General features: G+C 40.0%; 54 protein-coding genes (2 of these 54 running past the window's edge). 23 read left to right on the forward strand and 31 right to left on the reverse strand.

From position 1 onward, the window contains the following. The 4 genes from DNJ75_RS01760 to DNJ75_RS01775 all read right to left on the reverse strand — a co-directional run. Nucleotides 1–867 carry the 5' portion of an outer membrane protein gene (locus tag DNJ75_RS01760; protein WP_157968163.1) on the reverse strand. Its footprint begins 3 nt before the window's first position, so the window shows 867 of its 870 coding nt (coding positions 1–867); its start codon is at nt 865–867; its stop codon lies beyond the left edge, outside the window. An 87-nt stretch (nt 868–954) separates the two neighbouring features. Beyond that, the gene (locus DNJ75_RS01765; RefSeq protein WP_117001456.1) at nt 955–1155 is read right to left on the reverse strand and encodes a DUF378 domain-containing protein; all 201 of its coding nucleotides are present in this window, start codon (nt 1153–1155) and stop codon (nt 955–957) included. A 129-nt stretch (nt 1156–1284) separates the two neighbouring features. Beyond that, nucleotides 1285–2628 (reverse strand): 30S ribosomal protein S12 methylthiotransferase RimO, encoded by a 1344-nt coding sequence (rimO, locus tag DNJ75_RS01770; RefSeq protein ID WP_117001457.1) that lies wholly within the window; start codon nt 2626–2628, stop codon nt 1285–1287. A 21-nt stretch (nt 2629–2649) separates the two neighbouring features. Further along, nucleotides 2650–3465, reverse strand: coding sequence for a carbon-nitrogen hydrolase family protein (locus DNJ75_RS01775; RefSeq protein WP_117001458.1), 816 nt, complete (start codon nt 3463–3465; stop codon nt 2650–2652). A gap of 245 nt (nt 3466–3710) precedes the next feature. Between DNJ75_RS01775 and DNJ75_RS01780 the strand changes: the two genes are divergently transcribed. After that, entirely contained in the window at nt 3711–4157 is a 447-nt protein-coding gene (locus DNJ75_RS01780; protein WP_117001459.1) for a hypothetical protein, read from the forward strand. Here DNJ75_RS01780 and DNJ75_RS01785 read toward each other — a convergent pair. The 5 genes from DNJ75_RS01785 to ubiG all read right to left on the reverse strand — a co-directional run bounded on the left by DNJ75_RS01785 (nt 4154) and on the right by ubiG (nt 8577). Next, entirely contained in the window at nt 4154–5356 is a 1203-nt protein-coding gene (locus DNJ75_RS01785) for an amino acid permease (protein WP_117001460.1), read from the reverse strand. The genes DNJ75_RS01780 and DNJ75_RS01785 overlap by 4 nt on opposite strands. Before the next feature lie 78 nt (nt 5357–5434). Beyond that, a complete protein-coding gene (locus DNJ75_RS01790; protein ID WP_117001461.1) occupies nt 5435–6415 on the reverse strand; it encodes a hypothetical protein in 981 nt (326 codons plus the stop codon). Nucleotides 6416–6471: 56 nt separating this feature from the next. Next, nucleotides 6472–7152, reverse strand: a complete 681-nt coding sequence (locus DNJ75_RS01795; RefSeq protein WP_117001462.1) for a hypothetical protein — start codon at nt 7150–7152, stop codon at nt 6472–6474. Nucleotides 7153–7214: 62 nt separating this feature from the next. Next, entirely contained in the window at nt 7215–7913 is a 699-nt protein-coding gene (locus DNJ75_RS01800) for an HAD family hydrolase (protein WP_157968164.1), read from the reverse strand. Continuing rightward, complete coding sequence (gene ubiG / locus DNJ75_RS01805; RefSeq protein ID WP_117001464.1) at nt 7876–8577, reverse strand: bifunctional 2-polyprenyl-6-hydroxyphenol methylase/3-demethylubiquinol 3-O-methyltransferase UbiG; 702 nt, start codon at nt 8575–8577, stop codon at nt 7876–7878. The genes DNJ75_RS01800 and ubiG overlap by 38 nt, the downstream gene beginning before the upstream one ends. A 193-nt stretch (nt 8578–8770) precedes the next feature. Between ubiG and DNJ75_RS01810 the strand changes: the two genes are divergently transcribed. The 10 genes from DNJ75_RS01810 to DNJ75_RS01855 all read left to right on the forward strand — a co-directional run bounded on the left by DNJ75_RS01810 (nt 8771) and on the right by DNJ75_RS01855 (nt 20840). Beyond that, on the forward strand, nt 8771–11095 hold the full coding sequence (locus tag DNJ75_RS01810; RefSeq protein WP_117001465.1) for a putative bifunctional diguanylate cyclase/phosphodiesterase: 2325 nt from the start codon (nt 8771–8773) through the stop codon (nt 11093–11095). 59 nt (nt 11096–11154) lie between these two features. After that, nucleotides 11155–11442 (forward strand): Asp-tRNA(Asn)/Glu-tRNA(Gln) amidotransferase subunit GatC, encoded by a 288-nt coding sequence (gene gatC / locus DNJ75_RS01815; RefSeq protein ID WP_117001466.1) that lies wholly within the window; start codon nt 11155–11157, stop codon nt 11440–11442. A gap of 11 nt (nt 11443–11453) precedes the next feature. Further along, nucleotides 11454–12905, forward strand: coding sequence for an Asp-tRNA(Asn)/Glu-tRNA(Gln) amidotransferase subunit GatA (gene gatA, locus DNJ75_RS01820; RefSeq protein ID WP_117001467.1), 1452 nt, complete (start codon nt 11454–11456; stop codon nt 12903–12905). Then, nucleotides 12902–14320, forward strand: a complete 1419-nt coding sequence (gene gatB / locus DNJ75_RS01825) for an Asp-tRNA(Asn)/Glu-tRNA(Gln) amidotransferase subunit GatB (RefSeq protein ID WP_117001468.1) — start codon at nt 12902–12904, stop codon at nt 14318–14320. The genes gatA and gatB overlap by 4 nt, the downstream gene beginning before the upstream one ends. Nucleotides 14321–14601: 281 nt before the next feature. Beyond that, complete coding sequence (locus DNJ75_RS01830; protein WP_117001469.1) at nt 14602–15204, forward strand: DUF4230 domain-containing protein; 603 nt, start codon at nt 14602–14604, stop codon at nt 15202–15204. Further along, nucleotides 15198–15494, forward strand: a complete 297-nt coding sequence (locus tag DNJ75_RS01835; protein WP_117001470.1) for a hypothetical protein — start codon at nt 15198–15200, stop codon at nt 15492–15494. The genes DNJ75_RS01830 and DNJ75_RS01835 overlap by 7 nt, the downstream gene beginning before the upstream one ends. Nucleotides 15495–15500: 6 nt before the next feature. Continuing rightward, nucleotides 15501–16319 carry an SDR family NAD(P)-dependent oxidoreductase gene (locus tag DNJ75_RS01840; RefSeq protein ID WP_117001471.1) on the forward strand — a complete coding sequence of 273 codons (819 nt, stop codon included), beginning with the start codon at nt 15501–15503 and terminating at the stop codon, nt 16317–16319. A gap of 16 nt (nt 16320–16335) precedes the next feature. Next, entirely contained in the window at nt 16336–17721 is a 1386-nt protein-coding gene (locus tag DNJ75_RS01845; RefSeq protein ID WP_117001472.1) for a hypothetical protein, read from the forward strand. Nucleotides 17722–17788: 67 nt separating this feature from the next. Further along, nucleotides 17789–18166: a RidA family protein gene (locus DNJ75_RS01850; protein ID WP_117001473.1), complete on the forward strand. Its 378-nt coding sequence runs from the start codon at nt 17789–17791 to the stop codon at nt 18164–18166. A gap of 160 nt (nt 18167–18326) precedes the next feature. Further along, on the forward strand, nt 18327–20840 hold the full coding sequence (locus DNJ75_RS01855; protein WP_117001474.1) for a hypothetical protein: 2514 nt from the start codon (nt 18327–18329) through the stop codon (nt 20838–20840). A 147-nt stretch (nt 20841–20987) separates the two neighbouring features. Here DNJ75_RS01855 and DNJ75_RS01860 read toward each other — a convergent pair whose 3' ends face one another. The 5 genes from DNJ75_RS01860 to DNJ75_RS01880 form a co-directional block, all read right to left on the reverse strand. Next, on the reverse strand, nt 20988–22271 hold the full coding sequence (locus DNJ75_RS01860) for an AmpG family muropeptide MFS transporter (RefSeq protein WP_117001475.1): 1284 nt from the start codon (nt 22269–22271) through the stop codon (nt 20988–20990). Nucleotides 22272–22304: 33 nt separating this feature from the next. After that, the gene (locus DNJ75_RS01865) at nt 22305–23408 is read right to left on the reverse strand and encodes an anhydro-N-acetylmuramic acid kinase (protein WP_117001476.1); all 1104 of its coding nucleotides are present in this window, start codon (nt 23406–23408) and stop codon (nt 22305–22307) included. Further along, complete coding sequence (locus tag DNJ75_RS01870; protein WP_117001477.1) at nt 23405–23794, reverse strand: hypothetical protein; 390 nt, start codon at nt 23792–23794, stop codon at nt 23405–23407. Before DNJ75_RS01870 ends, DNJ75_RS01865 begins: the two co-directional genes overlap by 4 nt. 4 nt (nt 23795–23798) lie before the next feature. Then, on the reverse strand, nt 23799–24455 hold the full coding sequence (locus DNJ75_RS01875; RefSeq protein WP_117001478.1) for a hypothetical protein: 657 nt from the start codon (nt 24453–24455) through the stop codon (nt 23799–23801). Nucleotides 24456–24575: 120 nt separating this feature from the next. Then, on the reverse strand, nt 24576–25685 hold the full coding sequence (locus tag DNJ75_RS01880; RefSeq protein ID WP_117001479.1) for a hypothetical protein: 1110 nt from the start codon (nt 25683–25685) through the stop codon (nt 24576–24578). A gap of 124 nt (nt 25686–25809) precedes the next feature. Between DNJ75_RS01880 and DNJ75_RS01885 the strand changes: the two genes are divergently transcribed. The 4 genes from DNJ75_RS01885 to dksA all read left to right on the forward strand — a co-directional run bounded on the left by DNJ75_RS01885 (nt 25810) and on the right by dksA (nt 29301). Further along, nucleotides 25810–27195, forward strand: a complete 1386-nt coding sequence (locus tag DNJ75_RS01885) for an APC family permease (protein ID WP_117001480.1) — start codon at nt 25810–25812, stop codon at nt 27193–27195. A gap of 236 nt (nt 27196–27431) precedes the next feature. Beyond that, on the forward strand, nt 27432–27587 hold the full coding sequence (locus tag DNJ75_RS01890; protein ID WP_117001481.1) for a cation:dicarboxylate symporter family transporter: 156 nt from the start codon (nt 27432–27434) through the stop codon (nt 27585–27587). An 11-nt stretch (nt 27588–27598) separates the two neighbouring features. After that, nucleotides 27599–28756, forward strand: a complete 1158-nt coding sequence (locus DNJ75_RS01895) for an alpha-hydroxy acid oxidase (RefSeq protein WP_117001482.1) — start codon at nt 27599–27601, stop codon at nt 28754–28756. Between the two features lie 131 nt (nt 28757–28887). Next, complete coding sequence (gene dksA, locus DNJ75_RS01900; protein ID WP_117001483.1) at nt 28888–29301, forward strand: RNA polymerase-binding protein DksA; 414 nt, start codon at nt 28888–28890, stop codon at nt 29299–29301. A 6-nt stretch (nt 29302–29307) separates the two neighbouring features. Here dksA and DNJ75_RS15290 read toward each other — a convergent pair whose 3' ends face one another. The 4 genes from DNJ75_RS15290 to glnA form a co-directional block, all read right to left on the reverse strand. Next, the gene (locus DNJ75_RS15290) at nt 29308–29469 is read right to left on the reverse strand and encodes a hypothetical protein (RefSeq protein ID WP_157968165.1); all 162 of its coding nucleotides are present in this window, start codon (nt 29467–29469) and stop codon (nt 29308–29310) included. Nucleotides 29470–29487: 18 nt separating this feature from the next. Then, the gene (cydB, locus tag DNJ75_RS01905) at nt 29488–30663 is read right to left on the reverse strand and encodes a cytochrome d ubiquinol oxidase subunit II (protein ID WP_117001484.1); all 1176 of its coding nucleotides are present in this window, start codon (nt 30661–30663) and stop codon (nt 29488–29490) included. Continuing rightward, nucleotides 30663–32240: a cytochrome ubiquinol oxidase subunit I gene (locus DNJ75_RS01910; protein ID WP_117001485.1), complete on the reverse strand. Its 1578-nt coding sequence runs from the start codon at nt 32238–32240 to the stop codon at nt 30663–30665. The genes cydB and DNJ75_RS01910 overlap by 1 nt, the downstream gene beginning before the upstream one ends. 171 nt (nt 32241–32411) lie before the next feature. Next, entirely contained in the window at nt 32412–33824 is a 1413-nt protein-coding gene (glnA, locus tag DNJ75_RS01915; protein ID WP_117001486.1) for a glutamate--ammonia ligase, read from the reverse strand. Nucleotides 33825–33974: 150 nt separating this feature from the next. Here glnA and DNJ75_RS01920 point away from each other — a divergent pair, with 150 nt between their 5' ends. Both DNJ75_RS01920 and ptsP read left to right on the forward strand, forming a co-directional pair. Beyond that, on the forward strand, nt 33975–34457 hold the full coding sequence (locus DNJ75_RS01920; RefSeq protein ID WP_170137166.1) for an RNA pyrophosphohydrolase: 483 nt from the start codon (nt 33975–33977) through the stop codon (nt 34455–34457). A 5-nt stretch (nt 34458–34462) separates the two neighbouring features. After that, on the forward strand, nt 34463–36721 hold the full coding sequence (gene ptsP / locus DNJ75_RS01925) for a phosphoenolpyruvate--protein phosphotransferase (protein ID WP_117001488.1): 2259 nt from the start codon (nt 34463–34465) through the stop codon (nt 36719–36721). Nucleotides 36722–36726: 5 nt separating this feature from the next. Here the strand turns inward: ptsP and DNJ75_RS01930 are convergent, their stop codons facing one another. Continuing rightward, entirely contained in the window at nt 36727–37251 is a 525-nt protein-coding gene (locus DNJ75_RS01930) for an outer membrane beta-barrel protein (RefSeq protein ID WP_157968166.1), read from the reverse strand. Between the two features lie 228 nt (nt 37252–37479). Between DNJ75_RS01930 and DNJ75_RS01935 the strand changes: the two genes are divergently transcribed. Further along, on the forward strand, nt 37480–38661 hold the full coding sequence (locus DNJ75_RS01935) for a class I SAM-dependent rRNA methyltransferase (protein WP_117001490.1): 1182 nt from the start codon (nt 37480–37482) through the stop codon (nt 38659–38661). 18 nt (nt 38662–38679) lie between these two features. Here DNJ75_RS01935 and DNJ75_RS01940 read toward each other — a convergent pair whose 3' ends face one another. From DNJ75_RS01940 to DNJ75_RS01960, 5 genes are all read right to left on the reverse strand, one after another. Continuing rightward, nucleotides 38680–39216 carry an OmpH family outer membrane protein gene (locus tag DNJ75_RS01940; RefSeq protein ID WP_117001491.1) on the reverse strand — a complete coding sequence of 179 codons (537 nt, stop codon included), beginning with the start codon at nt 39214–39216 and terminating at the stop codon, nt 38680–38682. Between the two features lie 58 nt (nt 39217–39274). Beyond that, a complete protein-coding gene (bamA, locus tag DNJ75_RS01945; protein WP_224742226.1) occupies nt 39275–41677 on the reverse strand; it encodes an outer membrane protein assembly factor BamA in 2403 nt (800 codons plus the stop codon). Nucleotides 41678–41707: 30 nt separating this feature from the next. Then, nucleotides 41708–42886, reverse strand: a complete 1179-nt coding sequence (ispC, locus tag DNJ75_RS01950) for a 1-deoxy-D-xylulose-5-phosphate reductoisomerase (RefSeq protein WP_117001493.1) — start codon at nt 42884–42886, stop codon at nt 41708–41710. A gap of 3 nt (nt 42887–42889) precedes the next feature. Beyond that, entirely contained in the window at nt 42890–45541 is a 2652-nt protein-coding gene (gene gyrA, locus DNJ75_RS01955) for a DNA gyrase subunit A (protein WP_117001494.1), read from the reverse strand. 103 nt (nt 45542–45644) lie between these two features. After that, a complete protein-coding gene (locus tag DNJ75_RS01960; RefSeq protein WP_117001495.1) occupies nt 45645–47051 on the reverse strand; it encodes an alanine/glycine:cation symporter family protein in 1407 nt (468 codons plus the stop codon). Nucleotides 47052–47266: 215 nt separating this feature from the next. Between DNJ75_RS01960 and DNJ75_RS01965 the strand changes: the two genes are divergently transcribed. The 5 genes from DNJ75_RS01965 to DNJ75_RS01985 all read left to right on the forward strand — a co-directional run bounded on the left by DNJ75_RS01965 (nt 47267) and on the right by DNJ75_RS01985 (nt 54126). Continuing rightward, the gene (locus DNJ75_RS01965; protein WP_170137164.1) at nt 47267–48457 is read left to right on the forward strand and encodes an MFS transporter; all 1191 of its coding nucleotides are present in this window, start codon (nt 47267–47269) and stop codon (nt 48455–48457) included. A gap of 92 nt (nt 48458–48549) precedes the next feature. Further along, nucleotides 48550–49821, forward strand: a complete 1272-nt coding sequence (hisS, locus tag DNJ75_RS01970) for a histidine--tRNA ligase (RefSeq protein WP_117001497.1) — start codon at nt 48550–48552, stop codon at nt 49819–49821. A gap of 1 nt (nt 49822) precedes the next feature. Next, nucleotides 49823–50281 carry a YaiI/YqxD family protein gene (locus DNJ75_RS01975; RefSeq protein ID WP_117001498.1) on the forward strand — a complete coding sequence of 153 codons (459 nt, stop codon included), beginning with the start codon at nt 49823–49825 and terminating at the stop codon, nt 50279–50281. Further along, entirely contained in the window at nt 50278–50601 is a 324-nt protein-coding gene (locus DNJ75_RS01980) for a cupin domain-containing protein (RefSeq protein ID WP_117001499.1), read from the forward strand. Before DNJ75_RS01975 ends, DNJ75_RS01980 begins: the two co-directional genes overlap by 4 nt. Before the next feature lie 147 nt (nt 50602–50748). Beyond that, nucleotides 50749–54126 (forward strand): DEAD/DEAH box helicase, encoded by a 3378-nt coding sequence (locus tag DNJ75_RS01985; RefSeq protein WP_117001500.1) that lies wholly within the window; start codon nt 50749–50751, stop codon nt 54124–54126. 65 nt (nt 54127–54191) lie between these two features. Here DNJ75_RS01985 and DNJ75_RS01990 read toward each other — a convergent pair whose 3' ends face one another. The 7 genes from DNJ75_RS01990 to DNJ75_RS02020 form a co-directional block, all read right to left on the reverse strand. Next, nucleotides 54192–54593, reverse strand: coding sequence for an HIT family protein (locus DNJ75_RS01990; RefSeq protein WP_117001501.1), 402 nt, complete (start codon nt 54591–54593; stop codon nt 54192–54194). Continuing rightward, nucleotides 54571–55335, reverse strand: a complete 765-nt coding sequence (gene kdsB, locus DNJ75_RS01995; protein WP_117001502.1) for a 3-deoxy-manno-octulosonate cytidylyltransferase — start codon at nt 55333–55335, stop codon at nt 54571–54573. Before kdsB ends, DNJ75_RS01990 begins: the two co-directional genes overlap by 23 nt. Beyond that, a complete protein-coding gene (locus tag DNJ75_RS02000) occupies nt 55328–55516 on the reverse strand; it encodes a Trm112 family protein (protein WP_117001503.1) in 189 nt (62 codons plus the stop codon). The genes kdsB and DNJ75_RS02000 overlap by 8 nt, the downstream gene beginning before the upstream one ends. Nucleotides 55517–55519: 3 nt before the next feature. Further along, nucleotides 55520–55744, reverse strand: coding sequence for a sulfurtransferase TusA family protein (locus DNJ75_RS02005; RefSeq protein ID WP_117001504.1), 225 nt, complete (start codon nt 55742–55744; stop codon nt 55520–55522). After that, nucleotides 55744–56820: a tRNA (5-methylaminomethyl-2-thiouridylate)-methyltransferase gene (locus DNJ75_RS02010; protein ID WP_117001505.1), complete on the reverse strand. Its 1077-nt coding sequence runs from the start codon at nt 56818–56820 to the stop codon at nt 55744–55746. The genes DNJ75_RS02005 and DNJ75_RS02010 overlap by 1 nt, the downstream gene beginning before the upstream one ends. Before the next feature lie 106 nt (nt 56821–56926). Then, on the reverse strand, nt 56927–57265 hold the full coding sequence (locus DNJ75_RS02015; RefSeq protein ID WP_117001506.1) for a YraN family protein: 339 nt from the start codon (nt 57263–57265) through the stop codon (nt 56927–56929). Next, nucleotides 57266–57671, reverse strand: partial view of a M3 family metallopeptidase gene (locus tag DNJ75_RS02020; protein ID WP_117001507.1) — the final stretch only. 1613 nt of this gene lie beyond the right edge of the window; only the last 406 of its 2019 coding nucleotides appear in the window; its start codon lies off the right edge, out of view — the gene reads right to left on this strand; the stop codon is at nt 57266–57268.

The following is a 57671-nucleotide window of genomic DNA, read 5'->3' on the forward strand; positions in this document are numbered from 1 at the left end:
GAAGATATAAGAAATACCCACTTGGAAAGTGTTGACAGATAGTACTTTTGAGTTTGAGAAAAGGTGATCATATTCCAGATTTAAACCGATACCATTGGTAAATAAATAGCCGACCTCGGCACCAATGCGCGGGGCAATACTGTTACCGATACTGTTTGTCGGTTGCCCAACTGGTGTTGATTGACTGTTTTTAACATAAGCGACCCCTGCCTTGCCGGTGACATTGAAGCCAGATTGCAATAGATATTTAGCTCTAAGCATCGCATTTATGTCCCAGCTTTTATAATCCACTGAGTCTTTTGAGACTTTACCATCATAGTTAAGCCCGAGCTCAAAACCAGCTAAGAAACCTTTGGTGAAATGCCAGTCATAACCGAGCTTTAAGCCACCTGAAGCCGAGTTACCTTTGCCACCAATATTGGACATACCAACCGTGGCACCCATAAAGAATCCGGCAAACTCATAAGGCAAAATTCTTGGTGAAGGCGCTACTTTACTATAGTTAAACTGATCAGGGAAAGTCAGATCATAAATAAGCTTCTTCGTGCGCGGGTTATAGATCTTAACATGCGTTGATGGCTGATTAATAACAACATAGCCTTGATCCCATGAAATAATCGGTGCATCGCCATCGCCTAACTGATCCACCAGAATCAACGGAATATTATTGCGCGTCACCGTTGGTGGGAATTTAATATAGGTTTTACCTTGATCAACAAAGCCCAACATCGGTTTATAGGTCGAATCTGAAGAGACCGTTTTGACATCAAAATTAAAATTTGTCGAAGGCAGAGAGACATCATCAGCCAACGCCGCACCCAAGCACGAAGTCATTAATAATGAAGTAACAATGCTTTTTTTCCACATAATTAAGATAGCTTCCATATCGCATAATTTTCTAGAGTATAGACACAATAGATAATGAGCTCAAACGGATTATGCAGAATTTCTAGATTATTTAGTTTTATAAATTTGTTTTAATAGACTTAAGCAGTACAACGACGCAAGGCCGATAATCACATAAGCGATTTTTTGCCACGTTGGTGAACTATGGAAAACGCTGGTAATAATATTGAAGTTAAAAACCGATGAAGTAAACCAGTTAAAGCCGCCGATAATCGTCAGCAACATCAGTAATGTGTTTAAAAAGCGCATAATATCTCCTTATGGCGTTTATTAATAAAAAACAAACAGGTTTTTGTTTTGAAAACAACCTAACCTGTTTGCGATTTTAGTTCAATTGATATATAAAAAACAGTGCTTCATTGCTTTAGCTGTAGAAGTTTATTGCGGATTCATCTTCAATCTTGCAAATAGATCATGCTCATTAGCAGCAAAAATCTCAACGTTTACAAACACACCTTTGGCAATACCTTTGTGATCATTAACATCTTCAATAATGACAACACCGTCAACTTCTGGCGCGTCGTATTGTGTGCGTGCCAATGCGATATTCTCATTATGACGAATCTCATCGATAATGACTTTCTGAATACTTCCAACATGGCGCTGTAACCGTTTGGCGCTGATTTTTGATTGCACTGCCATAAAGCGTTCAAGGCGTTGTTGTTTAACCTCTTCTGACACAAGATTTGGCAAATCATTGGCTTTAGCGCCTTCAACTTCAGAATAAGTAAAGCAACCAACTCGATCAAGCTCAGCTTCTTCTAGGAAGTTTAATAGCGTCATAAAGTCTTCTTCGGTTTCCCCTGGAAAGCCGACGATAAATGTACTACGAATGGTAAGCTCCGGACAAATCGCACGCCAACGTTTGATGGCCTCAAGCGTGTTTGTCGCATTTGCAGGACGCTTCATCAGCTTTAAAATGCGTGGTGAGGCATGTTGAAAAGGAATATCCAAATACGGTGCAATTTTCCCTTCTGCCATCAGTGAAATCACTTTATCAACATGCGGGTAAGGATAGACATAATGCATGCGAATCCAAACACCTAAGGTTGATAAGGCACGCGCTAAATCGATAAAACGACTTTGGTAAGTTTCATCATTCCATTTAGCCTCAGCATATTTGATATCCACGCCATAAGCACTGGTATCTTGCGAGATGACCAAAAGCTCTTTAACGCCTGCATTAACAAGGCGTTTTGCTTCAAGCATAACATCATCAAGCTTTCGTGAGCTTAGCTTGCCGCGAATATCGGGAATAATGCAGAAAGTGCAGCTGTTATTACAGCCTTCAGAAATTTTAAGATAAGCATAGTGTCTTGGTGTTAACTTAATCCCCTGAGCAGGAACCAGTGAAGTAAAAGCATGATGTTCAATCGGCAAATTATCATGCACGGCTTTGACAAGACTCTCATAATCTTGAGGGCCTGAAATACCCAAAACATTGGGATACTTCTCACGAATCATATCTGATTTTTTGCCCAAACAGCCAGTCACTAAGACTTTGCCATTTTCATCAAGAGCCTCACCTATCGCCTCAAGCGACTCTTCAATTGCCGAGTTTAGAAAACCGCAGGTGTTTACAACGACCAAGTCAGCATTGCTATAATCGGCAGCAATCTCATAACCGTCGGTTTTTAATTTTGTAATAATACGTTCAGAATCAACTAAATTTTTAGGGCAGCCTAAGCTGACAAAGCCAATTTTTGGCATGGTTACCTGCATATAAATACCTTTAGGTTAATTTTATCTGCGGTATTGTAACTGGAATGGATTTTGATCAAAACAAATATTTTTAAAATATTTTGTATCAATCTCAGCATAGAGTAATTGCTCTCCCATTTCGATGCGCTGTGCAAGTTGTCCATTGTGATCGACAACCATACTATTGCCATGGAAAAGCAAATCCGCATCCTCATGAATGCCACTTTGATTGGCAGCAAGAATCATGCTACTGTTTTCAAGCGCACGTGCTTTAAGAAGTGTCATCCAAGCATGCGCCCCCATATCTTGAGTAAACGCCGCGCTCACTGCGAAGATATCGGCACCTTGTTTCTTCAAATAGCGAAAAACTTCAGGTAAAAATAAATCATAAGTGGAGATTAGACCAATATTGGCAAATGGCGTTTTAATCACCTTAACCATTTCACCATACTCTTGATCTTGAAGTAAGCTGTGCGTCCATTGAAAGGCACAAGGCAGGGTGGGCGCCAAATGATAATAGACTTCATATAAATCACCCGCACTATTATAAACAACGCTTGCTAAATAGTATTTTTCTTTGCTGTACTCCGACACTATGGGAATGCCGCTGGCGATAATCCAGATATTATTATCACGACTTAATTTCTGTAAATAATCTTGAATACGTCCTTCGCCTAAAATCTCTTTATTGATTTCATAGTCTGATGACTTCATCGAAAACAGTGCACAGCGATCAGGAAAGATAATCAGTTTAGCACCACTATCAGCTGCGCGCTCAATCATCCGTTTCAAGCAAAGCAAGTTAACGCCAACTGCCATGCATGCATTGATTTGAGCGATTGCAATCTTTGTCATCATATCCCTGCTGTCCTTAAAGCTATGGGGTTAGTATATAACTCCATCAAGCAACAATAAAGCAGTAGTTAAGCGCGCATTAAGATATTTTTTTGCAAAAAAGCAAAAAAGTAAAAAAGATAAAAAATGGGGTTGCGTATTTTAATATGCTGCTATACTAGGGATAGGTAAGGTGTTAGCTGCGCTGGAAGCATAGGGCTAACGGCGGCGCAGGGCCATGCGGCTAACCAACAATAGGAGGATGCGCTATGACTACGTCAATCGATCAATTGTTTACCAAGCAACAACGCATTCATTTCGATAGTTGCTGTCAGTATTTTGAATTAGCTTTATCTTATTTCGGCTATAACGTACAGGCGCAATGCTGTATTGATGACAAGAAAAAAGTTGTCCTTTATGCGGTGAATATCTTTTATCAAGGGCAACAACGTCAGGTATTTACCGCATTGACACTCGATGAATTCTACAAAAAAATGGAGTTAGTCTACCAGTTATATATGTATGCTAAAGACCATCAAACCGATCTTGATGAAGCCCTAGATTATTACCTTGACGAATATCAACAGTTTATTGCCGTTCAAGGTGAAATCGATGATTTACTTAACTGGCAAGATTTCATTGATGAAGAGCTCGGAAAAACCAATAGCTATAGTTACGATATGGTATTAAGTAGTGAGAACAGAACGCTACATTAGAGTGTGGGTAATACATTAAATAACGTTAATATTTCAAGCAGGATCATCGCGCCAGCGATTAGTAAAATAATACCAAGATAAGTTTTACTTAGGAGGTGGTTTTTATTTTGACGCGCACGAATAACCCAGGTCATTGCGGCAGGCAATCCAATTAATAAAATTGCAACAAAAATGCTGGCGTAGCCTAATGCAATAATAAAACCCTGAGGATAAAAAACAGCAAATAAAAATGGAGGCAAGAACGTAATCACGAAAACAGCTATTTTATTGATATGTGTTGGTCTTTGCAGCCGATATGTATCACGGTTGAAATCAAACAGTCCCAAAGTGACACCCAAAAAGGAGGTGGTTATTGCAACTGATTCAAATAGATAGGCAAAGCTACCAATATGTGTACTGTGGTAGCTGCCAACAATCCCTGCCGAGGCATTACCACTTTGAATGATGCTTTGGAAGCTTTCAGCACCATAGATAGGAATCGATCCAAGTGTGCATAATACCCATATAAGATAAATGACTAAGGGAATAAAACTGCCAAAAATAATGGCTTTACGTAAAGTTGCGCGATCAGAATTAACATAACTGCGCAATGTTGGAATAATATGATGAAAACCAAAGGAGGTGATTAAAATCGGGAATGTAATCCAGATAAAATTAAATGAACGTGTTTCAACATCAAGCAAAGTCTGTTGAATGCTTGGCACGATTGCAACAACAAAGGCAAAAAATGCCAGAAACTTAATAAGCATTAGCGCCTTATTGGCATGATCAACGGCGCGCGTGCCAATATAGACAAAAAAACCAAGAATCAAAATAAAAAGCGCGCTATTTACTGCATTAGGTAAATATATCCCCACTCTATTTAAACCACTGGCAACAAGATTGCCACCACCTGCACTATAAGCAGCTGTTAATGAATAAAGTAACAATAGGTATGAAACCCATGTAATAAGCTGTCCCGCTTTACCTAAAGTCGCATGTGCCATACGGCTAAAGTTCGTCCCATTAGGCATGGCAAGATTGACTTCAGCTAACAGCAAGGCTGTGAGCATCATAACAAACCAAACAACAATCAATAGCAAACTTGCCAACCAAAAGCCGCAAGCAGCAACCGTAGCAGGAATAGCAAGCATCCCAGCACCGACACTTGTACCAGTGATGATCATAGCAGAGCCAAATCCGCGCGAAGATAACGACATAATTATTTCTAATGGATAATCTAAGGTTCAGGCATTGTAACGATGAATGAAAACTTCAGCAATGCTGTTAGTCAGTGATTAATTACTCGCGACAGAAACTGCAACGCCACTGGTGCTTAAACTACAACTTAAATCACCGCTGTCGGCAACCGTACAGTTAGAGACTGGAAACGAAAAGCTGATATTTGTTGTTGTGCTTGAGCTATTGGTGATTTGCGCATAAAGACGCGCCACTTGATAATTCGCAGCTGTCCCATTAAAAGTAAGGCTTGTTAATGAATAACTAGAGCTGCCACCCACCAGTTGATCACTGGTGATATTTGTCGTATTGCTTGACATGCTTAATGCCGAATTGCATGTCGTAAAATTGGAATTACAAAATTTAATTGAAGTGTACGTCGAACTAGAGCCGCTTGAGTTACCGGTGATTTTAAGACTAACCGCATTACTGCCTGAGATGTTAGCAAAAGGATTGATAAACGCATTACCCTCTTTAGCAATACCATAGCTGTAACTGCTATTGACTGAGCTAAAAGTCGCTTGGAATTTAGTGGATGTGCTAGGAAAGTATGATCCACCAGAATAGTTGTTGTAATTATTGCTATAAGGGTTGTTATAATTGGATGAGCTACTACTCGTGCTGTCATTATTTTGACTTTTTGTTTGCGCGTCATCATCTGCGGATTTGTCTTTGTTATTATCAGTTGTTGCTTGAGCTGGCTGTTGCTGATTGCTATAGCGATCATTATACCCTTCTGGCATTGGCGCGCCACCGGGTAAGAAAATTGGACTATTCATCGCTTCACGATCCATTGGTGAAGCTGTCTGCTCCGCTTTTTTAGGGGCTACAGGAGTATCTTGTTGCCTTGATTTTTTAAGCGCTTGCACCTCTCCTGTCAAACGATTAAGCGTTTGCTGATTTTGCATAAGAAGATCTTTAAGCAACGGCTTGATCGACAATGGATCATTTTTATCTAATGACTTGGATGAATCACCATTAGCAAATACGCCGTGGGTAATCGCTAGACTCAGCAACAAGATTAAATATTTTCTATTCATAGCAGCAATGCGGCAGATTTAAATTAAAAGTGATTGTATAAGAAAAACCCGACAGGTTAAAGTTTTGATGCCGATACACTTGTAAATAATAATGCAAACGATGAAACATAAATACTCTCGGTAAAAGGGTTATCCACTTTTTTGGTAAATTTTTTCACGCATAGCATCTGCTGTTTATGCAATGCAATCAAAGGCTTAATTTGCTTCATTTGCGCCGCTGTGAGATGTAAATTTTGTTTTAAAGTATGAATATACTGCATTAATTCATTTATTATTTGGTGAAAGCTTTCTTTCGTGACTTGTGGTGTGAGCGTGCTATTCAAAATAATATTACGTGAAAAATGTTTGCCGATCATCAATATGTGGCGCAACAACTCATCGATGTGATTTAAAGTTTTGATTTGCTCTAGTTCATTAAACTGAAGTGCATGCGCTTTAAGTTTAGCAATGCCAAGGAAGCTCTCACTTAGATCAAGGGAGCCTTGATAATTACGTCCTTCAGCAATCGTTTGTAAGGCATAATCCAAGTCACTCGATAAACATTCTTGCAATGAATCAAGCTCAAAACTCTGATACAAAACAGTTAGCAATGGATGGTCACGACGCTCCTTTAAATCGGTTAAAGCCTGTTGCCACCATTGCAGTTTTTGCAGACTAGGGTAAGGTTCTGAGTATAGCTCTGATGCTTTAAGCCATTGATATTTTAACTGATCCAAGGCATAAAGAGCTTTTGTCATATCCTCCGAGCAATGGCGATAAGCATAATAATAAATAGATCCAGGTTGCGGGGTGTTTTCGCTTAGACAAGCGTATAGATAATCCACTGGCGTAATTGCTCCAAGTTTGAAATTTTTAAATCATAGTCATCATCATTCATCGTATTTGCCTCATAACCATAATCAGCAAAAATGCGATAGCAATGCGCGTGTTTGGCAGCCAACATGTCTGGCTTAGTATCGCCGATATAACCTGCATGTTGCGGTATTTTATCAAGCGTTTTAAGCGCATGGATGATTGGCATAGGATGCGGCTTTTTATAAGATAAATCATCCGCGCAAATCACGATTTTAGCCTCCTGATATTGTGGGACCTTCGCAATCACGGCTTCAGTTAGTTTGCGCGTCTTACTGGTAACAATTCCCCAGCTGATCCGTTGCTGATGTAAAGTACTCATTAATTCATGCGCACCAATAAAGGGGTGTGTCATATCAGCGGCATGCTGTTGATAATGCATAAACGCATCATACTTTAAAACATTAAGTTGCTCACGAGTAAGTTGTTCATTAATTTTTGTTAATAGAAATTCAACACCGCGACCGGCATGTTGCCTTAGTGTATCTGCGTTAAAGTCAATCTCTAGATTATGGCGGATTAAAGCATGCTTAATTGCATCAAAGATGCCATCTGATGAGTCAAGTAAGGTGCCGTCAAGATCAAATAACAACAAATCAAGTGGGTATTTAGGACTCCTTGGTAAATGCGGCGATGTAGTTAACATCAGCATTACCTCCTAGAGATAGGTTTTTAGTCAGTGGGTTATAATGCAAACCTTTGATTTTAGTGACTCGAAGACCATATTTTTTTGCAGCATTAATCAGCTCCAGTGGCTTAATATACTTACTGTATTCATGCGTGCCTTTAGGGATAAGCCCCATGACATATTCCGCCATGACAATGGATAATGCAAAAGACTTGAAATTGCGATTTAATGTTGAGAAAAATACCCAGCCACCTGCTTTACAAAGCTCTGCACATGAACGAATCACACTCTCAGGATCTGGCACATGTTCAAGCATTTCCATACAGGTGACGATATCAAAGCTTTGTGGCTCATTTTGCGCTAGGTTTTCAACGGAGTCTTTTAAGTAACGAATGGAAAGTTTTGATTCTAACAGATGAAGCTTGGCAACGCTCAAGGAGGCTTCAGCAAGATCTAAGCCCGTAACACTAGCCTTTTTCTGAGCCATGGCTTCTGCCAAAATACCACCACCACAACCAATATCAGCAATATTTAATTGTGCCAAATCGCCTGCACATTCCTCAATAAACTGCACACGCAAGGGGTTGACTTGATGCAATGTGCGAAATTCGCCATCTTCACACCACCATTGGTGCGCCAATGCACTAAATTTATTAATTTCAGTTTGATCAACATTCATGATAATTTATTGCTTCTATGTCGCTGTTTTAAAACTTATGCCATCATAACAAACCGCACTATTGTTGCGATATAAAAAATTAACAAATAGCCAGTGATGGAAATGTTCAGCTGATCGCTCGAAAAATAAATTATTAGCGCTATACTGGGAAAACGACACAAGTAATGGTAGTTGATAGCGACAAGGATGACGGATTTTGAAGATATTTGAGAAACTCAAAAAAGCCAAAAAAGCTAAAAAATCCAATAGAATGAGTGAAGCCCGCAAGGTTAATAAACTCATCGGTAAAAAAATATTTTGGCGTGTGTTGATCAGTGCTATTATTTTGCTTACCCTTGCCTCCCTAACCGTTTTTGTTTTGTCATTTTATCCTTTTTATCAACAAACACAGCGCACAATTAACCATTATTATGAAGAAGTATTAGATGGCTATAAAACAGAGATTCAACTGTCTTTATCAGAAGCGCGAAGCGTTGCATTACAGATAAGTAGCCGCACACAAGCTGCATGGTTGACGGAGGAAATCGAGCGCAAGTACCAATATGGTGATGCCATTATCGATGAGGTGAATGCCTTAAGGCAAATTTTGGCATCCGCCCTTGTCTCAAGTGCTGCTTTACAATCTATACAGCGTTTTGAAAGTAATGGACATTTATTGGTTGAAGTGGGCACCAAGCAACATCAACGATTTGATAAAAAAGCGCTTACATTTGCCATTGGCAATGATGGACTCACTGCAGTGCTAACCAGTCCAATTTATACACAAATGGGACAAGATAGAAAGATTATTGGTTATGATCGGCTCTATTTTGACTTAAGTAAGCTACTGAATAAGTTTGAATCTGAAAGCCTGACACAAAAGCGTGACTTTTATTGGTTTATCAAGAGTGGTAGCTCCTGGCAGGCAGTAAGCTCAGGTTTTGCCAACAATCTCACGACGTTGCCAAGCGAAGTGTTAACGCAATTAAAAACACAAGAGCATTCTAATCTTTTGATCCAAGATAAAAAATACTATTTTGAACGCATTAATGGACAACAAGTCTTAGCTTTAGGTGTCAACAAAAAAACAGTTGCTTCAAGCGTTTGGCGAAATTTATCACATATCCCACTAACAATTCTTGGATTTGTTATTATTTTTATCTTATTGCTATACCTTTTATTGCATCCTATGCTCAATAAAGTCATGGTTGAGAACAGTCGATTTTATCAGTTATTGAACGAGGATGAGCATACCGCATTGCCAAGCCGCAGATACTTTGAGACCGTGTTTGAAAAAATCCTTATAGACGAGACAGCCAACAATAAAAAAGTTGCCTTATTGCATATTGATATCGATCATTTTAAAAATATCAATGACAGCTTTGGCTACTATTTCGGTAATATTGTATTGCGTGAGATTGCCACACGTCTAAAATCAAGTACGCGCAAAAGTGACTTTGTTGCACGTATTGGCGGTGACGAATTTGTCGTTGTCCTTAAAGATATTCGCACACTCGATGATGTTAAGCTTGTGATCAATCACTTGTTTGCAGCTGTTCACCAGTCAATCTTAGTCAACGATTATCCCATCAACCTTAAAGCAAGCATAGGTGCAGCACTATCACCAGAGCACGCGAGTGATCGTGAGACATTAATGCAATATACCGATATGGCAATCAGAGATTGTAAAAAAGCCGGCGGCAATAGTTATTGTATCTTTAATGAAAATATCGGCGCACGTTATTTCCGTCAACTTGAATTAGGTAAGCACTTAGCTAATGCGATAAAAAACAATGAATTTTACCTTATGTTTCAACCCATCATTCATTTAAATGACAAACAACAAATGCATTTTGAAGTGTTGCTTCGCTGGCATAATCGTTATTTGGGTGAGGTGTCACCTGGTGAATTCATCCCAGTTGCTGAAGAGCTCAAGCTAATTGTTGAACTAGGCGCTTGGGTAATTCGCCAAGCATTTTACCAACTGTATCAATGGCATGAGGATGAAGCAATCATCCATAAGCCATGTATTTCAATCAATCTCTCCGCCGTACAAATCAATAATCCTTCGGTTTTATTGGCATTCTTAGAGCACTTAATGGCGCAAATGACGATCCCCAGTGAATATATTACCTTTGAGGTCACCGAAACGGTGATTATGGAAAATTTAGACAATACATCGCAAGTGCTAAATACCCTTAAAAATATGGGGTTTAAAATATCCATTGATGATTTTGGTACAGGCTTTTGTTCACTAAGTTATTTGATTCATGCGCAAATTGATAACATTAAAATTGATAAAATTTTCATTGATGACATACTAACCAATATCAATAGTAAGCTTATTGTTGAAAGCATTATCGACTTGAGTCATCGCTTAGGGAGTACTGTGGTTGCTGAAGGGGTTGAAACCATTGAGCAATATCAATTATTAAAGAAAGTGCACTGCGACTACATTCAAGGCTACTATTTCAGTGTGCCATTATCAGCCTATGATGCAACCTGCTTTATCGAGCATAAACCGCATCATCAATTGTTTTAATTCTCACTTAACAATGCTACGATAATTGCCTATATAAAAGCAGCTTTGGAAACCAGTAAATGGCAATCTCGCAGCAGGAATTAAAGCATATTCTGATGCTTTCAAAACTTAGCGCCAAGCCGGAAGAGTTGGCACAGTTTGAATACGATCTAAATAATATTTTTAATCTATTTGATAATCTTAAGTTGGTGGATACGCATGATATTAACCCCATGATCTCACCATTACTCAGTCATTATCCAGCGCGTGAAGATGCGCCTCAAATGCAAAATCATACAGCCGACTTTGAGCGTATAGCACCTGAATTTACTAATCAGCATTTCATCGTACCAAAAGTCATTGAATAAGAGGAAGTTTCGTGAGTATTTTAAAAACATTGCGTCAAAAGCTTGATGATAAAACCATGAGTGCTGTTGAATTAACAACAACGTATTTAAAAGAAATAAAACATAAAAATAATTTATTAAACGCATTTATATCAGTCAATGAAACCAAGGCTTTAGCACATGCCAAAGAAATGGATGATTTAATTACCAAAGGCAAGGCAACACTATTAACTGGAATCCCTATCGCACACAAAGATAATCTGTGTACTGATATATTAACCACAACTTGTGGGTCAAAAATATTAAGCAATTATCAATCCCCTTTTAATGCCACGGTAGTCGATAAGCTTAAAAATCAAGGCATGACATTGCTTGGTAAAACCAATATGGATGAGTTTGGTATGGGCTCAACCAATGAACATAGCTTCTTTGGTGTCGTTAAAAACCCTTATGATTTGCATCATGTCCCAGGTGGTTCATCTGGTGGCTCAGCCGCTGTAGTTGCCGCAGGACTCACCCCCTTTGCTACAGGCAGTGACACTGGTGGTTCGGTAAGGCAACCTGCTAGCTTCTGTGGCATTACCGGAATAAAGCCAAGCTATGGCACCTTGTCACGCTATGGCTTGGTGGCGTATGGCTCATCCTTTGATCAGGTTGGCATATTGGCGCATTACGCTGAGGATTGTGCTTATTTATTGCAAGCGATGGCAGGTAAAGATAAGAAAGATGGTACGAGCATTCCAACCGATCCGGATTTTTTCACTAAATCACTACAGCAAGATTTGACAAACTTGACCATTGGCATTGATGGGCAATTATTATCAAAGCTCTCGGCTGAAGCACAAACACTATTTCAGGCGTGTATTGCCGTTTATCAAAAGCAAGGTGCGAAGATTAAAGATATTCAACTGCCTGATTTACAAGCTGCAGTGTCAAGCTATTATGTGTTGGCACCGGCTGAAGCAGCCACGAACTTAGCACGCTTTGACGGAGTGCGTTATGGCTATCGCAGTCAGCATGCAAATACGTTAGATGAATTGTACATTAAGAGTCGCACAGAAGGGTTTGGTGCTGAAGTCAAACGTCGCATTGTTATTGGTAACTACGTGTTAGCAGCCAGCCAATACGATGCTTACTACCACAAAGCCCAACAGGTGCGTGCCAAATTAAAGCAAGATCTTGATATGATCTATCAAAATGTCGATATGATTTTACTGCCAACAGCCGCAACGACTGCACCCAAACTTGGTGCACAAAAAGATCCTGTAACGACTTATTTATCGGATATGTACACATTGATTGCTAATTTAACTGGGGCTCCAGCGATTTCATTTCCTATTGGACAGATTGAACATATGCCGTTTGGTGCGCAATTGATGGCAAATAATTTCCAAGATCATTTATTATTGCAAGCAGTCTGTGCATTTCAACGTCAAACTGCCTTTCACCTGCCACAGCAACTGTTACAAGGAGTCAATGCATGAGTTATGAAATGGTCATTGGACTTGAGGTGCATGTCCAGCTTAAAACGCAAGCCAAAATCTTTTCACCTGCTGCGACCCTTTATGGTCAAGAACCAAATACACAGGTGAGCTTTCTTGACGTCGCCTTGCCAGGAACGCTACCCGTTGTTAATAAACAAGCTATCGATATGGCAGTGATGTTTGGCTTAGCGGTTGATGCAACAATTTCAAAAAACAGTTTTTTCTCACGCAAAAATTATTTCTATCCTGACTTGCCCAAGGGCTATCAAATCAGTCAATCCAATAATCCAATCGTGCAAAATGGTCAGCTGGAGATTACAACAAATAAGGGCATTAAAACTATCCGTATTGAACGCGCCCATCTTGAGGAGGATGCGGGTAAATCAGTGCATGATTTTATTGGCGATCAAACCGGTTTAGATTATAACCGTGCGGGTACACCATTATTGGAGATTGTGACTCATCCGGATTTTCGTAGTGCAGAGGAGGTGATCTGCTATCTTAAAGATCTGCACCAACTGGTGCAGCATCTCGGGATTTGTGATGGCAATATGCAAGAAGGATCATTTCGCTGTGATGTTAATTTATCGATTCGTAAAACTGGTGAGGATCTTGGCACAAGAGCTGAGCTTAAAAATATTAACTCATTTCGCTTTATTGAAAGCGCCATTCATTATGAGTATCAGCGTCAAGTCAATGTCCTTGACAAAGGCGGTATAATTACTCAAGAAACAAGGCTTTATGATCCAGATAATAATGAAACGCGCAGTATGCGCAGCAAGGAAAATGCCTTTGATTATCGCTATTTCCCCGATCCTGATTTATTGCCTATTATCTTATCTAACGAAGAAATTGAAAGCATACATTCACAGATGCCACTATTGCCAAAAGTGCGCCGTGAAACTTATGCCAAGGCGCTTAATGTTGATGAGGTCAACTTCTTGATGGATAACCCGACAGTCGCGGATTACTATGATGCATTAGCAAAAAACATTTCAGCAAAAACCGCATATAACTGGGTTGCCGTTGAGTTGCAAGCCGTGTTTAATCGCGTACAAAGTACATTTGATGCCAGACGTGTGCCTGTTCATGTATTACTTGAGCTAATTGCATGCGTTGACAAGGATGAGGTGTCTTTAAAATCCGCCAAGACCGTACTACAAAACTATTATGATCAACCGCAAGCGATACAAAGTATTATTGATCAGCTCGGTGTGCGTCAAAGCAATGATCTGGGATTTGTTGAAAGCTTGGTTGACGAGATACTTGCGCAAAACCCACAGCAAGTGCAAGATTATCGCGCCGGAAACAAGAAACTTTTGAGCTTCTTTGTCGGTCAAATTATGAAAAACAGCAAAGGCAAAGCAAATCCTAAGCAAGTGAACGAAATATTGAATAAGAAGTTGAATGAATAACTGTAGTTAAACATATGTAACTGAGGTTACGCATTTTAGAAAAAGCTATGATTTTAAAAACACCCCGTCAGCTTGCAGCTGCCACCCCTCTTGCAAAGAGGGGAATTAGGCAAAGGTTGGTTTTACATTCCCCTCTTTGCAAGAGGGGTGCCGAGCCTGTGAGGCGGGGTGTTGAAATAAAGAAAATGTATACCTTCAGTATTTAAGGATATAAATGTGCGTATAAAACACTGGATACTATTAATATTAATCATCGTTTTATTTGTGGTATTGGTGTTGTGATGCGTATTTTTTCTAACCTCACCCTACTTGTGATCTGTGTTGTATTAGGCGCTAGTGGCGCTTGGTTTTATCAGCATTACACTGCTAATGATAATGCAAAATTCTACCCAAGTGTCGCCCAAGTCAAAACGATTAGCCAACTGGCAAGTCTGCGCTTAGAACTTAGTCAAATTGAACAGTTTGAAGATAAGGGTTGGTTTGTTGATACCAAAGCATCTTATTATATTTATGCTTCGGTTTTATTGGGTGCTGATCTTGATCAGCTACAAATAAATATCGATAAAACCCGCAAAATACTAACAATCAAACTACCTTTACCAACTGTGTTGAGTATTGAGATTAACCATCAACACTCGCACTTGATCACCAAACAAGACTACACCTTTGGTGTCATTCCGCGTTTAGGGGTGATCAACACCGATCCTAAAGACCAAGTACCGGATAAAGCCTATTTACTTGCGCAGCAATCAATGCGTCAATTGGCAAGTAGTACACAATATATCACACAAGCGCAGGCGCAAATCGCACAAATATTGAAGGATATGTATCAGCCATTTAATTGGCGGGTCGATATCACTTGGTGTCGAGGTAATATATGCTAATAAAACAAAGGCTCGTCAAACATCAAATTATCAAAACATTTATTATTTATGTCATTTTATATGGCTTGATTGCCGCATTAAGCGCCTGGATCCCTTTTATGGGCTTTGGCGTGTTGCTTGGTGGTATCTCAATTGCAATCGCAGCAATTGTTGTAGCCACATTGCGCGTTGTTGATCACTATCATGCTAAAGACTATAGGATTGGAATCAGGAAATTTGCTATTGCCATTGTGATCTTGGTGCTAATTGATGTTATATACACCCTGATTGTTACCATAAATTGGAGTTAATTTATTATGGACAAACAAACGATATTAATTACCGGCTGCTCACATGGCGGTATCGGTTATGCCACGGCGAAATACTTAAAAACACAAGGTCATCGTGTTTTTGCCTCCGCCAGAAAGCCAGAGGACGTTGAAAAACTCACGGCTGAAGGCTTTGAAACTTACTTGATTGATGTGTTAGATGATGCGCAAATAGATGCAGCATTGGCTGACATTCTGCACAAAACAGGAGGCACATTAGATGTGTTATTTAATAATGCAGGTTTCTCACAAGCTGGTGCTCTAGAGGATATTCCGACAAAACACATCAAAGAGCAGTTTGATACGAATTTTTTCGCACTTCATAATCTCACATGCAAAGCGCTCAAAATTATGCGTAAGCAAGGTCATGGTAAGATTATTCAGCATGGCTCTGTCTTAGGGCTCGTATCACTTAAATATCGAGGTGCTTATAATGCTAGCAAATATGCCATTGAAGGCTTGGTCGATACAATGCGTCAAGAATTAAGAGGTTCTAACATCCATATGACGATACTTAACACCGGACCGGTAACTAGTAAAATCCGAGAAAATTCGATGAAAACCGTTAAAAATATTGAGTTTAAAAATTCGGTGCATTTAAGTGACTATAAAAAACTGATGTCAGGTAACCATAAACCCGTACCATTTAACGAGGAAGCAATCGCTGTAGCCAAGGTTGTTGAGAAAATTCTTAAAGCAAAAAATCCCGCACCGCGCTACAGCATCACAAAATTCACCCGTATCGCTAAGTTCTTGAAATGGATGCTACCCAGTCGCGCACTTGAACGTGTGTTAAGTAGATATTAATAAAGGAATACCATCGATGTCACCACAACGCGCTTTTTTACTTAACTGTATACGCCACCCGAGTATTTTATATTTCTGTATTTTGCCGGTATATGTCCCTATTCGCGCATTAGCAGAAAGCATCTCCAGCTTTAACCAAGTTTTTAAAGATGACTTTGAACGGCTATATTTCTTCTCGGATATGCTGATTATTGGTGCGATTTTAGGACTCATTACTTGGCTTACGGTTATGCTGACTGAAAAACTTGTCAAAGATGTCAAACAAAAATCAGACGCGCTGACAATGGTTGGTTTCTTCTGCCCATTTTTATTGATGTTAACCACCTATATTTTACTCTCCGGACGCTTTGGCGGTGGTGCGCTATACATGACGATGGGGGTGCACTTCTTTTTACTATCTTATCTCGGCAATCAAGTCGTATTACATACTAAACGTTATCAACTTATCGCAGAAAACTCACTTTCCAATGAGATCAAAAACAACCTGATGTCATTTATCGTCAACACTCTTGGGATTATTGTCACCATTTTATTTGTTGGCTTCTCTTTTTTAAATCTGCTGCTACCTTTCACCTTGGCAACTTCAATTTGTGGTGCTGTTTTTTATTACTTCCGTTTTGTGCGTAGCATTGGGTCCTTCAATATACAGGTGTTTTTAAAATGCCTACTATCCTTTGCCATAGGCGCATTATTAGCACTGTTGTGTGGTGCATTAATGTATCGTTGGCATAATATCGCTGACGCACTTGTCATTGTCATTATTGCTTTTCTGAGCATTGCCATTGCGATCAAAACCAAACCACGCTATGTCATGCTCTGTATCAATGGCGCAAGTCAATATAGTATTGTTGTTTATGTATTGATGTCATCGGTACTGTTGTTTTTATTCGATGATCAATTGTCACAAATCTATCAAGCGGTTTATCCATTAGAGCCTGTGTTTTCATTAATTGTCGTAATTATTGGTTTGCGTCTTATTTTGCGCAAGAAAAGCCAAACAACTGATGCAACCATACGCCAGAATATCTTTTTATTTGGTATGTTGATGTTGCCGCTATTGTGGTGCTTTTACACCATTGGCTCAGCCAATATAGCTTGGGTGTTGCTTGCCGTTATCATATTTTTTATTATTTACGCAATTGTCGAATATGTCGTCATGTTTAACCTAAGACAAATCATCTTTACCAATCAATATTCAAACCAAACAAATACCCTATTAAGCACATATCTTAATATCTTGTATCAAGGGTTTATTCCAGTGATTTACTTAAGCATTGCCTCATTACTACACCGCTACTCAATGATGGCTTTTAAAGAGGTATTGTTATCTAGCCTGCTTATTTTGGTGCTATTGGTGATCATCTTTAATTTCATCACACAGCTCACGTTACGAAAATGCTAATGCATACGTTGACAAAACGCTTGATTTAGCCAGAATGAAATTGCTCTTAAAAATCTAAGGAATATTTATGAAAGAAGTCGTACAAACCAATAACGCACCACAGGCAATAGGTCCCTATGTGCAAGCAGTTAAGATCAATGGCATGCTCTATACCTCAGGACAAATTGCCTTAAATTCTAATGGTGAATTAGTTCAAGGCGATATTAAAGTACAAGCAAAACAAGTGATGCAAAATTTAAAAGCCGTTGTTGAAGCTGCCGGAAGTAGCATGGATACACTGATCAAGACCACTTGTTTTATTAAAAACATGGATGACTTTGTCGCGTTTAATGAAGTTTATGCATCATTTTTTCAAGGAATAACACCACCGGCACGCTCATGTGTTGAAGTCGCACGCTTACCCAAAGATGTGTTAATTGAAGTTGAGGCAATTGCTGAGATTTAATCATTCGACTTTGTTTTTGCTTCACTCAAGCCACCTAATATTCAATTAAAATCACCCACATCTAGCATGCATTACAATCAATACCACGTATTTATTACGCGTCACTTGCTATTTGTTATACTCTATACTGCCCATGGAAAAATCAAGATAGGATCTAAATATGCTAAATACGACGCTACAACCAAAATCACTTGCCCTAGGCATTCTCTTAAGCTTAGGTGCTTTTAGTTATGCAATGAGTACCCCGCAGCCAATTGACTGCATTAGCGCCAACATCAACATCGATCAACCCGATGTAACTGCATATTACAAAGCAGTTAAGATTCAATTTACCAATCACTGTGGTAAGCCAGTTAATCTCAAAAATGCGTTGGTACAGTTCAAAGCCAATAGCACAGTAAAAAATGTTTGGAGCACTTCGAATTTCGTTAACTCTTATTTAAACCCACCAAGTAATCACAACGGTTTAGTAAGTTTTACCATTGCTAAAAACAAAGATGAAACCTTAAATGTTAATCAATCATTCTCTGTTCAATTTGGATTGAACTTCCCTTTGGCTGAATTAGCTAAAGTTTCTAATGCGCAGATTTATGGCAATGACACCCCGGTGAGCGAAAATGGGAAAATACAGTTTACCTTTAAATCCAACGCCCAACTTCAAGGGACATCCAAAGTGACGCTTAGCCGTGCTGGAGAGCCGATCAGAACGCTGAACAATAGCAATTGGACAGCCGATCAAACCAGCTTAATTGATCATCTAGATTATGGTGACTACACTTTGAATGCCAACAAAATTGGCAATTGCACTGCAGTATTTTCACCAAGCAATGCGTTAAACATTAATAGTGACAATATCAACTCGCTAAGTTTAAGTTATCAATGTACAACGCCTAGCGAACAAGGAAGCATCAAAGTTTCTCTACCGCCAGCTCCTTTAAGTGGCATAGGTAGTGATACAACAGTAACGCTTACACACGATGGACAAGCACAAACTAAAGCACTTAACTGGAATAGCAATTATACTTTTCAATCGCTAAGTTATGGTGATTATACCTTACAATTTCAGTCCGTTAGCGATGGTAAAAATGTTGCCAATGCCGCTGATCAAAACATCAATATCAGCCAAGATCAAAAGCAGGTTAGCGTGACACCTCATTACCAAGTTTCACCACTTGTTACAGTCATTACACCTTTTACGGTTACTAGCGATCATGAAACCACCTTAGAACTCACGCTCAAAGATAATAACTACAAAACGACGTTCAATTTCACGCGTCAAATCCCATCAGGCAACTCCACACAAACCCTTGAGCTTCCTGCCAATGACAGTTTTACTTTGTCAGTTAATGCTGCAAGTGGTACTGCTAGCACCGATAAAACCCAGTTCAATACCTCTTCAGGCACCCAACAAAATGCCTTTAATGTCAATATTGTCAATCAACAGTCAAACTACGGGAAACTCACCTATCACGTTGGTTTCCCAGTGAGTGATTATGCGCATAGTGCAGAATCAATTGAGCTTAGTGATCCTAAATTTGCACCACTGATATTATCTAATTACGTTGCCGGAGAGTTGCTAAATTATATGATAAAAACACATTACCCACAGTGGTCTGTCGATAAGGATTATATTGCAGGATCTTTATTTGCACAGCTTCTACAGGAGAATATCAGTACTAGTAACTATCCCGGTGGATTGTTTATCAATAATGAAACAGCGAGAAAACAATTACTTAATGCAGGTCAAGGTGGCCCATATCAACTCAATGACTACTCTAAGCGCCTACCAAGCGTTGATGTCCCCGGATCCCTTGGGCTCATTAACTATACAGTTCTACAGAAATCTTTAGGCTATAGTATTGCATCACAAGACAATGGTACGCAAACTGGCTCAACAGGACCTGAAACACTCGATAATATCTATTTTGGTCCACTTGCGGCGGCTTATTTTCATTTAAATGATATAAATCGCATTGAGGTCAATAACAGCACAACATGGGGGCCACAGGCGCATAGCTGGAGCAAATGTGTACAAGCATTAAATGCCAATCAATTTGCCTATTTTGATATGATTCTTAATGCCGCATATAATGCGGGGACTTACTCCGATATTCTAGGCACACTCATTGATCTTTGTGCGTATCCACAAGAATTAAGTCAATATTTGCCAAATCTAGCAAACTTTAGCTTAAATGACAGCGCATATATCAATGCCTTTCAACTACCTACGCTAGCAGATGGCTACAAACCAAAGAGCCTACCACAGTGGTATAAAGGCACGACATTCATTCTTTACCCACGACAAGTGCAATACTATATTGATCAACTAACTAACAACAATAAAACACTGGCACAATATGGCTTACAGGTGAATAACTCTTTTGCTTTTAGCATTGCACAATTACAAAAAGTCTTTGCGGAAAGTATGCACACATTAGCTTATGGTAAAACGGCGAGTGATTATCAATTTATCAGCATTGACAGCGCCAATGCAGCATTTGCAAAAAGCATGGAGCAAAATGGGCTATCAAGTGGCATAATTCTGAACTTAAACAACAGTAATGATCGCAAAGAAATGTATCAGCTGCTGAATGATGCTTTTGCCTCATTAGAGCAAACGCTAGGATTTAAGTTTAACGCCACAACAGAAGAAAACTTTAACCAAGTGTCATAATCCGCCCGCTATATAGTGATCTATAACCAAGTTGCAGCAGCCAATACCTCTCCCCTTGTGGGATTGCTCGTTCAGCTTAAGCTTAAGCTTAAGCTTAAGCTGAACGGGCGAGAGGGAATTAAAGCACGACTTACTCTTGATTCATGACTACCCATGCAGATTTGCCATGGAAATAATCTGCTTGCGTGCCAGCCATATGCCAAAGGTGACAATGCAGCCAAGAATAAAACTTAATAAAAACAACATCTCCCAACCGTAGCCTGCTTGAACATTGCCCGCTAATGGCCCTACTAATACACGTCCTAATGAGTCGATCGAGCTTAATACTGCAAACTGTGTCGCTGAGAAGCTTTTATTGACAAGGCTCATAATCATTGCCACTAATACGGCAGTACCCATTGCACCAACCATATATTCAACCGCAACGGAGATTACCATTAAATAATAATTCTTCCCTTCAAATGCTAACCACATATACATTAAGTTTGCCGCTGCCATCATAAAGCTAAAGATTAAAAATGTCCGAAACAAGCCAAACCCTTTAGCTAACATGCCACCTAATACTAGACCAATAAAGGTAAAAATTAAGGCATTGGTTTTATACGATACGGCAATCGTGACTTTATCAAAGCCAAGCTCGGCAAAGAAAACGGTATTAAGTGAAAATGCCAACGCATCACTAAACTTATAAAAGATAATAATCAACAGCACAACAATCGCCACAGCAAAGCCGCGACGCGTAAAGAAATCATAAAATGGTAAAACAACCGCATCGGCAAAAGTTTTTGGGCGATTATCCACTGTGGTTTCCCGCGCTAGAAAGGTGCCGATCATTGCCACTGCAAAAAATGGGGTAAGCGCAAAAATACCAGTTTGCCAGTTATTATCAAAGTATTTAACCATGATTAACAAAAATGCACCCGTGACCATCATTGCCACACGATAGCCTAATACCGAGATAGAGCTACCTAATGCGCGCTCATCTTCATCTAGCACTTCTGTTTGATAGGCATTAATCGCAATATCTTGCGTCGCTGAGAAAAAGCAAATTGCCAAGGCAATACCGGCGATAATTAACGATGATTGCGCAGGTGAGAATTGACTCAATAAAAACACACAGACAATTAATAATAGCTGCATTAATAAAATCCAGCCCTTGCGTCTGCCGAAATATTTAAAGCTTATGCGATCAATCACCGGTGACCATAGATATTTTACTGTATACGGCAACGCGACAAGCGATAATAAACCAATATCTTGAATGCTAACTCCTGCTTCGTGATACCAATAGGTTAATGATGATGCCGTAAGCATCAACGGCAAGCCTGACGAGTAGCCTAAAATAAACATCACCAGCATTTTGCGACTTTTAAATAAGCCTGCAATACTGTCTATGGTTGCCGCTTTTAACTGTTGTGAAAAACCACTCATTGTTATCCCTCCAAAATCTAATTTCACGCTACACTAGCAAGCGTGATAACTTCCTGCAATAACATCTTTTTTACTTCCTGTTGTTGCTGAGAATGCTATTTTTATCTTATTGATATGACAATAAGCAAACCACGCAAAGGCAATGGCTTCAATCCACGCTTCATCAACGCCCAAAGCATTAATTGCCTGCACATTGATAGCTGGTAAATATTCTTGAAGCAAGTCCAATAAGAACTCATTACGTGCGCCACCACCTGCGACATACAGTGCTTTAGTATCAGCTTGATATCTTAAGATAGCCTCCGCAATCGAGCGTGCTGTTAAATGATGTAAGGTTGCTTGCACATCTTGTATATGCTCATCGGTAGACAACTGATTCTCTAACCATTGCAGATTAAAATACTCAAGCCCCGTACTTTTAGGGGCGCTCTGCGCAAAATAAGGATCTTGCATTAATCGATCTAGCAACTTGGGCAATAATATGCCACCGCGCCCCCAATGACCTGCTTGATCATAAGCTTGTCCACGATGCTTATTGATCCATTGATCGATCAAGGTATTGGCGGGCCCCGTATCAAAACCAATAAGCGGCTTCTTAGGGTGTAGACAAGTAATATTAGCAATACCACCTAAATTTAGAATGACTCGCGGCGTACCTTTATCAGCAAAGAATGCTTGATGAAAGACCGGCACGAGAGGTGCGCCTTGTCCACCAAAAATCATATCTTTATTGCGAAAATCATTGATAACTGGAATACCTGTGAGTGCCGTGAGCACATTACCACTACCTAACTGAATGCTGAATTTACGCACGCCCTGCGGCTGGTGATAAACCGTCTGTCCATGGCAGCCAATGGCAATAATATCTTCTGCATTAAGGTTATTTTCTGTCAATATTTTTGTAACGCACTGCGCATAACTTTCGGCTAGCTGATAATCCAAATCTCCGAAATCAAATAACGATAATTGATAATCTTGCGCGAAGATATTTTTAATTCTCGCCTTAATCTCCGCGGGATAGGCGAAGCTTTGCTGTGCTTTAAGACTAAATGAATCATCTTTAAAATCAACAACAACACAATCAATCGCATCCATACTGGTGCCCGACATAATGCCAATATAATACTTGCCACTCATGATTTATTCCGCTTCTTATCTTTTAGGTAATTCGCCAAAGGTAGTGCAAACATACCAACAAACAATACCAATGCGATAAAAAATAATAGCTGCAACCACCAAGGAAAAGAGAGCATTACCTGCCACGCATGATTAAGCTGTGAGGTAGCACTTGCAAATACTTGTTTTTCTGCCGGCATATAACGCGCTGACACCATTGACACAGACACCAGATAAAATAGCGTCACGATATACAACAACCCATATTGCTTATAGCGTTTGATCTTAAGATATTTTTTCTCAAGAAAGTAACTGATCTCATGATCATCATCACTGGCGCAACTTGAGGTTAAGGTTTTAATCCAGAAAAATGCCAACACAACGGCATAAATAACAAATACAATCATCGACTTACCAACTTTTAGCAACGCTTTTTATAAATACATCTACTTTCCGCTCATTCTCTGTCAATGCCGCACTATCGGCTTTTAAAGGGAGCAATGCACCACCGCTAACTCTTGCTTGACCTGCTGTGTTTTTATATACCACGACAGGCACTGAGTTGATTAACCCTTTTAGAATCGTCATATTGTGATTAAATTGCTCAATTTCTTTGCTTGTCGGATTGCTCACTGGTGTGATACCACCCTCTTCCTTAGCATAATTAAAACCATTTTCATTTTGCTTTAATGCCTCAAGCGGTGATTTGGCACTTAAAAGAGCCATTGTTTTTAATGGGCTTGAACGTTTGATAATGCCAATAGGCACCCAGCGAATTGCTAAATTACCAGCATCTACTTGCTTTTGAGTTGCCTCAAATAACGCATGGCAGAAAATACAGTTAGGATCAAAGATCACATACATATTGCGCGCTGCCGTTTTTGCGCCCTGCTCAATGAAATTTGCCGTTTGCAGTGCTTGGTATAATTTTTGAGCTGCTGGGTCAGTTGAATTTAAATCGATATTTTGTGTTTTGTTACTTCCTTTGTCATGAGCGCCAAAAAAGTAATACGCACCACCTAAAACAATAATCAATGTAACCAATAGCAGTAATATACGTCTTGCCATAAACTCAGTCCATTTCATCCAATCAAAAGTAAGCTCAAGCCTAGCGAATTTCGTCTACTTTAGCCACTTTTTATTGCTGGATTTATTTCAAACGAACACATTCGCAGAAGTAAGTCATCACTAAAAATAAGATCTCTGCAACATCTTCTTTACTTTTTTAACTGAGTCTAGCATTTTTACTTTATCGTCCATTATCGCTATATGCTGCTTAATTTCAGCTATATGCTGATTCATTTTTTCCAAAGTCTTCTTTTTACTCGTTAGCGAATACGCTTTCCATATATAAGACTTATGTCCCTGCGAATTAAAAATCTCTCTATGTTCACGATTCAATTTCTGTATTCGCATCTGCAAAAGGTGTTCAATATGCTCCATCGCACTGTCATCTAAAAAATATTCACCCTCTGGCACAAACTCCTGATACATCTTGATCAACGTAAATACATCCGCTTCTTTTTTCGCCAATAAAAGTGCCTGCATCTGTTTATGCCGCTGCTCTTTCTTTAAAGGATCTTGCTCCTTATCTGGGTGAATGACATTCGCAATTTTTTTGTACATCTTAGTCAGCTGGCTCGCCTTAAAAATTTCAGTAACTTTTGATGTCTCATCATCCTCATCGCGATAGTAATTAAATTCATAGTCATCCCAAGCGTCATCTTTTTCATCTGAGCGCTTATCAATATAAGCTTGTTTAACCTCTGCTAATAAGGACTCAACTTTGCTAAAATCCCCAGCCATAATGGCTTCTTTTAACGCTTCATCTGGCAAGTCAATATCTTCACCCAAAGCCATACTTAACATACTTTTAAGCTCATCATAGTCTGCCTCGATATCTTCTTTAAGCTCTTTGGCAAAATATTTCTGGTAGTACTTATCATTCTCTTCCTGAAGCTTTGATAACTCTGATGAATCATATAAATGTGGAGCTGACTCCATCTTGTCAAAATGATCTGACAAATACTCTAATAACGACAACTTATCATTCTTCTTTAAGTCTTTTGAAGGAACAAATGATAATAAATGCCCCACGAGCTTACAGTGCGATGCACCATAAAGTTTTTCATGTGGTAACAAAATAGACTGATAATCACTATACAGTTTATCAACCTTTATAACCGCTTTTGCATTCCTCTGCTCACATGATTCAATCTTACGCCATAACGCTTGAAAACCATTTAACTCCTTCGCATCTTTACTCTCAGCCACCATATCAAGTGCATTATTTGCCATTAAACTAATCCATACCAAAAATTTAAAAAGCCATTATAGCAAAAAAATCTAACGCATATCCCAACTTGCTATTTATTTTTTATACGGCAAGATAGCGCCTAACATTTATAGCGCATTTAAATTTATGTCTTACGATAAAACACTGACGGTGTCGAAATTGACACTCATGAACATCACCGCAATCATTAGCCTAAGCTCCATCGCCTTTATGGCAACCATTGGACTGGCCTCTATTTTCTTTTATCTTTTAGCTGCGATCTTTTTTCTGATTCCGAGCGCTCTAGTCTGTGCTGAATTAGGCGGCATGTTAGTGAAAGATAATGGTGGCGTATACACTTGGGTTAAGCGCGCATTTGGTGAAAAAACCGGCTTAATCGCAATCTGGATGGAATGGTTTAATAACGTTATAAGCTTTCCAGCAAGCCTCTCAGCAATTGCAGCAACGATTGTTTATATCGGCTTTGATCAGATCGAACATAGTAAGCTCACCCTTTGCCTTACTATGCTCGCAATTTTCTGGTTATTAACACTGTTTAACTATTTGCCCATGCGCCGTGTGGTTATTCTTAATATCATCGGCGCACTCTTAGGCATGATTTTACCCGGTGTTTTATTACTTGCTGGCGCGATTTATTTTCTCATCATGGGGCAAAACCATGCTCACTTTAATCACTTACATAATTGGTTACCTGAGTTATCATTTGTGACTTTTGCGCTATTTGTCAAAACCTTGGCAAGCTACTCAGGCATTCAAGCAACAAGCTTTCATGTTAAAAATGTGCAAAACCCCAAGCGTAGCATCCCTAAAGCAATGATCTTATCAATTGTGATTATTGTGCTACTGTCGATCATCTCAACACTTGCCTTAGTGATTATTACACCTCAAAACTCAATTAATCCGATGAGTGGTCTCATTCAAGGGATTAGTGCCGTACTTAATCTTGCCGGTCTTGGTGAGTTTCAAGGGCTTATTGCTTTACTTATCGTCATTGGTATGATCGCAGCCCTTAGCACTTGGATGTTAGGACCCGCTCGCGCCATGCAAGAGGTCGCTCAACAGAAACTTTTACCTCAAGCTTTTGCTAAGCTTAACAATAATCACATGCCAACCAATGTGCTTTTGATTCAAGGTGTTATTGGCAGTCTGCTATCCTTTGTATTTTTGTTTATGCCAACAATTCAATCTGCCTTTGCATTATTGATCGCATTAACATCACAGTTTACGGTTTTCATGTGGATCCTGATCTTTGCTGCTGCCATGCGTGTGCGTTATAAAGAACCGCATATTGAACGAATTTTTCATGTTGGTGCTAAAAATAACTGGCTTTTAAACACCATTTGTATTTTTGGTATCCTTGCTTGCTTGAGTGGTATTTTCTTAGGGATTTTTCCGCCCGCTTTTTCACACATCCAAAACATTTATGCTTATGTTACGACCATCGTTATTGCTGATATTATCATTATTCTTATTCCCTTTTTATGGATCTGGTGGCATAAGCATCAACCATAGCACTTCCTTGCATTAGAGCAGGTTTACACCATACCACTCATGAATCACTTTGCCGTGTTTAATGTCAAAGAAGTTTTTGATAATTTTGAGTCATTGGATTGCAGGTAATAGCAAGGACTATTAGCAATATCAAATGACTCAAAAGAACAAGAAATTCAATGACAGAAAGGCTGTAAAATGGTTTATGGGTGGTATATAGTGCTATAGGGAAGGTATAAAGATAGCAAGGAAATCTCATGACAAACAAGAAACTTACTCGCAACATCTTAATCGGCATTGATCGTATTCTTGATATGGTCAGAACGGCTGTTAATGTCACAGGTGATGTTTCTGTGACTGCCGTTGTTGCCAATAGTGAAAAGCAGATTGATCGTGATATCTATTACCAATAGAGGATATTCTAATGCAAAGAAAGCTTGAACATATTCGTAGTATTGAGCAAATGAGAGCCCGTTACCATAAAAAAGTACCCAAGATGTTTGCGCAGTATTGCGATTCAGGTTCTTGGAGCCAAACTACTTATGATGCCAATGAAAGAGATTTTCAGAGATATTGCTTTAGACAACGCGTTCTTGTCGACATAAAAGAGCGTACACTTGCAACAAATATCCTTGGAACAAACTATACAATGCCTATTATTTTAGCCCCGACGGGGCTTTTAGGTATGCAACATGCCGATGGCGAAATTCTAGCTGCAAAAGCAGCCGAGCGCTTTGGCATCCCTTATACGCTCTCCACGCTCTCCATTTGTTCTTTAGAGGATGTTGCCGAAAAAGTCAGCGCACCATTTTGGTTTCAATTATATGTCATGAAAGACAGAAACTTCACCCGTGAGCTCATCAATAGAGCCAAGGCAGTCGGGTGCTCGGCACTTGTTTTGACTGTTGATTTGCAAATGATTGGTGAGAGACATGCTGACTTTAAAAATGGTTTATCTATCCCCCCAAAACTTACTTGTAAAAACTTTCTCAATATGGCTACAAAATTTAGATGGTGGTCTAAGATGCTTACAACGTCTCGCAGAAATTTTGGCAATATAGTAGGGCATGTTAATAATCTTGATAATCTATCCTCTTTAAGCAGCTGGGTATCAGACCAATTTGATCTTTCTCTCAATTGGAACGATATAGCATGGATCAAAGATCAATGGCAGGGTCCACTTATTATTAAAGGCATTCTGGATGTTGATGATGCGCACAAAGCAGTTACCTTTGGCGCTGATGCGATTGTTGTATCTAATCATGGTGGTCGCCAACTTGATGGCGCTCTATCATCTATATCTATACTCAACACGATTAATCAAGCAGTTGGCAATAAGCTTGAAATTTTGCTTGATGGGGGCATTCGCTGTGGACAGGATTTATTAACAGCAAAAGCACTGGGCGCTCGCGCTGGAATGATTGGACGCGCTTTTATCTATGGGCTTGGCGCATATGGCGAAGATGGCGTTCGACGTGTTTTAGAAATTCTTTATGATGAGCTAGACAAAACCATGGCATTTTGTGGTCATACAAATATTAATTACATTAATCAAAATATCCTAGCCCAATCAACTTTTTAATCTCATTTTCTTGACTAAATCCCAAAGTTTTACTTTTTTTACTTATATGCAGTAAATTTATTAGTGATAGATTATTTTTTATGATATAAAAACGCCCTAATAAAAAACTAACTCGTTAATGGAGGCACACTATGCTGACAGAGAAAGAACTACTGAATATGCCTGAAGATGCATATATGAATGAAGAGCAGTTGGCTTTTTTCAAGGAACTATTACTTCAGCAAAAACAAGAGTTAAGTGAAGCAATTGATGATGCAAAGAAAAGCTTGGCAGAGTCTGAACGCAACACCGATTTAAATGATGTTGCTACTTCTCAGGAAATGCAACAGCTATACTTACGCACGGTTGATCGTCAAAGTAAATTACTGCGCAAAGTTAATGAGTCACTAAAGCATATTGAAAATGGTGAATACGGTTATTGTGAGCTAACTGGTGAACCCATTGGTGTGCAGCGTTTACTGGCACGTCCAACCGCGACTTTATCGGTACAAGCAAAAGAAATTCAAGAACATCAAGAAAGGACGCAAGGCATTATCAAAGCCTAATTACGGTTATTTTTTATCAGGATGATCCCCTTTATTAGCCATATGATTTGGATCATCACTGATCTCTTTGTATTTTCCTTTTTCAATTTTATCATCGACATACAATGTAAAGCGGTAACCAACATACATTGAAATCGCCAGCATAATTATAATTGTGATATACCACATAATGGTTCCTCTATTAACTTAGTAGAATGTATGATTGTTTTGCTCTAGGTCGCTTTTATCAAGCTTAGACTTACCGCGCCATGCAGCACTAAACCCCCAAAACTTATAAACAACAATCAATACCATAAAGGCAAACGTAATATACAGCATGCCCATTAAACTATATTCAGATGCTGATACATTCCAAATCGTTAAACTTTGGCTACCAAAACCGCCTGCGCCTACCCAGTTAGAAGGGACAACAAATGGAAACAAAGCAAATGCTGCAGAGCATAGAATTGCAGTAATAGCCAAAGCCGAGCACCAATAAGCGATAGTTTCATTTTTCTCTTTGGTAATGGCAGCGAGTAACAACATCACATAACATAAAACAGGGGCTAACCACATCCACGGATGAAGAGCGTAGTTATGTAGCCATCCACCTGTAACCACATCAACTTGTGTATTAAACGCAAGACTTGCTGGCGTGCTGGTAATAATCATCCCAGGAACAACATATGCCAACATAATAAAGCCAATAGTGACAAGTAGTAAGTTGATAATAATAAATAAATTAGATAAACGACGAAAGCGCAAACCCAATTCACCAGCTAAGCGGCGATTTAAATGCAAACAAGCATGCATCAACACCATGCTTAATGCTAATAACGCACACAAAATGGCAAAAGGTGATAACACACTGGCAAAGGCATTACCGGCATATACCGATCTTAATAAAAAGTCATTATGATAAAACGGTAAACCATGAAATAGCGCACCAAGCACTAGACCAAAGATAAGCACTGGAATAAAGCTACTGATAAAAAGACTCCAATCCCAGAATTTACGCCAACCATCGCCATCGAGTTTACTGCGATAATCAAACCCAGGTGGGCGCAGAAAAAAGGTAAATAGCACTAACAATAATGCCGGATATAATCCTGAGAAAATCGTGCCATAGACGGCTGGCCAGATACCAAATAAAGCACCACCACCAATAACAATCCACGTTTGATTGCCATCCCACGTAGGGGCGATAGTATTTAACGCCAAACGTCTCTCAACATCATTTTCTTTAAAGCCTTTATGCTTAGACATAAAGGGCATCATAATCGTCACTCCAAAGTCGCAACCTGCGGTTGTCGCATAAAGGATAAGAACCAGAAGAATAATTGCCCACCAGATAATTTGTAAGGTCATATAATCAAATAACATTATTGATGCTCCTTATAATCATAATTACCATTACCTAAAGACCGTGGTCCCTTGCGAGCAACCTTGAACATGACAATTAATTCCACAACAAATAGTCCAACATATAGCAATGCAAAAAAAGCAAGGCTCACCACAATATTCCACGACGCCAAGGTCGACGCGCCCATACTTGTTGGCAATATTCCGTGCACCACCCATGGTTGGCGTCCCATTTCAGCAATAATCCAACCTGCTTCAGCGGCAATATACGGTAATGGAATGGCAAAAACTGCTAGCCACAAAAACCAGCGATACTTTAGGAGCGTGCGGCGTAATACATGCACTGCGCCAAAAACCATAACAAAAAACACCATTGCCCAACAAGCTAGCATCACTCTGAAGCTCCAATATACTGGCCAAACCTCTGGAATAGTATCCTTAACAGCCTTAGCAACTTCTGCCGCACTTGCATTATGTGGGTCTTTGGCATGCGCCTGTAATATAAAGGCATAGCCAATATTGTCACGATACTTTTTAGTCTCTGGATTTTTCGGATCAAAGATATCAAAATCATGCGCAGTTCCTTGACCTGCTCTAATTTTCTCCAGAGCTTTTAACGCTACCAATCCATCGTAAATACGCTCTTTATTTTCACGCATAATAGGCTTAAGCCCTTCAACTGTTGCAGATAAGCTATGACCTGCAATTAAGCTCAACATCCATGGAATTTGAATCTCAAAATAATTTTTCTCATGCTCCTGTGATGGAAAAGACACAGCAGACCAGGCAGCAGGTGCCTTTTGTGTCTCCCACTGCCCTTCAATCGCAGCCATTTTAGCGGGTTCATATTTATCAACGGCAAGACCATTAGCATCCCCCAAAAAGAAAATAAAAATTGAGGAACATAAACCAAAGCCAAGACCTACCGCAAGCGAACGCATTGCAAATCCAGTATTTCTCTTGCGCAATAAATACCATGCGCTAATACCAACAACAAATGCAGCCGATATCAAATATCCAGCGAAAGCAACATGGCCAATGCGAATTTGTGCCAACTCCTGCACATAGATTTGCACAAAGCTCGTTAACTGCATCTGCATTGTCTCAGGATTTAAAAACGTCGCTACCGGATGCTGCATCCAGCTATTAGCTACGAGGATATTAACAATTGATAAATTTGTACCCAACGCTAGGAAAAAAGTAATCAATAAATGCGTTTTTTTACCCACTTTATTCCATGTAAAGAAAAACAAACCAAAAAGTGTGGCTTCCGTCATAAATGCTGTCAGTCCTTCAATGGCTAATATTGTGCCAAAGCTTTCACCAACAAAGCGAGAGAAATACGCCCAGTTTAAGCCAAACTCAAACTCCATGGTAATCCCTGTGACAACGCCCATCGCAAAGTTAATTGCAAAAAGCTTGCCCCAAAATTTGGTCATATCTTTGTATACTTGTTTACCTGTTTTGACATAGGCAGCCTCCATAATAAATAGTATCCACGACAAACCAAGTGTTAATGGTACAAAGACAAAATGGAATAGAGCTGTAAATGCAAACTGGCCGCGCGATAAATCGACAAATAATTGTGTCATATCCATGCGTGCACACTCCCAATGTGTTAATAAAATTTTATTGCTCGATTGTAGAGATTTACCCACCTATTGCAAGTTTAACAGCAGTTTAATTTCTTATGCATTAAATAAAGTGAATTTATTGCCATCCATAACAAGCTAAGTTTATATCCTATTAATTCTAGTGAAATTTTCAGATTACAAGCTGTAGTACATCTGAAACTCAACTGGATGCGGCGTCATATTAAGCTTCTGCACTTCTTCCATTTTCAAATCGATATAGGCATTAATCATATCATCTGAGAACACGCCACCTGCGGTTAAGAACTCACGATCCTCATCCAAAGCAGCAAGTGCCTCTTCTAGCGAGCCTGCCACTGTTGGGATATCAACAAGTTCTTCAGGTGGTAAGTCATATAGGTTTTTATCCATTGCTTCACCCGGATGGATTTTATTTTTAATGCCATCGATCCCTGCCATGACCATGGCTGAGAACATTAAATAAGGGTTAGCTGTTGGATCACCAAAGCGCACCTCGATGCGACGTGCTTTTTCACTATTAACAAAAGGAATACGAATAGATGCTGATCGGTTGCGTGCTGAATATGCCAACAATACTGGCGCTTCAAAGCCTGGCACTAAGCGCTTATAGCTATTGGTTGATGGGTTAGCAAATGCATTTAATGCCTTAGCATGTTTGATAATGCCGCCAATATAGTAAAGCGCTTCTTCTGAAAGTCCGGCATAACCATTACCCGCAAATAGGTTTTTACCACCCTTTGAAAGCGATTGATGGACATGCATACCTGAGCCATTATCCCCCGGAATCGGTTTTGGCATAAAAGTCGCACTTTTACCAAAGCCGTTAGCCACATTGTGTACAACGTATTTAAAGACTTGTGTTTGATCGGCTTTGTCGACTAAAGTTGAAAACTTAGTACCAATCTCACATTGACCTGCCGTTGCTACTTCATGATGATGCACTTCTACTTCTTGCCCTAACTCTTCCAAAATAGAGCACATCTCTGAGCGAATATCTTGCAATGAATCAACCGGTGGCACAGGGAAATAACCACCCTTAACGCCAGGCTTATGCCCATTATTGCGACCACCATGCAGATCATTAGTGCTCCACGCTGATTCATTACTTCTGATTTTATACTCAGAACCTTCCATATCTGACTTATACGTCACATCGTCAAAGATAAAAAACTCAGGCTCCGGACCAAAGAATGCCGTATCAGCAATACCCGTTGATTTGATATAAGTTTCACAACGCTTTGCGATTGAACGCGGATCACGATCATATGCCTGCATTGTTGCCGGCTCTAAAATGTCACAACGGATAATCAATGTCGGCGCTTCAAAAAACGGATCGATCAACATGCTTGATGCATCTGGCATCAAAATCATATCTGATTCATTAATTCCCTTCCAACCCTCAATAGAAGAACCATCAAACATTTTGCCATCAGTGAAAAAATCCTCATCGACAGCGCGCACAGGAATGGTTACATGTTGTTCTTTGCCTTTTGTATCGGTAAATCGAAGATCGACAAATTCGATTCCATATTCACTAACCATGGCTTGATAATGTGTAAAGTCAGACATACTAATAACGCTCCTTGAGATTTGGTTGATAGTTTTACCGCGATCTATTCTATCAGAGTTTTTTTGCAAAATTTAGCAAGATTTTCAAGGAAAAGTTACCTGCTTTACGGTATGCTAAACAGCAGGATAGTACTAGGTTTGGAAATGATCGTGATAGATCAAGAAGGTTTCAGAGCAAATGTGGCGATCATTATTATGAATGATCAAAACAAAGTGTTCTGGGGTCGTCGCGTCAACCAAAGTTCATGGCAGTTTCCACAAGGTGGTTTAAATTCTGGAGAAACGCCGATTGAAGCAATGTATCGAGAGCTCAAAGAAGAAGTAGGGCTTATGCCTTATGATGTTGAGGTGATTGCTGCAACGAGAACATGGTTAAGGTATCGGCTTCCCAGATCCCTGATTAGAAGAAATTGCCCATTGTGCATTGGTCAAAAACAAAAGTGGTTTTTGTTGCGTTTAAAATCTGCCGATAGCGCGATTAATCTCAACGCTAATAAAAAGCCCGAGTTTGATGAATGGCGTTGGGTAAATTACTGGTACCCCGCAGGAAAAGTCGTTGCCTTTAAGCGCCATGTTTATCAAAAAGCACTTGAGCATTTTTTCCCTGTGCTTAAAGACTGGTCACGCGAGTAAATATCATGTTATGGCAGCCTTTAGTCAAAATCATTGAGCTTAAGCATGAGCTTGATGTCGTCTTATCAATGTTTGCTAAAGAAGCATGCAAAGTGCTTAGTGTCGATGCGTGCAGTGTTTTTATTTTGGATGAAACAGAGCACACCTACACACTAAGCGCGTCAACGCTAGTGCCAACACTGCGATCTGGGATGATCTACATCAGCGCCAAAGATGATCTTTTGGGTAAAGTTGCTTTGCGTGAAGAAGCACTTATTATTACCGATATGTCTAAAGCTTCAAGCTATAGTGTGCTACAAACGCTTTCACGCAATCGCCTACAATCTTTATTAGCAGCGCCCGTTGTGCACAAAGGTGAAGTGATCGCTATTATTGCGCTACAACTTAATGACAAAGACAAAATTACTGAAAGCCTGCAAACTGATGTTGCGACGCTATGCGCTAACTTGTCACTGCCATTGAATCGCGCCATCCATATTGAAGATGTTTCCGAGCAAATTGAAGATAAACCACAAAGTCCGATGTACTTTGATGGCGTTAGCGCCAATGATGGGGTACAAAAAGGCATTGCGGTTGCGCGTTATAATATTACTGATATTGAAGAGATTCCTGATAAACCTACGCAATCAGACGATGAAGAACGTTTATTTATCAGTGCGGTAAAGGATGTCAAAGAATCTTTGGAGGAGATGCTAGAGCGTGTTACCCTCCTTGCGGGCAGTGAAGAAGCACAATTATTTGAAGCCTATTTGCAGATGATCGATAGCAGTCGTTTTTATGACGCAATTATTGGCTATATCCGTCAGGGCATTTGGCTACAAAGCGCGATCAAACGTGTTGTCATCGAGCAAGCCACACTTTTTGAGCAAATGGATGAGCCTTACTTTGTCGAACGTGCCAGTGATATTCGTGATTTAGGCAAACGCATCTTATTGGCACTTGAGAATAAAATATTGAAGAAAAGTCACTACGCTGTTGATACTGTTCTTGTTGCGAGCGAAGTCACCGCATCGATGATTGCCGAAGTGCCTAAAGGGCGCTTAAAAGCAATTATCTCAGAACACGGCTCCTCATACTCTCATGCAGCTATTTTAGCTAAAGCCTTATCTGTGCCTTTTGTTACAAGCATCAAAGCATTACCAATTAGCTTCATTGATGGCAAAGAGGTTATTGTTGATGCCTATGTGGGACGCATCTACATCCAACCTGCTAAGGGACTTAAATCAGCATATGAGCGTTTAATCAAGCATGAAAGCCAAAAAGCCGTTGAATTGCAAGCGCTTAAAGACTTATCAAGTACGACAATTGATGGGCATGAAATAACGCTTAAAGCAAATGTCGGTTTAATCGCTGATTTGGATCGCGCTTTAAGTCAAGGAGCAGCAGGCGTTGGCTTGTATCGCTCTGAGATTCCTTTTATGATTCGCGAGCGCTTCCCCAGTGAGGATGAGCAGCGCATTATTTATCAACAAATTTTATCAACTTTCCCTAATAAACCTGCTGTCTTACGCACTTTAGATGTGGGGGCTGATAAAACACTACCTTACTTCTACGAAGAAGAGCAGAATCCGGCACTTGGTTGGCGCGGTATTCGCATGCTACTGGATCAGTCCAACCTTTTTTTAATGCAAATAAGAGCGATGCTTAAAGCAAGTTTACATCATGATAACTTGCATATTTTGCTACCAATGATTACAACCATTGAGGAAGTCAAAGAAGCAAAACAGCTTATTCGTCAAGCCTATAAGGAAGTCATTGAAGAAGGGTTTGATATCGACAAGCCACGCATCGGCATCATGATTGAGGTTCCAGCTGCCGTTGTACTTGCAGAGCGTTTAATCGATCTTATTGACTTCGTATCCATTGGCTCAAATGACTTAGCACAATACATTTTAGCTGTTGATCGCACCAATGAAAAAGTTGCCAATCTATACAATCAATTGCATCCGGCGATGATTCGTACACTCTACCACTTAGTCAAAGTAGCCAAAAAGCACAATAAAGAAATCTCATTATGTGGTGAGCTTGGCGGCAACCCAATTGCCACCGCACTTCTTGTCGGCATGGGGTTTGATAGTTTAAGCATGAACGCCTCAGCGCTTCTTAAGGTTAAACAGGTATTACGATCTGTTACTAAGAAACAATGCCGCAATGTGTTAAAGCAAGTGTTAAAACTCGCCACCACTGACGAGGTGCACACTTATTTGGAAAACTTCCTTGTTGAAAATGATTTAGGTGGTTTGATTCGCGCTGGGATTAATTAACACCCTTAGAAATAATGCACAAATCCAATATCAAATAAATTCATTGTTCCACTGGTTTTTGCTGGGATAATATTGCGATAGTTTGCAGTTAAGGCAAAATTTTGACTTAATGTATAAGCTACACCAACACCAATATTTGATGCAAATTCAGTATGTGCCATACTAAGCTTACCTACGCCTAAAAGTACATAAGGGGTAAAAAGCGTTTGTGTTGGTAGTGAAAACACTACGTCAGCCCGTGTATAGGTACTGAATTTTGTACTTTGCGCACTGTCCTCACTCCGCGCTGTAAATAGAATACTACCCGCCTTAATCGAAAAATAAGGACTAAAGCTATATCCAAAACTTAGTGTTAATTCAGGTGATGTTTTATACCCCGTGCCACTATTTGTTAGCACACCAACGGCGGGAGCTAAAAAGAAGCCGGTACGCGTTGCCTGTTCATCTTGTGCTGAGTAACTATTTGCATAACCACAACTTGCAACCGCTAGCACACCAGCGAAAATATAGGCAAAACTCTTTGTGTTCATAACAATCCATCCTTGTATATTAATTTGAAAAACAGGCGCCATTGTGCATATAAAAAGTCATTAAATCAAGGGTAAATTGATCAGTTGTTCTATATAATTGATCATTAGCACCTTTTTAACTGTTATTAAATCATAAGCGCCTATACCGCTCGTAAATCATTTTGCGGTATATACACAACACATCGGCTAAAGTATAATTCCGGCACATTTATCCAAAATGCTCCTAGCATGAATATTCCAACAATCAGCCTTAATAGCAAAATCAAAAACTTCCATACCCGACAAATTTTCTATAGTAATGAGGTCAATCATCTAGCTCCTGAGTTGCTTAACCCGCATGGTTCAGCTTTGGTTGAACAGCAAGGCAGACTAGCTCTATATAGCAAACATCAACTTGCAGCAATCAGAATGACACGCATTAGCATGGAATCGATTAATAACCACGATATTGAATATGCGCTACGACAATTCCTAGCACAACTGCAATATGATAAACAGCAATTTTATTTTGTTCAACAAGAAGAGGCCTTTCGCTTATGCCATGGCGATCATGATGGGCTCCCTGGGATTACCATTGACTGCTATAACTCGACCACCGTTGTGCAGTCAAGCTCAGCTGCATCTGATTTACTCATGCCCTACGTTATTCAAGCATTGGTAGCCCTTATGCCTGACACCGCTATTTTTGAACGAAGCACAGGGCAAATACGTGAGATCGAAAAACTAGGCAGTATTACTCAATGGCAATATTTATCTGGTGAATTAACTCAAACCACTTTGTTTGCTGGCAAGCGCATTATGTTTGATCTGATCAACGGTCAAAAAACCGGCCTTTTTCTCGACCAGCGCCTAAACCTTATCGCACTACGCAACTATCTTCACAAAGAGATGACTAGCATGCTAGATATTTGCAGTTACATGGGTGCGTGGAGTGTTGCCGCTGCAGATTTCATTGACCATTTTACACTTATCGACCAAAGTAAAGCCGCCCTAGCTATGGCAAAAACCAATATTGAAGAAAATCATCAAAACACAAGTAGCATAGACATTGAGCTTGAGCATGGTGACATATTTGAAACACTCAAAAAATTAAAAGCCGAGCAACAATACTTTGATGTTGTTGTAGCAGACCCGCCTGCTTTTGCTAAATCAAAAAAACACATTCCAGAAGCAAAACGCGCCTATCAACGCTTGTTTAAACTAGCACTTTCGTGCCTGAATAAAGGCGGATTATTCATCGCTTGTAGTTGTAGTCGCCACATCGATGAGACCACTTTCTTTGAGATACTTCAATCGCTTTCTTATGACTTGGTTTTGTTACATAAAGGATACTCATCACCCTGCCACACACAGTCCATCCATGTCGATTATCACGATTATTTAAAATGCTATATTTTTAAGCTACGCTAACGCTGCTTATTATTTCTATTATTTTTTCTCGGCAGATGCGCCTTGTTTTTTCATCTGCGCAACCACTTGATCAGTCACATCGACTTTCAAATCAGGTGCCGCATATGCTACTGCTTGCGAGCTTAGAATTAAGCTGTATTTACCTTCTTTGGCAACAGATTCGACAGCGGTATTAAAGCTTGCTTGGAAATCCTGAGCAATTTTTTGCTCTTGCTGCATCTCGCTTTGCTTAAATGCCGTCGCTTGTTGCTTAAAGCTATTCTGTTCATCAGTTAATGCTTTTTGCTGCTTATCCAGATCAGATTTTGTCAGCGTTGGCGCATTGGTTTGTAAGGTTTGCATTTTTTCTAGCAAGCCTTGTTGCTGCTTTTGTAGCTCATCTGCCTTTGGCTGTAATTTTGTTTGTAATGCCTGAATGCTCTGTTCACCTTGCGGCACGGATTGATAAATCTCAACTGGATTAACCAAGCCTATTTTTAAGCTACTTGCATCTGCGGCAAAGGCAGCACTGGTCACCGCCATTGATGCCAAACCAATCATTGCTAATTTTTTCATATTTACTCCTTAGATTTAACTAAATTTAGAATCTTATAATACTTTTCAACCCAAAAGATTAGAACGTTTGCCCCAGTGTGAACTGGAAAATTTGCGTTGAATCGCCAGGCTTGGCATTTAATGGTTTTGCCAAACTAAACGCCATGGCACCTAATGGGGATAACCATTGGAATTCAACACCCACTGAGTAACGTAAATTAGAGAACGTTGGCGAGCTATCACCGGCAGTTCCAGGCCAAATCACACCGCTATTTGTACCTGAATTATATGTTGGGATATTGTAAGTGTTATAGACATTACCTGCATCAAAGAACATCCCTAAACGCATATTACGACTGTCTTTTAAGCCTGGAATTGGAAACAAAATATCCACATTCGTGTACACATTTAAGTTACCGCCTATCGAGTTACCTTGCTCTGCTGCGCTACCGTTTGGTGTATAGGTATCAGAAGGCCCCATACCCCCTTGAGAGAAGCCACGCACTGAGCCCCAGCCACCACCATAGAAGTTCTGGAAAAATGGTAAATACTCAGTATCACCATAGCCATTACCATAACCGACGCCACCTTTGACTGAAAGTGTGACATCGCCAACAATTGGATGGAAGAAACCAGCAGATCCCGTGACTTTATACCACTGTAGATCACTAATTCCGGGTACTGACACAGTACCATTTAGCCCTAAGGTCGTTCCTTCTGTTGGGAAATAAGCACGGTTTGTTGAATTATGATTCCAACCTAGATTCACCGTAAATGTATTAAAGGAGGTTTGACCATCATTTTGCTTAACAAACCAATCTAAAATACTCGATGTCCCACCACTAGGCTGCAATACTTGCGTGTGATCAACACCACCACCGACACTAATCGAGTCAAATGCTGATGTTGGAATACTATAGCCTAAATTCGCACCATATTGATTTAAGCGATAACTTGCAATTGATGTGTCATCATAATCCGTGCGTGATAAATACGTACTAATCGTCTGGCTAATACCAGATTGGGTAAAGTACGGGTCGGTATAAGACATATTCAAGCTTTGATAAACACTTGATAAATTCGCACCAATCGAGAATTGATTACCCGTACCTTGAATATTAGGCAACGCTAAATTACCGCCAATCATAAAGTTATAAAGCTGTGAGTAACCAATGCTGGCGCTGACCGTATTGGCACTTCTTTCTTTAATATCATAATCCATATTGACTAGGTCATCAGAGCCAGGCACTGGCATCTTTTTAACCGTTACATCTTGGACAAATGGCATTCTTTGTAATTTAATTTTTGATTGATCAATCATTGTCTGATTGTAAACACCGGATTCAAAATACTGCATCTGACGGCGGTAAACATAATCATTGGTAACATTATTTCCTAGGAAATTAATCTGATTAATATAGACTTTTTTACCGGGGTCAATATAAAAAGTTAACGCTACCGTTTTGTTATCTTTATCAACATTAGGCACTGGATTAACATTGGCAAAGGCATAACCTTTATCGCCCAATGCTTGTGTAATTGCCTTGGCGCTATCTAGGACTTTTTGGCGTGAGAAGGTATCTCCTGCTTTAAAACTAATGAGCTTCTCAAGATCGGCTTTGGCAATAACAAACTTACCTTCTAATGATACTTTAGAGACTTTGTAAATCTCGCCTTCACTGACATCAAAAGCGATAAATGCATTTTCTTTATTCGGTGATAATGATGCCTGCTGTGAAGTCACTTTAAAGTCCAAGTAACCATTATTCATATAGTAATTACTCAGATCTTCCGTTGAAGACTGCATATTAGTTGGCGAGTAATCCGCCTTTGAGGTAAACAGCCCCCATAAATTCCAAATTGACGGTGTTTTAAAAGTGATATTATCAATAAGCTCACTTTGTGAGAATGCTTTATTGCCAATCACATTAATGCGACGTACGGTCGCGGTTTTGCCCTCGGCGATATTGATCTTGATCGCCACACGGTTACGCACTTCTTTAATCTCTTGTATATCAACCGTCGTTGAGTAATAACCCATCAATGCATATTGCATTAACAAAGATTGCTTGACCTGAAATAGTATCTCAGGATTAGCGATATTACCGACATCAAGTCCTGCTTCGCGCAAGACTTTTTTCATGTCATCATTTTTGATCTTATCATTACCATCAAAATCAACCGCGCTGATTGCTGGACGCTCTGCTACTTTCACAATCAAGCTATTGCCATCTTGATACAACTGTACATTTTTGAAAAACCCACTGCTGTAAAGCGATTTAATTGCCTCATTGGTTTCGGCTGCATCTATCGTTTCCCCTGCATGAATACCTAAATCATTCAGCACAGTTTCTTTTGAGATGCGCTCCAAACCTTCAACTTTTATATTTTTGGCAACAAAGCTATTTTGTGCATAAGCACCAGCAAAAGGTGCGGCACCTAAAAGCGTAAGTAACAATGTTTTTTTCAATGATAAGCTCAAGCTAATCTTCCTTCATTTAAATTATTTTATTCAATCTTTATCTGTATTTAAAAGCACTGAAACATGCCTACGCGCCTTTAAATCAATTGCAATGACATCATCAATGGTTTCAGGTTTATTCAATTTTAATTCTTGCAAAACTCGTTCAATATACTCGATTATTTCCAAATATTGTATTTTTTCCGCCAAAAAAGCCTCAACCAGCACCTCATTGACAGCATTTAACACAATTGTTGCAGCATAATCTTGACGTTTTAGCATGTCATACACCAATGGAATAAGTGCAAAACGCTGCCCATCCAGTGCATTAAAGCTTAATGGTTTAGCAGTAAAATCAAGCTTTGGCACATTGATTTTATGCCTTTGTGGATAATACATCGCGTAACCAATCGGGGTTTTCATATCTGGGGATCCCATTTGTGCTATAAAACTACCGTCATGATATTCAACCATCGAGTGCACAATACTTTGTGGATGAATCAATACTTCAATTTTCTCGACTGGCACTTGAAATAACCAATAAGCCTCGATAACCTCTAGCGCTTTGTTCATCATCGTTGACGAATCAACGGATATTTTACGCCCCATTTGCCAGTTTGGATGTGCGCATGCCTCATCTGGCGTGATATCTTTAAGCTCACCCAGAGACTTTTCGCGAAAAGGACCGCCCGAGGCCGTTAAAATAATTCTGGAAATTGCCAGTTGATCATAATGTTTATCTTGATCGGGCAAACATTGAAAAATCGCGTTGTGCTCACTATCCACAGGCAATATCATCGCATTAGATTGTTTTGCTGCACGCATGAAAATCTCACCCGCAGTGACCAACGCTTCTTTATTTGCTAGTAAAATGGTTTTGCCTTTATTCACTGCTGCAAACGTTGGTGCCAATCCTGCAATACCAACAATGGCAGCCATAACCATATCCACTTTATCAGCACTTGCTACAGAAATAAGCCCCTCTTTGCCATATAGCACTATCGTCTGACAATCTAAAGCTTTAAGATCATTACTAAGCTTATTTGCTAAGCTCTCATCTGCAACTACAGCATAGCGTGGGGAAAATTTAAGGCATTGCTGATATAACAGCTCGATATTACGATGTGCAGTCAATGCATAAACTTCAAAATCAGCAGGATTATCGCGAATAATCTCTAGCGTATTAACACCAATTGATCCTGTCGCCCCCAAAATCGTGATGACTTTCACGAATTACTCCAGCTCACTGTCATCTTCGTTACTCTGCTCATCCTGTTCTGGCGCGTCATCTGCTACTGTTGTGTCATTGACTTCATTGTTGAGCATTTCATCGTCAAAATCTTCTTCAGACTCATCCTCACCAACGACTTGCACTGACACCAATTTTTCATCAGATTTTAAGTTAATCAACTTAACACCTTGCGCTGAACGACCTGTTTCACGTACTTCACGCACTCGCGTTCTAATAAGCACACCTTGATCGGTCATTAGCATAATGTCATCTGTTTCTTCAACAAGTCCTGCTGCAACCACAAGGCCATTACGATCAGATGTCGAGATTGAAATAACCCCCTGCGAGCCACGCGCCGTCTTACGATACTCGGCAACTGGGGTGCGCTTGCCATAACCATTTTCAGTTGCCGTTAATACCACACCGTGATCAGGCTCAGTGACAATCACGCCAACAATAGTTTGATCTTCTTGAATACGCATACCTCTGACACCGCGCGCGGTTCTACCCACAGCACGCACGTCTTCTTCGTTAAAACGAATGGCTTTACCGGCATTTGAGAACATCATAATCTCTTGCTGACCATTGGTTAAATGCACATGCAGTAGCTCATCACCTTCATCAAGGGTTAAGGCATAAATGCCGCCCTTGCGCGGACGTGAAAAGGCGGTTAGATCAACTTTTTTAACTGTTGCTTGTTTGGTTGCCATAAAGACATTCCAACCTTCGGTAAACTCGGATACCGCCAACATAGCCGTAATGCGCTCACCTTGCTCTAATGGAAACACATTATTAATTGGTCTGCCTTTGGCAGCACGCCCTGCTTGTGGGAATTCATAGACTTTGCTCCAGTATATTTTACCCAAGCTTGAGAAACACAGCATCATGGCATGCGTCGAGGCAATTTGCAGTTTATAAACGAAATCTTCTTCCTTCATTTGCGTCGAGGATTTACCGCGCCCACCACGTTTTTGCGCATTATAATCTTTCAATGGCTGTGCTTTGACATAACCATCATATGAAAGTGTCACCACCATCGATTCTTCAGTAATTAAATCTTCGTAACCTAAATCAAGCTGAGAGGCAATAATCTCTGAGCGACGCGCGTCACCAAACTGCGCTTTAACCTCTTGTAGCTCTTCACAGATCACTTCAAGTAAACGTTTAATATCTTTTAAAATCGCAATTAACTCTTCGATGCGTAGAAGTAATGCTTTAAACTCATCAAGAATTTTATCCTGTTCCAATCCTGTCAAACGATGCAAGCGAAGCTCTAAAATCGCATCAACTTGCGCCTGTGATAGGAAATATTCATCATTATGTAAACCATAATGCGACGCCAAGCCATCAATGCGATAAAGCCCTTGATCAACCCCTTCAAGCATTTGTCCGACAAGCTTGCCAGACCATGAACGAGCCAACAGTGCTTCTTTAGCTTCAGCTGGTGTTTTAGAGGCTTTAATCAACGCAATCATTTCATCAATGTTTGATAAAGCAATCGCTAAACCTTCTAAAAGATGTGCACGCTCACGCGCCTTACGCAATTCAAAAATCGTGCGTCGTGTTACCACTTCTTTGCGATGACGAATAAAGGCTTCAATCACTTCTTTTAAGTTCAACAACTTCGGCTGACTATCGACCAAGGCAACCATATTGACACCAAAGCTTAATTGCATTTGTGTTTGTGCATATAGGTTATTTAATAGCACTTCAGCCATTTCGCCACGCTTAACATCGACAACAATACGCATACCATCCTTATCGGATTCATCACGTAGTTCAGAAATGCCTTCGATTTTTTTGTCTTTAACCAGTTCGGCAATTTTCTCAATCAACCGCGCTTTATTTACCTGATACGGGATTTCAGTAACAATAATCTGCTCGCGATCAGTCTTTTTATCGGTTTCGATCGATGCTTTAGCGCGCATAATAACACGCCCCCTGCCCGTCTTATACGCATCAACAATGCCGGCGCGCCCATTGATATAGGCACCCGTTGGGAAATCAGGTCCTGGAATATACTCCATCAATTCTTCGATGCTTAACTCAGGGTTTTCAATGAGTGCAATCACACCATCGATCACTTCATTTAAATTGTGTGGCGGAATATTTGTCGCCATCCCCACGGCAATACCCGATGAACCGTTGACCAACAGGTTAGGTATGCGCGTTGGCAACACGTCCGGAATCATCTCGGTTTCATCATAGTTTGGCGAGAAGTTAACCGTTTCTTTATCGATATCGATTAATAGTGAATGCGCCATCTTTGACATACGCACTTCGGTATAACGCATTGCCGCCGGAGAGTCACCATCCACCGAACCAAAGTTACCCTGACCATCGACAAGCATATAACGCAATGAAAACGGCTGCGCCATACGCACAATCGTGTCATAAACCGCCGTGTCACCATGCGGGTGATATTTACCAATCACATCCCCGACAACACGCGCTGATTTTTTATAAGGCTTATTAAAGTCATTACCTAGCTCTTTCATCGCAAAAAGAACGCGTCGATGCACAGGCTTTAAGCCATCACGCACATCAGGAAGCGCACGTCCAACGATGACGCTCATTGCATAATCAAGATATGATTGCTTTAATTCCTGCTCGATATTAACCGGAAAAACTTCATTGGCAAATTGTGTGGTCATAAGGATATAAACGCTTCAAATATTCTAAAAACTGGCACGAATTATAGCATACTCACCACGGCACAGAAATATAAATATCCAGCAATGACACTCCAAAGACAACTTACTTCCAAGCATCATAGTCATTCGATTGAAAAACAATCTCCTTTCCTGACTTTAATTGCCGCTGATAATCTTGAACAACCGCAAGAACCTTTTTTGACAGCAGTAAAATAGCAATTAGATTAATTATTGCCATAACCCCCATGGCTACATCCGCCATATTCCACACCAATGCTACCTGCGTCAGTGAACCAAACAGCACAAATAATATCACGCAACCTCTCATTATGTTTAGAACCAGACGGCTCTTAGTAATATAAAGAATATTATTTTCTGCATACGAATAATTCGCCACAATTGAAGTAAATGCAAAGAAAATCAAAATAACTGCCAATACCCAGCTCCCTGACGCTCCGATTTGACTTGCCAATGCAGATTGTGCTAATGCAATCCCAGTTACATTACTATTGGGCTCAAATACACCGGACAAGAGAACAATAAGCGCCGTAATCGTGCAAATAACAAGCGTATCCGTAAACACGCTAAACATTTGAATATACCCTTGAGCCGCAGGATGCTTAGGCAATGGGCTTGCAGTAGCTGCCGCATTAGCGGCGCTCCCCATGCCCGCTTCATTGGAAAACAAGCCCCTTTTTATCCCATTTTCAATCGCAGCACCTATAGTAAACCCAAGCACCCCAGCACCTGCTGTTTCCAACCCAAAGGCACTATGAAAGATCAAAACAAACACTTCTGGCACCTTGGAGAGATTCATGCCGATAATGACCACCGCCAAAACGAGGTACAAGAGTGCCATGATAGGCACTGCCACTTCACAAAACTTAGATATTCGCCAGATCCCTCCGCCAATAATCAGCGCTGTTGCAACAGCAATGACGATGGCAAGAATTTCTTTTTGAACACCAAAAGCCTCATTGACTGCCAATACCATCGTATTTGCCTGAACTGCATTAAACACAAATCCAAAAGCAATAATCAGGCTAACTGCAAAGCACACGCCTAAAAATCGATTTTTCAGACCTTTTTCAATGTAATACGCAGGACCTCCAACAAAAAAGGTACTACCTGACTTTTGCTTATATAGTTGCGCCAGTGTCGCCTCACTGAAAGCAGTTGCCATACCAATAACAGCAAGCAGCCACATCCAGAAGATAGCTCCAGGACCACCAAGATAAATAGCAACCGCCACACCAGCAATATTCCCAGCACCAACACGAGATCCCAAACTCATACAAAAAGCCTGAAAAGATGAGATTTGCCCATCACGACTTTTACGACTTCCAAACATTAATTTCAATATATGCCCAAATTGCCTGACTTGTATCAATTTTAATCTGACGGTAAAAAACAAACCAACGGCAATCAGTAAATATATTAGCACATACCCCCAAAGATAATAATTTAACGTGTCCACAATAAATGATAATACTGACTCTATTCCCAACATGACGCCTCCCAACAATCAGAACTTATGGAAATTAAAAAGATAACTAGATTCAAGAAGCTTTACTACATTTTTTTCATTTTTTTTACATAATTTAGTAATAAACAACATTTCGATACATTGATAAAACCATCCATATATCCATCGTAAATCATATAAAATCGCTCAAAGGAGATATATACTAACGAAAAATGTGTAATGAAAATCAACTCACAGCCATGAAACCCGAAAACTACGTTTACTTTTTTGCCATTTTCCTCGTGGGCGTTTATGTCTGTGCTTATGATATGTATATCTCGGCGCTGCCATTGCTACAAAATGACTTTGCGGTGAATGTTGGGCAAAGCCAGTTAACACTAACCTTATTTGTCATTGCAGGTGCAATCTTCGCGATTCCAGCGGGTCTTATCAGTGATCGTTTTGGACGCAAGAAAACACTGATTCTTTATTGTTTAATCGTCATTATTGGCAGCATTGTGTGCCTGTTATCGCAAAGCATCTTTGCCTTTTATATCGGGCGCATACTGCAAGGCATTGGCGCTTCTGGTTTGTATATTCTTGCCGTTGCTTTACCCAAGGATATGCTAACGGGTAATACCTATGTTAAGACCTGGCAGAGCTTAACACTTTTGTTTTATTTAGCGCCCTCACTTGCTGGCTTCATCGGTGGCTATATCGTCTATTACGGAGGTTGGGAATGGGTTTTTAATGGTGTTGTTTTGGTGGCACTGCTCGCTCTTATCTTGATTGCTATTTACTTCAAAGAGATACCAACCGCAACCACTGGAGTCAAAACTTCAAGTCGCAAAAAATTCTTTAGCATTGCCAGCAACACGCAATTCTTAAGCTACTGCTATATCACGTCAGTGGCATGGGCGGGCATGTCCGTTTTCTACATCTGCACACCTTATATTGTGATCACAACGCTTGGCTTTAATACAATTGTCTATGGTTGGTTATCCTTTTTATTGATCTTCTTTGGCGCCTTAGCACGTTGGATTAACATTCGCTGGCTTAATGGTTTAATAAGCTACGAGCAAAGTGCTTATAGCTTCTCTTTTGTTGCAGTTTTAAGTGGAATATTGTTTATCAGTGCTTATTTTCTACCGGCACATTACGCCATTTACTTGATTGGTCTAAGTGCAATTTTATTTGGCTTTTCCTCAGCACTTGTAAGCGTAAACACATCAACGATGGCGTTTTTGCTGATTGACAAGAACCACAGCGCTGTGGCTTCATCAATCTACGGACTCACGATTGATCTTATTGTCGCGTTATCGCTTATCTTTGCTAATTTAATGCGCGCTAATTTAATTCTCCTAGGTGCAATGATTGCTGTGTTTTACGTCATTGCTATTATGCTGCTGATGAAATTCAAAGAACCCACCGCTGCCAAAATTTGCGTTTAGTGATTTAGGACGCAAGCTCTTTCCATCCAAAGATAATTTACATACAATAAGCGCACTTTGCTAAGTTAATAATTTAATATGGAATCATCTTAATGTCTAAAATCCAAGCCGTGCGTGGCATGAATGATATTTTACCGAGCGATATTTACAAATGGCACTTTTTTGAAAACGCGGTAAAACAAACCTTACACAACTATGGTTATCAGGAAATTCGCCTGCCTATCGTTGAAAAAAGTGAGTTATTTCATCGTGGCGTTGGCGCAGGCACGGATATCGTTGAAAAAGAAACCTATGATTTTAGCGATCGCAATGATGAAGCCTTGACTTTAAGACCTGAAGGCACTGCAGGCTGCGTGCGTGCGATGATTGAGCATGGGCTTTTACGTAATCAAATCCAAAAGGTGTGGTATACAGGTGCGATGTTTCGTTATGAGCGTCCGCAAAAAGGACGTTATCGCCAATTTTATCAACTGGGTGTTGAGGTATATGGCAATAGTCACATCGCCCAAGATGCTGAAGTGTTAAGCTTATCATGGCAATTATGGCAAGCTTTGGGACTTGACACGCACGTCACCCTTGAGCTTAACAACCTAGGAAGCGCTCAAAATCGTGCTGATTATGTGAGTGCATTGGTTGATTATCTGACACCACTTAAAGATCAATTGGATGAAGATTCACAGCGTAGACTAGGTAAAAACCCACTGCGCATTCTTGATAGTAAAAATGAAAACACGCAACGACTGTTGGATAATGCACCTAACCTGCATGATTTTCTTGATCAAGATATTCAAAAAGACTTTGAAGCACTTACTGAGTATCTAAGTGTACTAAACATCCCTTACAAAATCAACTCGCGATTGGTTCGTGGGATTGACTATTACTGCAACACCGTTTTTGAATGGGTCACCGATAAACTCGGTGCTCAAGGCACCATTTGCGCCGGTGGTCGTTATGACTCCTTGGTAAGCGACTTACAAGGTCCTGAAACGCCTGCCGTTGGCTTTGCTATGGGTGTTGAGCGAATTATTTTACTTCTTGAAACCCTTGAGCTTATCCCTGAATCGACACAAAATGCCGATATTTATGTGATCAGTGATGAATCATCGATCTTTAAGTCCATGCCAATGATCGAAACACTACGTAAGTCCTTGCCTCACCTAACTATTGAGCAAAACACCTCGTTAGGTAGCTTTAAATCGCAATTTAAAAAAGCGGATAAATCGGGGGCTGCATTGGCATTGGTAATCGCTGAAGATGAAGTTAACAACAACACCTGTGTGATCAAGTTCTTACGTGAAGATAAAGAACAAGTGACCATACCGCAGGCTGAACTGGCTTCATACATTCAAAACCATTACGCCTAGTATGATTATTTATATCGATGCCGATGCGTGCCCTAAAGCGGTCAAAGAAGTACTGTATAAGGCAGCGCACCAACGCAAAGTTATGTGTATTTTTGTTGCCAACCAGCCACTTACACACCCGCCATCGCCTTTTATCAAAATGCGCTGTGTCGATAAAGGCTTTGATGTTGCTGATAACTATATCGCCAACAAAGTTGAAATGTCTGATTTAGTGATTACCGCAGATATTCCACTGGCAAAAGAAGTTACTGATCGCAATGCCTTGGTGATCACACCTCATGGCAAGCAATATAGCAAAGCAAATATTTCACAAACTTATGCCATGCGTAATTTTTTCACTGAGCTACGAGATGCTGGATTAGTTGAGACAAAAACCAAGGCGTTCTCAAATAGCAATATCACTGCCTTTGCCAATGCTTTGGATCAGCTATTGACTAAACGTGGATTTATAAAACAATGAATTTATACGATATTCCCAAACACGCTGAACATGAATTGTTTGATATTATTCATGCGATCAAAAATGCGCAAAACATAAAGATTGAACGGATTGTTTCCTACGGACAAACAACACCTAAAAATGAGCCTTATATTCAAACACAAGATGAACTGGTGCTTGTTTTACAAGGTCAAGCAACCCTTTTGATGAATGATATGAGTCACTCACTTGCTACAGGCGATAGTCTATTAATTCCCAGCAACACCCCACATTGGGTAACCCATACATCGAGCTCGCCTGCCACTATTTGGCTTGCCATTCACTTTGATACAGTCATTTAACCCAAAATGCATCGCATCCTGCGCGTAATCGAAGGATAAAGTACTTCGTTTATTGTAACAAAGTATAGTTATTGCCAAAAACTTGTTTGTCTTAGTACTTTTGCCTCAGGTATACTGATGCAATTTATTTTCTTTTGACAAAAATTTATGAGCTTATCTTCAAGCATCTTACCTAAAAGCATTACCGAAGACTTTACTAAGGCAACCATTTCGCGTGCACATGCCTATTGCAATCAATACTCGATCAAATCATTACAGGCAACATCCGATGATGGCATTAATTTTGTCATTAAGAGTGAAGTTTTTGGCTCTGGCAAAGAAGCCTACTCCCAAAGCATTTTTGTCGATGTGAACTCAAGAGCAAAAACACTCTTAAGCATACTGGATGCTGAGTGTTCGTGCCCTGTAGGCTACTTTTGCAAGCATATTTATGCTGTGCTATTTATGTTTAATAAATCACTCGCTGAGCGTTTAACAGAATCCACTGCATACACCCCAATTACAGCGACAAAATCTGTTAGTGCTCCACCGACAAAAAAAGCGAAAATCCCCGCATCTCACTTCGACAAAGCTGCCTTTGAGCGCCAATTTAATGACAATATACGCCTTGAGAAAAGCACACTATTGTCCCAAGGCAAGGCACCTTCTAACTTGGTGATTGCCTATCAACTCGTCGCTTTTAAAGAAGGGCAGCAGCTTTCTTATAGGATCGAGGCAAGTTATGTGCGCATTCTAAAAAGTGGCGATGGCTATGGCAAACCACAAAGTGCCAACCTTACCAATATCGTTGCCGGTTATGCTAAATATCCAGACTGCGCTGATATTAAAGACCTTGAGATCTTTAAATACCTACAAGCACAAATCAATCGTTATGCGATACATTTACCGAGCTTAACAGGAGAGTACGGCGCGCAATTTTTAAAGCTGCTTATTGCAACTGAACGTTTTTTTGTTGGCGACATCGTCATGGGCAAACATTGCACCTTAGCACCAGATCTCAAGCTTGATATTGATTGGAGTGAAGTCAACGGCACATTTCGCTTTAATGCGCAAATCAATGGCAAAACAAACACAAAAATCATACCAACAACACCTGCTTTTTACATTGATGGCAACAAAATGGGGCAGATCGTCAATGACATTCCTGGCAATCAATTAGCACTTCTTAATACGCTTAAAGATATCTCAAAAGATGATATGTCATTTGTTCGTCACACCATTGAGAAATCGACACTTGGCAAGCAAATAAAATTCCCAAGCAAAGTCAAAAAGCTTAAAACTGAAAAAATCACGCCAAAAGCAATTGCCCATTTTAGCAAAGGATCATCAGTAAACTGGCCACATTATGGCTTCTTTGCTGATGTTAGCTTTGAATATGACGGCACACGCTTTGAGCCACATGAAAGTGGGACACACATTATTGAGCATAATGGTCGCTTGATTGAAAAAGACATAAAATTTGAAAAAGCTAAGCTTGAAACCTTAGGAGGATTTGGCTTTGTAAAATCAAGACGTGCTTACTTTGGCTATGGCAATCAAGCACACAAGCCATTTGGTGAAAGTTATATTTTAAACAGCAATCCTTATCTTGAACCAGAAGAGCAATGGGAAGGCTTCTATGTTGAAGATCTTGAGGACTTCAAACTTTTAGGCTGGCAGGTTGAGTTTGATGATGACTTTGCACATCACTATATTGTTGCTGATGATATCGACATTGGCATCGAAGAAGGTGCGCAAAATGATTGGTTTAATGTACATCTGAGCGTTAATCACAACGGCAACACCATCGATCTACAGCCGCTGATTATGCAATATCTACAAAAAGGGCTTAACAAAGAAGAGCACGACCTTGTTGCCATTGTTGATAAGAACCACCGTTTAAAAATTGATTACAGCATTATTGAACCAGTCATTAACTCATTGTTTGAATTAAATGATGAGCGTGGCGGCACACTAAAACTCTCAAAATACCAAATCGGTGCGCTGATGAGCCTTGAGGAGCAACTAGGCAAAAGTGGCGCGATTGATTATAGTAAAGCCAATGCTTTAAAGCGCTTTGTTGACTCACTGAAAGACACAACAAAATTACCACTACTAGATACACCAAAAGAAGTACAAGCAACTTTACGCGACTATCAGCGCTATGGCGTAAGCTGGATGGATTTCTTATCCAAACATGAAATGGGTGGTTTGTTAGCCGATGATATGGGACTTGGCAAAACCCTGCAAACGCTCACTTGGCTTCAGTTACAACACGATACTGATAAAGATTTTGGTACAAGCCTTATCATCGCGCCCACCTCGGTTGTCGGCAATTGGATTAGAGAAGCTGAGAAATTCACACCTAAGCTCACAATTTTGCTATTGCATGGCTCTGAACGTGCCGAGCATTATGATAACTTGCTTAACTACGATATCGTCGTCACAAGCTATCCACTTATTTTAAAAGACGAAGAAATTCATCGCCAAAATACCTATAGCGCACTGATTTTGGATGAGGCTCAAACGATTAAAAATGCTAAGACAAAGCAAGCGCAAAGCATTTTCACCCTTTCAGCTAAACATCGTTTTTGTTTAACAGGCACACCACTTGAGAATCATCTGGGTGAGCTATGGTCGCAATTTAACTTCTTAATGCCTGGCTTCCTGGGCAATGATAGCCAGTTTCGTAAGCACTTCAAAAATCCAATTGAAAAACATCAAGACAGCGATCGTTTAAAAATACTGAAAAGTCGCATCGCACCCTTTATGCTTCGACGCACTAAGGCATTAGTTGCTAAGGATCTGCCTGAAAAGACTGAGTCGATTGAAATTATTGAGCTACCCAATACGCAAAAGCAACTATATGAAAGTGTGCGCATGACAATGGAGAAGAAAGTACGTGAGCTCTTGAAAAAGCAAGGGCTTGCCAAGAGTCATATTCATATTCTTGATGCACTATTAAAGCTACGCCAATCATGCTGCCATCCGCAATTAGTTAAACTAGAGAGTGCCAAAAAAGTGCATGAATCGGCTAAACTTGATTATTTACTAGAAATGCTAACCGAACTTGCTGCTGAAAAGCGTAAAGTACTGGTATTCTCACAATTTGTCGAGATGCTTGATTTAATTGCACTTGAGCTTGGCAAACATAAGATCCAATATGTGCAGTTAACCGGACAAACTAAAAATCGCCAAAAACTGATTGATGACTTTAGTGACAACGCTGATATCACGGTTTTCTTAATCAGCTTAAAAGCTGGCGGCACGGGCTTAAATCTTGTTGCCGCTGATACGGTTATTCACTTTGATCCATGGTGGAATCCAGCCGTTGAAGCCCAAGCCACGGATCGCGCCTATCGTATTGGTCAAGATAAACCTGTCACGGTGTATAAACTCATTGCCAAAGACAGTGTTGAAGAAAAAATCTTAAAACTTCAGCAGAAAAAAGCGGATCTTGCTAGTGGGTTGTATAACAAAGATGGACAAGCTGATTTCAAACTCAGTGAAAATGATCTATTGAATTTATTTGAACCGATTGTTTAAGATAAGACTATTTACTTTGAGTGAACTCCGTTAAATATAGAAGTTTAGCTGCCGTTGATAACAACTTAAATAAGCGTTAGCAAGCTCGAAATAAGGTCATCTTTTTGATGTGCTTCATATGCTTGGCTTTCGCTTTTACCCCATACTACATCCGGCCAGCAAAAATCATCTTTTTTGCGTCCGATCACATGAATATGCATTTGTGAGACGACATTACCAATTGTCGCAACATTGACTTTATCAACGTGTAAATCCTCTTTGAGAAAGCGGGATAATGTATTTATCAAGGCATTGAGTCTTAGCTGCATCTCCAGATCAAGCTCAAACCATTCAATGACGGACACTTTAGGTACGATGAGAAACCACGTCACCAGTGCGTTGTTTGATAATCGTAACTGAACATCACCAAGATCTTTGATGAGGCTACTAGAATCAGCTAAACGTTTATCGAGCACAAAAGCTGTCATATATCTTCCTTACTTTGTCTAAATCAGCTTGTGTGTCAATCCCAGGAGGTGTTGACGCCTTAGCTTCAGCAATCGCAATTTTTTGATTATGCCATAACACGCGCAATTGCTCTAAAGACTCAATTTGCTCTAATGGGCTTTTTTCCATCTGTGCATACACCTTTAGAAAACCTGCGCGATAAGCATATAAACCAATATGACGATAATGATTTCCCATCTTAATCTCACCTTGGTCAAACACACCACGCTGCCATGGAATCGGCGCTCTTGAGAAATACAAAGCATATTGCTCGCGATTAAAGACGACTTTTACGCAATTTGGATCATGCACTTCATTTTCATCAGTTATTCGCTCACACAAGGTTGCCATTACCGCTTGCGATCTATCCACCAACAAATCAGCAGCTTGAATCACATTTTCCATCGGAATTAATGGCTCATCCCCTTGGATATTAACGACAATATCCTCATCAGCAATTGCTAATTTCTGCACAGCTTCAGCCAAGCGATCGGTGCCTGATTGGTGATCTACTGCCGTCATGCAAACTGTCGCACCAAAACTGTGTGCTATGGTTTGAATTTCCTCACTATCCGTCGCAATCACCACTTGCTCAAAGCCACATTGTAATGCACGCTCATAAACATGCTCAATAATGGGTTTGCCTGCCAAATCAAGTAATAACTTATTGGCAAGGCGACTGGATTGCAAACGCGCTGGAATAATAATATGGCGCTTACTCATAGTGTTTGACTTCTTCAAGCGTTAGCTTCTTAGCTTCTTCTAATAGCATACGCGGCACGCCATCAATAATGGGGTATGCCAATTTATCCGCTTTACACACAAGCATCTTGTTTTGCTTATCGTATATCAATGATGATTGACACTCAGGACACACCAAAATACTTAATAAACCTTGATCCATTTGTTACGCCTTAATCACAAAAATAAATTCATTATCTATTTCCAATTGCTCTAAGATAGCATAGCCATTGATCTTACACCAAGCAGGAATATCATGCTTGACACCCGGATCGGTACAAGTCACTTTTAACTGCTCACCGGCGGTCATCTTTTTTAATGCATTTTGTGTTTTAATCACCGGCATCGGACATAATAAGCGACGTAAGTCTAGCTCAACATTAACTTCCATCAGACATACCACGCTTGTTGTACTTCATCAACGGTAAAAGGCTTCACCGTATGCTCGCGTGCAACACCATCAGGATAAGCAAAACGCACAGTCACTTCATCAGCATCTCTGCCTTGTGAAAAACGCGCAATAATTCTGGCGACAAACGCCTCATCTTGAGTATCAAAACTGCCGTCAATCAAGGTCAGTGGTCCACCATGACTTTCAACGGTGATATGCGGAAATTGACGCTTATAACCATTTAGAAAATTATTTTCACCTTCTTCGCGTGCAATAATCAATTTAAACTCAGGCTTTGGACGCAAGTGGCGACCAACTTTCAACAACATAATGTCATCAAAATCATAATCACGCTTGTCATTACGACCTTTCCACAAATCAACCAACTTATCCGAGTATTGCTTATCGGTTAAAAAGCAACACCCACCTGCAGGAGTCGCATAATCAACAAAACCATATGAACTGGCTAGCTCAAATTGCGGTGTGCGATTGCGCCCGTGAAAACCAAATAGCTTTTCACGATCAACCCAACCTTCGCGCTCAGGCTTGGTTTCAGGTAGATTTTTAGCGCATAATGGACGCAATAATAAATCATCAATACCTGATTGCTTTTGAATAACTGGCATAGTGTCTTTACGTTGCGACATCGGACGCTGACCAATGACCTCACCGGTAATAATGAAATCAAAACCATTTTCAAGCGCCCATTCTTTGGCTTTTTTAACCATAAATATCTTACAATCCAAACACGGATTCATATTGGCGCCATAGCCATATTTTGGATTTAATAGCACATCTTTGTACTCTTCAATCACATCGATAATATGCAGTTTAATCCCAAGTTGCTCAGCAACCCATAGGGCATTGTTACGTTTTTCTTTGCTTTGATCTTTCTTACGAATGGCATGCGTATGCCCTTCGACACAAAACCCAGTGAAGAAGTTAATCCCTTCAACATGAATGCCTTGATCTGCAATCACCTTGGTTGCCAACATGGAATCTAAACCACCGGAAATAAGCGAAACCGCCTTATATTGCTTAGGTTTTTCTGAATGAGAATTATGTAATGATGTCATTTATTATATTGAGTCTACTTTAAAATTTGCGCACATTGTACGCGCTATAGACAATTTTTTCATTATTCAAATGAAACTTTCTACACTTTTCTGTCGACGTATCTGTTTAAAAAGCCGCCTGCACCCACTGGATGTCATCTCCTGTCATGCCGATGACATCAAAGCGGCATTCGGCATGTTGATAGTGTGGGTGTTGTTGCAAAAAGACTTGTGCTGTTTTACGCACTTTAATCTGTTTAGATTTTGTCACCATTTCTAGTGCCGAGCCAAATTGCGCTGACTTGCGCGCCTTGACCTCAACAAATATCAATACATCAGCAATTTGACCAATTAAGTCAATTTCCCCTAGTGGTGTCAAAAAATTCTTGGCAATTAAGCTAAAACCTTGGGTCTCTAGAAACACTAAGGCTTTATTTTCCGCCTCACCACCAATGGATCGACTCATCTAAACAATACCATTATGACGCAGTAGCGCATCAACTGACGGTTTTTGTCCTTTAAATTTCTCAAATAGCTCTGCCGCTGGAGCTGAGCCGCCTTTTTCTAAGATAATGTGCATAAACTTCTGACCAATGGCTTTGTTTAATACTGTCTGACCCTGTTCAAATTCCGCAAAAGCATCACTGGATAGCACTTCCGCCCATTTGTAACTGTAATAGCCCGCTGCATAACCACCTGCAAAAATATGTGAAAAGCCATTTTCAAAGCGATTAAACTTGGGCACCTCTAACAATGCCGTTGATTGGCGCACATCCTCTATTATTTGATGAATATCTAAATCCTCAACACTACTTTGGTGTAGTTGCATATCAAACAGTGCAAACTCAAGCTGACGCAACATTGCTAAGCCC

This window comes from Cysteiniphilum litorale (genome assembly GCF_003428165.1).
GTDB lineage: Bacteria > Pseudomonadota > Gammaproteobacteria > Francisellales > Francisellaceae > Caedibacter > Caedibacter litoralis.

Excerpts from the sequence above, each read along its gene's own strand:
- DNJ75_RS01765 (WP_117001456.1), bottom strand. The coding sequence starts at position 1,155 with ATGCGCTTTTTAAACACATTACTGATGTTGCTGACGATTATCGGCGGC.
- rimO (WP_117001457.1), bottom strand. The coding sequence starts at position 2,628 with ATGCAGGTAACCATGCCAAAAATTGGCTTTGTCAGCTTAGGCTGCCCT.
- DNJ75_RS01775 (WP_117001458.1), bottom strand. The coding sequence starts at position 3,465 with ATGATGACAAAGATTGCAATCGCTCAAATCAATGCATGCATGGCAGTT.
- DNJ75_RS01780 (WP_117001459.1), top strand. The coding sequence starts at position 3,711 with ATGACTACGTCAATCGATCAATTGTTTACCAAGCAACAACGCATTCAT.
- DNJ75_RS01785 (WP_117001460.1), bottom strand. The coding sequence starts at position 5,356 with ATGTCGTTATCTTCGCGCGGATTTGGCTCTGCTATGATCATCACTGGT.
- DNJ75_RS01790 (WP_117001461.1), bottom strand. The coding sequence starts at position 6,415 with ATGAATAGAAAATATTTAATCTTGTTGCTGAGTCTAGCGATTACCCAC.
- DNJ75_RS01795 (WP_117001462.1), bottom strand. The coding sequence starts at position 7,152 with ATGACAAAAGCTCTTTATGCCTTGGATCAGTTAAAATATCAATGGCTT.
- DNJ75_RS01800 (WP_157968164.1), bottom strand. The coding sequence starts at position 7,913 with ATGTTAACTACATCGCCGCATTTACCAAGGAGTCCTAAATACCCACTT.
- gatC (WP_117001466.1), top strand. The coding sequence starts at position 11,155 with ATGGCAATCTCGCAGCAGGAATTAAAGCATATTCTGATGCTTTCAAAA.
- gatB (WP_117001468.1), top strand. The coding sequence starts at position 12,902 with ATGAGTTATGAAATGGTCATTGGACTTGAGGTGCATGTCCAGCTTAAA.
- DNJ75_RS01830 (WP_117001469.1), top strand. The coding sequence starts at position 14,602 with ATGCGTATTTTTTCTAACCTCACCCTACTTGTGATCTGTGTTGTATTA.
- DNJ75_RS01835 (WP_117001470.1), top strand. The coding sequence starts at position 15,198 with ATGCTAATAAAACAAAGGCTCGTCAAACATCAAATTATCAAAACATTT.
- DNJ75_RS01840 (WP_117001471.1), top strand. The coding sequence starts at position 15,501 with ATGGACAAACAAACGATATTAATTACCGGCTGCTCACATGGCGGTATC.
- DNJ75_RS01845 (WP_117001472.1), top strand. The coding sequence starts at position 16,336 with ATGTCACCACAACGCGCTTTTTTACTTAACTGTATACGCCACCCGAGT.
- DNJ75_RS01850 (WP_117001473.1), top strand. The coding sequence starts at position 17,789 with ATGAAAGAAGTCGTACAAACCAATAACGCACCACAGGCAATAGGTCCC.
- DNJ75_RS01855 (WP_117001474.1), top strand. The coding sequence starts at position 18,327 with ATGCTAAATACGACGCTACAACCAAAATCACTTGCCCTAGGCATTCTC.
- DNJ75_RS01860 (WP_117001475.1), bottom strand. The coding sequence starts at position 22,271 with ATGAGTGGTTTTTCACAACAGTTAAAAGCGGCAACCATAGACAGTATT.
- DNJ75_RS01865 (WP_117001476.1), bottom strand. The coding sequence starts at position 23,408 with ATGAGTGGCAAGTATTATATTGGCATTATGTCGGGCACCAGTATGGAT.
- DNJ75_RS01870 (WP_117001477.1), bottom strand. The coding sequence starts at position 23,794 with ATGATTGTATTTGTTATTTATGCCGTTGTGTTGGCATTTTTCTGGATT.
- DNJ75_RS01875 (WP_117001478.1), bottom strand. The coding sequence starts at position 24,455 with ATGGCAAGACGTATATTACTGCTATTGGTTACATTGATTATTGTTTTA.
- DNJ75_RS01880 (WP_117001479.1), bottom strand. The coding sequence starts at position 25,685 with ATGGCAAATAATGCACTTGATATGGTGGCTGAGAGTAAAGATGCGAAG.
- DNJ75_RS01885 (WP_117001480.1), top strand. The coding sequence starts at position 25,810 with ATGTCTTACGATAAAACACTGACGGTGTCGAAATTGACACTCATGAAC.
- DNJ75_RS01890 (WP_117001481.1), top strand. The coding sequence starts at position 27,432 with ATGACAAACAAGAAACTTACTCGCAACATCTTAATCGGCATTGATCGT.
- DNJ75_RS01895 (WP_117001482.1), top strand. The coding sequence starts at position 27,599 with ATGCAAAGAAAGCTTGAACATATTCGTAGTATTGAGCAAATGAGAGCC.
- dksA (WP_117001483.1), top strand. The coding sequence starts at position 28,888 with ATGCTGACAGAGAAAGAACTACTGAATATGCCTGAAGATGCATATATG.
- DNJ75_RS15290 (WP_157968165.1), bottom strand. The coding sequence starts at position 29,469 with ATGTGGTATATCACAATTATAATTATGCTGGCGATTTCAATGTATGTT.
- cydB (WP_117001484.1), bottom strand. The coding sequence starts at position 30,663 with ATGTTATTTGATTATATGACCTTACAAATTATCTGGTGGGCAATTATT.
- DNJ75_RS01910 (WP_117001485.1), bottom strand. The coding sequence starts at position 32,240 with ATGGATATGACACAATTATTTGTCGATTTATCGCGCGGCCAGTTTGCA.
- glnA (WP_117001486.1), bottom strand. The coding sequence starts at position 33,824 with ATGTCTGACTTTACACATTATCAAGCCATGGTTAGTGAATATGGAATC.
- ptsP (WP_117001488.1), top strand. The coding sequence starts at position 34,463 with ATGTTATGGCAGCCTTTAGTCAAAATCATTGAGCTTAAGCATGAGCTT.
- DNJ75_RS01930 (WP_157968166.1), bottom strand. The coding sequence starts at position 37,251 with ATGAACACAAAGAGTTTTGCCTATATTTTCGCTGGTGTGCTAGCGGTT.
- DNJ75_RS01935 (WP_117001490.1), top strand. The coding sequence starts at position 37,480 with ATGAATATTCCAACAATCAGCCTTAATAGCAAAATCAAAAACTTCCAT.
- DNJ75_RS01940 (WP_117001491.1), bottom strand. The coding sequence starts at position 39,216 with ATGAAAAAATTAGCAATGATTGGTTTGGCATCAATGGCGGTGACCAGT.
- gyrA (WP_117001494.1), bottom strand. The coding sequence starts at position 45,541 with ATGACCACACAATTTGCCAATGAAGTTTTTCCGGTTAATATCGAGCAG.
- DNJ75_RS01960 (WP_117001495.1), bottom strand. The coding sequence starts at position 47,051 with ATGTTGGGAATAGAGTCAGTATTATCATTTATTGTGGACACGTTAAAT.
- DNJ75_RS01965 (WP_170137164.1), top strand. The coding sequence starts at position 47,267 with ATGAAACCCGAAAACTACGTTTACTTTTTTGCCATTTTCCTCGTGGGC.
- hisS (WP_117001497.1), top strand. The coding sequence starts at position 48,550 with ATGTCTAAAATCCAAGCCGTGCGTGGCATGAATGATATTTTACCGAGC.
- DNJ75_RS01975 (WP_117001498.1), top strand. The coding sequence starts at position 49,823 with ATGATTATTTATATCGATGCCGATGCGTGCCCTAAAGCGGTCAAAGAA.
- DNJ75_RS01980 (WP_117001499.1), top strand. The coding sequence starts at position 50,278 with ATGAATTTATACGATATTCCCAAACACGCTGAACATGAATTGTTTGAT.
- DNJ75_RS01985 (WP_117001500.1), top strand. The coding sequence starts at position 50,749 with ATGAGCTTATCTTCAAGCATCTTACCTAAAAGCATTACCGAAGACTTT.
- DNJ75_RS01990 (WP_117001501.1), bottom strand. The coding sequence starts at position 54,593 with ATGACAGCTTTTGTGCTCGATAAACGTTTAGCTGATTCTAGTAGCCTC.
- kdsB (WP_117001502.1), bottom strand. The coding sequence starts at position 55,335 with ATGAGTAAGCGCCATATTATTATTCCAGCGCGTTTGCAATCCAGTCGC.
- DNJ75_RS02000 (WP_117001503.1), bottom strand. The coding sequence starts at position 55,516 with ATGGATCAAGGTTTATTAAGTATTTTGGTGTGTCCTGAGTGTCAATCA.
- DNJ75_RS02005 (WP_117001504.1), bottom strand. The coding sequence starts at position 55,744 with ATGGAAGTTAATGTTGAGCTAGACTTACGTCGCTTATTATGTCCGATG.
- DNJ75_RS02010 (WP_117001505.1), bottom strand. The coding sequence starts at position 56,820 with ATGACATCATTACATAATTCTCATTCAGAAAAACCTAAGCAATATAAG.
- DNJ75_RS02015 (WP_117001506.1), bottom strand. The coding sequence starts at position 57,265 with ATGAGTCGATCCATTGGTGGTGAGGCGGAAAATAAAGCCTTAGTGTTT.